Below are 47,450 nucleotides of genomic sequence, written 5' to 3'. Positions count from 1 at the left end.
GGCTCGACCTCGCGGGGTAAGACGGGCATGTTTATGCAGGTTCATCCGGGGCTCCTGGAAGGCTGTGTTGGTCGCGCTTCCAGAATTCCGGGAATGCCCCGGATGAACAACCTACTGAGAGATCACAGCTAGCGGCGAGTGGCGCTTGATGAAGGTTTCGATGCTGGCGTGGTCATCGGCCAGGCCGAGTTGCTTGAACAGTGCGGGCAGGTCGTGAACGGGCGATTCCATGGGGCGCTCCCGGCTTGGGGTGTATAGATGTTTACCAACCATAGCCCGGATAGTTCCCGCTCACTCGACGCTGAGTACCTCGAACGACTGCGCGCCACCGGCCATCGGCAGGCTGATTTCATCGCCCGGGCCCTTGCCTAGCAAGGCGCGGCCCAGGGGCGCGGCGCTGCCGAGTACCTGAATCGTTTGCTCCGCCTGCTGCAACTTCATGCTCGCGCCTTGCGGGCCGAGGAACAGCCAGCGCGACTGGTCCTGTGCATCGATCACCTGAACCAGTGCACCCAGTTCGATGCCCTGGGCCTCGTCGAACGGCCGTGGACGCAACTGGCGCCAGGTGATCAGGGTTTGACGCAGCTCCTCGACGCGGCGCGCCTGGCCGCTGGCCAGATAGGCGGCTTCCAGCCCCAGGGTGTCGTACTTGTTCTCGGCGACGTTCTCTTCATGGGTGGCCGTTTCGTGTGCGCTGAGGGCGGCGAGAGTGGCCTGTTCGAGGTCGGCCTGCAGATGGGCGAGCACGTCTTGCAGCAGCAGATTCTTGTCCATGGTGCGCTATCGGGTTCGAGGTGAGAGAGAGGCCGTGGCCCTCTTCAAAGACAATGGGGCGCCAACTGCACGCGGTTGCGACCTTCGGCCTTGGCCCGGTACATGGCCACGTCGGCCAGGCGAATCAGCGTGGTGGCGTCATCGGTGCCGCGACTCAGAGCGATACCGATGCTGGCGCCGACGCGCACGGCACGATCTTCCAGATAGATCGGCGTGTCCAGCCCTTCCAGCAGGCGCTTGGCCAGGTCCTGGGCGTCTTCGGCCGATTGCACGTTCTCGCAGATCACCACGAATTCGTCGCCGCCGAGGCGCGCCGGCAGGTCGGCATCACGGATGTACTGGCGCAGGCGTCTGGCGATTTCCGCCAGTACCTGGTCGCCAAAGCCGTGGCCGTGCTGGTCGTTGATCGGCTTGAAGCCGTCCAGGTCGATCAGCATCACCGCGATCAGCTCGTTGCGTCGTTGGCTACGCGCCAGAGCCTGATCCAGATGCTGCTGCAGGGCGGTGCGATTGGCCAGGCCAGTCAGCGGGTCCTGTAGCGCCAGTTCACTGAGGCGCTGGTTGGCCTGCTCCAGTGCCAGGGTGCGCTCGGTGACGCGCTTGGCAAGGACCTGTTCATTGAGTTGCAGCGCCGCTTCGCGCTGGCGTTTGAGTTCGTTGAAGCGTGCCGCCAGGGCGAAGGACAGCAGGATCATCTCCAGCGCCGAGCCGATCTGCATGGCGTACAGGGTAAGGAAGTTCGACGGAATCAGGGCGAAGTTGCGCAGCGCCAGCAGCACCGCGCCGGTCAGCAGCATCAGCCAGGCCAGGGCGAACAGGCGCGCGCCGGGCACCCGATAGCCGACGCAGACGAAGCTGGTGAGCAGCAGGGTCAGGGTGGCGATCAGGCCGGTCAGCGACATCAGCTGCAGTGCGCGCTGTACCGGCAGCAGTACGGTGCCCAGCAAGGCCGCAGCGATCGCGATGCACAGCATCAGCAGGCCCTTGTCCCAGCGCGGCAGCCATTGTCGGGTATCGAGGAAGCTGCGGGCGAACACCACCGAGAGAAGCGCCGCCGAGGTCAGGCTGACTGGCAGCATGCGGTTGCTCCAGGGCGCGGCCTCGGACCACAGGTACTGCGCGCCAAAACCGTTGAGCGACAGCACGCTGAGGGCGAAGGCAAACATGAACAGCACATAGTTGAGGAAGGGCCGTTCGCGCAGGGCGAGGAACAGCAGCAGGTTGTACAGGCCAAGGGCGACCAGTACGCCGAAGTAGAGGGCGTGCACCAGATAGCCGTTCTGGCTGTGTTGTTCGAAATCGCGTGAAGGCATCAGCGCACCGCTGAGGGTCATGCTGCCGCGTGAGTCGACGCGCAGGTACAGCGTGCGTTGCTCGCCAGGTTGCAGGGTGATTTCGAATACCGGGTTGCGATGGCCGACGCTGCGTTCGGCGTAGGGCACGGTGTCGCCGCTGCGTGACTCGCGCACGCCATCGGCGCCGGTGTCGTAGAGGCGCACTTCGTCGAGCGAGGCGTAGTTCAGCTCCAGGCGCCAGACGCGTTTTTCCTGGGCATCCGACTGCAGCGGCAGACGCAGCCAGATCGCGCCTGGCACGTAGCCGAAGCTGAGGTCGCGGCGCGTCAGCGAGGAGTGAAACGGGGCGTCGCCCGCGCGGACATTATCCAGGGTCAGGGTGCCTTGCGGGTCGGCGAGGAAATCGACCAGACCATAGAGGTCCTGCGGCGTGCTGTTGTCGTCCAGCTGGGTATTGGCGAGTGCCGATTGGCCGGTCAGCAGCAGGCAGCACACCAGCAGCAAGCCCGGCAATACGGCCAGGTAGGCGAGGGTGGTGTGTCGGTTGGCTGGCATGGGCAAGGCCTGGTGAATAGGCATCGCCAGATAGTGGCAGAAAGCCCCGTTAGCCTGCTAGTGGCGATCTTTCTGCAGATGTACGGCCAGTGTGCGCAATGGCGCGAGCTGGCGACAGATCAGCGCCAACTGCGTCTGCACCAGCCGCTGGCGCTCGTCGACGTCCTCGGCGATCAGTTCCAGGCTCTGCGCCAGTGCTTCTTCCTCGTCGCTGTGAATGGCCAGCGGTTGTTCGCCGCGCAGGCCAGTGGCGATTTCGTCGAGGCTTCTGGCCAGTGCCTCGGCCTGTTCCAGCAGGTGCGCCTGAGCGGCCTGCGGCAGTTGTTCGCCACGGTGCGCGCCCAGTCCGGAGAGGTAGCTGAGCAGGGTGTGCGAGAGCACCAGGAAACGGAAGCCGAGGTCGGCGTCCTTACGGAAGTGTCCGGGCTCCATCAGCATGTTGCCGAGGGTGGTGGACAGCGCCGCATCGGCGTTGTGCGCATTGCGCCGGGCCAGGCGATAGCCGAGGTCGTCACGCTTGCCGCGCGCATATTGGGCGATGATCTGGCGCAGGTAGGCGCTGTTGCAGCTCAGTGTGCTCGCCAGCATGCGGCCCAGGCGCCGGCCCTGCCAGTCCGGCAGGATCAGGAATACCGCCAGCCCGGCCAGCACACCGCCGATCAGGGTGTCGATCAGCCTTGGCAGGAACAGACCGTAGCCGTTGCCGATCTGGTTGAAGCAGAACAGCACCAGCAGGGTGATTGCCGCCGTGGCCAGGGTGTAGCGCGTGCTGCGCGTGGCGAAGAAGGCGACCCCGGCGACCACGGCGAACAGGGCCTGGATACGCGGGTCGGGGAACAGATCGAACAACGCCCAGCCGATACCCAGACCAAGCAGGGTGCCGGCGATACGCTGCACCAGCTTCAGGCGCGTGGCGCCGTAGTTCGGTTGGCAGACGAACAGGGTGGTCAGCAGGATCCAGTAGCCCTGGGTCGGGTGAATCAGGTGCAGCAGGCCGTAGCCGGCGGCCAGGGCGATGGACAGGCGCAGGGCATGGCGAAACAGCAGCGAGGTGGGGGTCAGCTGCTGGCCGATACGTTCGACCACCTCGCGCAATGAATGCGGTTCGCGATCGAGCAGGCTGCTGTCCTGTTCATCGGCCAGGGCATCGGGGTTGCTGGCGTTACCCAGCAGCAGGTCCAGGCTGGCCAGGTTGCCAGCCAGCGCGCCGAGCGAGCGCAGCAGACGGCGCCAGGCCGGATTGCTCTGCAGGTGCAGATGGTCGAGCGAGGCGTGCAGGTCTTCCAGGGCCTGGCTGCACAGCTCGCGGTATTCGAATGGCTGGCGCAGCTCGATGGCGCTGCCCAGGCGCTGGCAGGCTTCGCCGTGCAGGCGCAGCAGACGCTGGCAGCGGAACAGCACGTCGCTGTGGAAGAAGGCTTCGGCCAGCTCGTTGTAGGGGTAGTGCGACGAGCTGGCGCGCTCGTGAATGTCCTGGGCGAGGAAATACAGCTTCAGGTAGCGATTGACCTTGGGCCCGGGGCGCCCGCCGCCAACGCGATGCAGGATGATCTCCTTGGCCGCGTTCAGCGCGGAGACCACCCGCCCGTTCTGCTGGGCGAGGTCCAGACGGCGTTGCTCGATATCCAGTTGGCGCACGGGCTCGAACAAGGCCGCCTTGAGCTTGAGGTACTTGCCCAGCTCGCGAAACAGCCGGGCCAGGCTCTGTTGCACTGGCTGATGGGCGAACAGGCCGTGCCAGATCACCGACAGCAGGCCGTACCAGGCGGCACCGGCCACCAGCAACAGGGGTTCCAGCCACAGGCCGGCGACACCGCCGCGCTGTTCGACGCCGATCATGCTGTACACGGCGAGGATCAGCGTGCCCGAACCGAGGGTGGCGAAGCGCTCGCCCAGGGAGCCGAGCATGGTCAGGGAAAAAGCGGAAAGCGCCAGGGCAATGACGAACAGCCAGGGATAGGGGAAGAGAAACTCCACCGCATAGGCCGCCGCGCTGAAGCACAGCAGGGTGACCAGCACGGTACCCAGGCGGCCCTGCCAGCTGTCGTCGGTTTCGGTCAGGGCGCAGGCGATGATGCCGAGAAACAGCGGAATCAGCCCATGCATCCAGCCTTGCCACCAGCACAGCGCCAGGGCGCCAGTCAGGGCGATGAGCACTCGCAGGCTGGCGCTGAATTTATCCAGTGCCCAGAGGCGGCGTAGCGATTGGCGAAGACGAGGGCGCGGCATACGAAATCTGATCTGGAGCGATGCGTGCAGCCTACCGGAACTGACCAGTCACTGGGTATCTGTCTGCCGACAATCTGTTCGGCCTGGCACCTTTCGCGATTGCGTCGTCCGTATCGCGGATAGATATGCTCCTGCGGCGAGCAACTGTTGGTGCACCCGTACATCCCCTGTAGCACATGCGCCGGCCGCGTCGCGGGCCACGCTGGGAGATGGACTATGCTCAACACAGGCCCTCCGCCACCTGCTCGGTATTGCTGCGGGGCCTGGGAGTCGAACGTGTTGCCTGGCTGGTTGCGTCAGTGTCTGTGTGCTCTGATCCTCTGCGGTTCGGTGGGGGCGAGTGCGGCGCCGGGCGCGGTGGTGCGCTTGCAGGTGGATGGGGTGATCGGCCCGGCCAGCGCCGACTACCTGGTGCGCGGTCTGGCCAAGGCGGTGGACGAGGGTGCGCAGCTGGTGCTGATCGAGATCGACACCCCCGGCGGCCTGGATAGCTCCATGCGCGCGATCATCAAGGCGATTTTAGCCAGCCCCATCCCGGTGGCCAGTTACGTCGCCCCAGGCGGTGCACGGGCTGCCAGCGCCGGCACCTACATCCTCTATGCCAGCCATGTCGCCGCCATGGCGCCAGGGACCAACCTTGGCGCCGCCACGCCGGTGGCCATCGGTATGTCTGGCTCGCCGAGCAAGCCGGAGGGCGATGGCAAGGGCGACACGGACAAGCCCGCGCAAGGCGCAAAGGGCTCGGGCGATGCCATGACCGCCAAGCAGGTCAACGATGCAGCCGCATACATCCGCGGTCTGGCCAACATGCGCGGGCGCAATGCCGAGTGGGCCGAACGGGCGGTGCGCGAGGCCGTCAGCCTGTCCGCCGAGGAGGCGCTGGAGCAGAAGGTTATCGACTATCTGGCCAAGGACCAGGGCGACCTGCTGCGCCAGCTGGACGGCAAGACCCTGCAAGCTGCAGGCGTCGAAGTCACCCTGGCTACCGCCGGTGCGCCGCTGATCAGCCATGCGCCGGACTGGCGTACCCGGTTGCTGGCGGTGATCACCAACCCCAGCGTGGCGCTGATTCTGATGATGATCGGTGTCTACGGCCTGTTTTTCGAGTTCTCCAATCCCGGTAGCGGCGTCGGCGGGGTGATCGGTGGCATCAGTCTGGTGCTCGCGCTCTACGCCCTGCAGCTGCTACCGGTGAACTATGCGGGGGTGGCGTTGATCCTGCTCGGTATTGCCTTCATCACCGCCGAGGCCTTCTTGCCCAGCTTCGGCGTGCTCGGCATCGGCGGGGTGGTGGCGTTCGTCTTCGGTGGGCTGATCCTGATCGATACCGACGTGCCGGGCTTCGGCATCCCGCTGGCGCTGATCTTCACCCTGGCGCTGATCAGCGCGGCGGCGATCCTGGCCATCGTCAGCATGGCGCTCCGGGCCAGGCAGCGTCAGCAAGTGGCCGGTGGCAGCGGTCTGGTAGGCAGCCTGGTGGCGGTCGCTGCGGTGCGTGACGACGATCCGCGCGCTGGTTGGGTGGCGCTGCAGGGCGAACGCTGGCAGGTGCATAGCGCCTCGCCGTTACGGCCCGGGCAACAGGTACGAGTCACGGCGCGCGAAGGCGTGCATCTGCAGGTCAGCGCGGTGGATGACCCACCGCCCCAAGGAGGTCACTGATGGGTTTCGAATTGAGTTTTCTTTCACTGGCGATCATCGTCCTGGTGCTGCTCGTCTCATCGTTTCGCATCCTGCGCGAATATGAACGTGGCGTGGTGTTCCAGCTCGGCCGCTTCTGGCGGGTCAAGGGCCCGGGGCTGATCCTGATCATCCCTGGATTGCAGCAGATGGTGCGGGTGGACCTGCGTACCATCGTGCTCGACGTACCACCGCAGGACGTGATCTCCCGCGACAACGTCTCGGTCAAGGTCAACGCGGTGCTCTACTTCCGCGTGCTCGATCCAGAGAACGCCATCATCCAGGTCGAGGACTACATGGTCGCCACCAGTCAGCTGGCGCAGACCACATTGCGTGCGGTGCTCGGCAAGCATGACCTCGATCAGATGCTCGCCGAGCGCGAACAGCTCAATTCCGACATCCAGCAGGTGCTGGACGCGCAGACCGACGCCTGGGGCATCAAGGTCGCCAACGTCGAGATCAAGCATGTCGACATCAACGAGTCGATGGTGCGCGCCATCGCCCGTCAGGCCGAGGCTGAACGTGAGCGGCGCGCCAAGGTAATTCACGCCGAAGGCGAGCTGCAGGCCTCGGAAAAGCTGATGCAGGCCGCCGAGATACTTGGCCGGCAGAGCGGCGCCATGCAGTTGCGTTACATGCAGACGCTGAGCCATATCGCCAGTGACAAGAGCTCGACCATCGTCTTTCCGTTGCCGGTGGAGTTGTTGCGCGGCATCGTCGATCTGAAGGAGCCCAAGACTTGAATTTAGAACTGATCGGTTCTAAATTTCGCGCATGACGACACGTGGACGACCCAAAAGCTTCTGCCCCGAGCGAGCCCTGGAAAGCGCCATGCAACTGTTCTGGCAGCGCGGTTACGAAGCCGCGTCGCTACAGGACCTGCAGGCGGTAACCGGGCTGTCGAAGAGCAGTCTCTATCAAACCTACCCGAGCAAGCAGGCGTGGTTCGCTGCGGCCTTCAGCCTTTACGTGGCGCAGCGTCGCGCCCTGTTGCGGGAGCAGTTGCAGGCAAGCACCTCGCCGCTCGCCTTCATCCGTGAGCGCCTGCTCAGCGTGCTCGAAGACGATGGTCCTGACGGCGTGCCACGCGGCTGCATGCTGGTCAACGTGGCCAATGAATTCTCCCTGTCGGAACCGGCGCTGGTGCCGGTACTGCAGCAAGCGACGGCGGGTATCTGCCAGATTTTCGAGCAGGCACTGCAACGTGCCGTGGCCTGCGGGGAGCTGAGCAACGGCGAGAACCTCGCGGCCCGCGCCGGTTATCTGCAATGCGTGATGAGCGGCCTGCGTACTCAGGTCAAGTCGGCGGTGCCGGCGGATTCGATTCGCGCCACCGTTGCAGTGGTGATGGCCAGTCTGGATTGCGTTTGAGCGGTTTTTTGTTCGACTAATTTTGGACTGATTGGTTTTTAAAGGAGGTGATATGCGGGAATTGTTCGAGTTGTGTGGCGCCGATCCAGAGCTGCTGTTCTCGCCCTACTGCTGGCGCGTGCGTCTGGCCCTGGCGCACAAGGGGCTGGACTGGCAGAGCCGGCCGATACGCTTCACCGACAAGGAGCTGATCGCCTTTTCCGGGCAGAAGCTGGTGCCGGTGCTGACCGATGATGGCGAGGCGGTGCATGACAGCCTGGCGATCTTCGCCTACCTGGACCAGCGTTATCCGCAGCAGCCCTTGCTCGGCGATGCCCTGGCCAGCGAGCGCGCGCGTCTGGTGGAACGCCTGAGCTTTAACATGGTGCGCGTGCCCTTGCTGAAGATGCTCATCCCGCGCGTGTGGCAGGTGATCGATCCGGCCGACCGCGAGTATTTCCGCAGCAGCCGGGAGAAGGCGCTGGGCATGAGCCTGGAGGCGTTCGCCGATCCGCAGGGCGGTGAGCGGCTGTTCCGTGAAGGCGTAGCGCCGCTGGAAATGTGGCTGCGTGATCAGCCTTTCCTCGAAGGTCAGGCGCCTGGCGGTTGTGACTACCTGCTGGCCGGCATGCTGTTCTGGGCCTGGTGCCTGGGCGTGCAGCCCTGGGCCGACGACTCGGCGCTGGGTGCCTGGTTCGCGCGCATCCTGCAGGCTTATGAAACGACCCACGGCCCGGTCAAGCGGGCCTCTATCCATGTGGAGCAGAGCAAATGATCGACCTGTACTACTGGACCACACCCAACGGCCACAAGGTCAGCATCTTTCTCGAAGAGGCCGGGCTCGACTACCGCATCGTGCCGGTGCATATCGGCAAGGGCGAGCAGTTCGCGCCGGAGTTTCTCAAGATCGCGCCGAACAACCGCATTCCGGCCATCGTCGATCACGCGCCGGCCGATGGCGGCGAGCCCATCGCGTTGTTCGAGTCCGGGGCGATTCTCGAATACCTGGCCGACAAGAGCGGGCAGTTCCTGTCGCGCGAGACGCGTGCGCGTTTCGGCGTGCTGCAGTGGCTGTACTGGCAGATGGGCGGCGTCGGACCGATGGCGGGGCAGAACCATCACTTCGTGCGTTATGCGCCGGAGCCGATTCCCTATGCCATCGACCGTTACGTGAAGGAAACCGCGCGCCTGTACGCTGTGCTCGACCGCCAACTGGCCGGGCGCGATTACGTGGCGGGTGAGTACTCCATCGCCGACATGGCCATCTACCCCTGGGCCAAGCTGTGGAAGACGCAGCAGCAGAAGCTGGAGGACTTTCCCAACATGGCCGCCTGGCTCGAACGTATCGATGCGCGCCCGGCGGTGCAGCGTGCTTATGCGTTGGTGGAGCAGGTGAACGCCGACCCACAGGCGCTGCTTAGCGCCGAGGCGCGGCGCCTGCTGTTCGGGCAGTGACGGACGGGCGAAATTTCTCGCGGATTTTCCGGTGAGCTGGCTCACGCTTTCCTAGACTTCAGACTGTTGGCCCGCAATGGTTGGAGATGGTCATGCGAATCGGCGTACCCAAGGAAATCAAGAACCACGAGTACCGCGTCGGTCTCACGCCGCAGTCGGTGGCTGAGCTGACTGCGCTCGGTCATGAGGTGTGGATCGAAACCCAGGCTGGCGCCGCCATCGGTTTCGCCGACGAGGATTATCTCGAGGCCGGCGCGCAGATCGCCAAGGACTCGGCGCAGGTGTTCCAGCAGGGGCAGTTGATCGTCAAGGTCAAGGAACCGCTGGCGGTGGAGCGCGCCAGGTTGCGAGCTCACCACACGCTGTTCACCTATCTGCACCTGGCTCCGGATCGTGCGCAGACCGACGAGCTGATGGCCGGCGGTGCCACCTGTATCGCCTATGAGACGGTGACCGACGCCCAGGGCCGCCTGCCGCTGTTGGCGCCGATGTCGGAAGTGGCCGGGCGCATGTCGATCCAGGCTGGTGCCAACTGCCTGGAGAAGGCTCGCGGCGGGCGTGGCGTATTGCTGGGTGGTGTGCCAGGTGTGGCGCCGGGCAAGGTGGTGATTCTCGGCGGTGGGGTGGTTGGCAGTCATGCCCTGGCCATGGCGGTCGGGCTGGGCGCGAATGTCACGGTACTCGACCGCAGCGTCGATGCGTTGCGCCGGCTCGATGCCCAGTATGGCAATCGCATCACCACGCTCTACTCCACTCGCGCGGCGGTACGCGAACAGGTGCTGGACGCCGATCTGGTGATTGGTGGGGTGCTGATTCCCGGCGCCGCAGCGCCGAAGCTGATCACCGCGGACATGGTGCGGCAAATGAAGGCGGGCGCGGTGCTGGTGGATGTCGCCATCGATCAGGGCGGCTGCGCCGAAACCTCACATGCGACCACCCATGCCGACCCCATCTATGTGGTCGACGATGTGGTGCACTACTGCGTGGCCAACATGCCCGGCGCGGTGGCGCGAACCTCGACACTGGCGCTGAACAACGCCACGCTGCCGTTCGTCGTGGCGCTGGCGCAGAAAGGTACGCGGCGAGCGCTGGAGGACGATCCGCATCTGCTCGCCGGCCTCAACGTTGCCCGCGGGGTGATTACCTGTGGCAGCGTCGCCGAGGCGCATGGACTCAAGTTTCAGTCACCTGCCAGCGTGCTCGAGCAGCTGTAGGCTGGTGGCCTACAAGGGCCAGACCCACAGCAGCAGGGGGACGCTGAGGCAGACCACGAGAATCTCCAGCGGCAAACCCAGGCGCCAGTAATCGCCGAAATTAAAGCCGCCTGGGCTGAGAATCAGGGTGTTGTTCTGGTGACCGATGGGCGTCAGGAACGAGCACGAGGCGCCGATGGCCACGGCCATGAGCAGGGCATCCGGGCTCACGCCGAGCTGACTGGCGGCGCTCAGGGCAATCGGGCACATCACCGCTGCGGTCGCGGCGTTGTTCATGAAATCCGACAGGGTCATGGTCACCACCAGCAGCAGGGTGACGATGATGATCGGGTTGCCTTGCGCCAGTTGCTCCATCAGCAGCCGCGCCAGCAGATCGGCCGCGCCGCTGGTGGACATCGCCCCCGCTACCGGAATCAGTGCGCCGAGCAGCACGATCACCGGCCAGTCGATGGCTTCGTAGACGGCTCGCAGCGGTACCAGGCGCAGCAGCATGTAGGCCAGCACCCCGCAGGCGAAGGCAATCGCTGCCGAGAGCAAGCCGAAGGCCGCTGCAGCGATGGCCAGCAACATGATGACGAGGGCCAGGTTGGCCTGGCTCGAATCCGGGATATTGATCGCCCGCGCCGCCAGGGGCACGCAGCCATAGTCGTTGGCGAATTCGCCGATGTCTTCACTGCTGCCCTGCAGCAACAGGACGTCACCGCTTTGCATCGTGGTCGAGCGCAGGCGCTTTATCGAGCGGTGGCTCTGTCGCGAAATGGCCAGCAGGTTGATGGAGTAACGGCTGCGTAAGCGTGTGCTGCTGGCCGAGCGTCCGATCAGCGATGAGTCGGGTTTGACCAGCAGCTCCTGCATGGCGCGTTCGTCGCCGTTGCTTTCCTTGTTCTCCGTGTCGCTCGGTTCTTCTTTGTGCTGTTCCTCTTGCGCCTCGCGCTCGGCCTCCAGCAGCAGGTCCAGCTTGCTGAGCACCTCGCCCAGCTCTTCCGGGTCGGCTTCGATCACCAGCACATCGTCGGCCTGCAGCACGCGCCGTGGGTTGGGCGCCGTCAGACGCAGCTTGTTGCGCACCATGGCGACAACCTGGGCGTCGGCTTCATCGAGCAGTTGCTCGATCTCGCGCAGCGTCTTGCCCTGGGCCATGCCGCCTTCCTTGATTCGCGCCTCGGTCAGGTAATGGCCGGTGTCGAAACTGGCGGCGTTGCCGACTTCGCGCTTCGGTACCAGACGCCAGCCGAGCAGGCTGATGAACAGCACGCCTGCCAGGGCCACGGCCACGCCCACCGGGCTGAAGTCGAACATGGCGAAGGGACCGGCGCCTTGTTGCGCACGGAAGCTGGAGACGATCAGGTTCGGCGGTGTGCCGATCAGCGTGGTCATACCGCCGAGAATGGTGCCGAAGGCCAGTGGCATCAGCAGGCGCCCGGGTGGCAGTTCCAGGCGTGAGGCGATCTGCAGGGCGATCGGCATCAGCAGCGCCAGGGCGCCGACATTGTTCATGAAGGCCGACAGCAGGGCGCCGAGCGCGGTCAGTGCGGCGATCGAGACCATCACCCCGGCGCCGCTGGGCAACAGGCGCAACGCCAGCCGATTGACCGCTCCGGTGCGTTGCAGGCCATGGCTGAGCACCAGCACGCAAGCCACGGTGATGACCGCCGGATGACCGAAGCCGACGAAGGCTTCGCGCTCCGGCACCAGGCCGACGATCACGCAGGCCAGCAGCGCAGCCAGCGCCACCACGTCGTGACGCCAGCGGCCCCAGATGAACAGGCCCATGCTGGCGAGGAGAATGACGAATATCTGGCCTTGTTCGAGTGTCATGAAGCGGCGCCGTCCTTGAAATTGCAGCTTTGCATCTGCTGTTCATAGCAGAGTCTGCGCCGCGTCGGCAGTTCCCGGCGCGCCATCAATGGAGGCGCAACGTCGTGCCTTCAGACGTACTGTGCGGCGGCGTAACCCGAGGCCCAGGCCCACTGGAAGTTGAAACCGCCCAGATGGCCGGTGACGTCGAGCACTTCGCCGATGAAATACAGGCCCGGCACCTTCAGCGACTCCAGCGTCTTCGATGACACTTCGTCGGTGTTCACCCCGCCCAGGGTCACTTCGGCGGTGCGGTAGCCCTCGGTGCCCGCCGGCACCAATTGCCAGTCGGACAGGCGTTCGGCAATCGCCTTGAGTTCACCGGGCGTATATTGCTTGAGCGGTTTGTTGGCGAACCAGCTATCGACCAGCAGGGTCGCCATCTTCTTGGTGAACAGCTCGGCCAACAGGGTCTTCAGTTCGCTGTTGCCGCGCTCGCGCTGCTGCGTCGCCAGCCACTCGGGCAGGTCGATGTGCGGCAGCAGGTCGATGTGCAGGGTATCGCCCGCTTGCCAGTAGGACGAAATCTGCAGGATCGCCGGCCCGGACAGCCCACGGTGAGTGAAGAGGATGTTCTCGACGAAACTTTGGCCGTTGCAACTCACCCGGCAGTCCTCCACCGAGGTACCGGAAAGCTCGCTGCACAATGTCTTGAGCTGCGGGTCGGTAAGGGTGAAGGGCACCAGCCCGGCGCGTGTCGGCAGCAGTTCGTGGCCGAACTGCTTGGCCACCTGATAGCCAAAACCGGTGGCGCCCAGGGTCGGGATCGACAGCCCTCCGGTGGCGATCACCAGGGACTGGCAGCGTATCTCGCCGAGGTCGCTTTGCAGCAGGAAACCGTCTTCGCTCTTGGCTATGTTCTGCACGGCCGTATTCAGGCGAATCTGCGCGCCGGCTTCGGCGCATTCGGCCAGCAGCAGTTCGAGGATGTCACTGGACTTGTTGTCGCAGAACAGCTGACCAAGCTTCTTTTCGTGGTAGGGCACGCCATGTTTGGCCACCAGGCCGATGAAGTCCCACTGAGTGAAGCGCGCCAGGGCGGACTTGCAGAAGTGCGGGTTGCCGGACAGGAAGTTGCCCGGCTCGCAGTACAGGTTGGTGAAGTTGCAGCGCCCGCCGCCGGACATGAGGATTTTCTTGCCGGCCTTGTTGGCGTGGTCCAACATCAATACGCGGCGACCACGGGCGGCTGCGCTGGCTGCACACATCAGGCCGGCGGCCCCTGCGCCGATGATCAGTACGTCGGTTTGCAACACGAGATGCCCTCAGGTGAATCGGCTGACGCAGCCAGCGCTGCGTGAAACCGCTGAAGTTTACCCGAAGCCGCTCTGCACCGCGGTCCTGACCTGCGCGTTGTCGGCGGGGCAGGCGCACCTGGCGGGCTGTTTCAGATATGAGACAGTGACGCATGGCGTTGTGCCTGCTATCAATAGAGCTGATCATTTCGGATGGATCGCCACCAATGACCGCTTTGCGTGCCTGGCTATTGCTTTTGCTACTGTCGCCGGCACTGGCTTCGGCTGAGCTGTTGCGACTGGTGGCAGACCCCTGGCCGCCATTCAATGATCAGCGGCTGCCCGGCAAAGGGCTTTCCACCGACCTGGTGGAGCAGGCTCTGGCCCGCGCCGGCTACACCACCAGTTATGTAGAGGTGCCCTGGGAGCGCGCGGTGCTGGGGCTCAAGCGCAAGGATTACGACGTCCTGATCAACGCCTGGTACAGCGATGAGCGTGCCGAGTATGGTTATTTCTCCCAGCCTTATCTGGTCAATCGCATCCGCTTCATGCAGCGCAAGGGCAGCGATATCCACTTCGAGACCCTGGCCGATCTCTACTCGCACAGCATTGCGGTGGTCAGGGGCTATGCCTATTCCAAGGAATTCGACAGTGATCCGCAGTTGCTCAAGGTTGGCGTTGGCAGCTTCGAGATCGCCGCGCGCATGTTGCATGCCGGGCGCGTGCAGTTGGCGCTGGAGGACGAAGTGGTCGCGCGCTACATGCTTGGCAACACGCTGAGCAGCATTCGCGACGAGCTGGAGTTTCTGCCGCTGCCGTTGAGCGAGAACGGTCTGCATATCCTGGTCCGGCGCAGCCATCCCCATCATCGCGAGATCGCCATGCGCTTCGATGCCGCGATTCAGGCGATGAGCGACGATGGCAGCTATGCCGCGACGCTGCAGCGGCACACGCACTGATCAGGCCAGGACAGTGCGCGCGCGGCCTTGCTGCTTGGCCTGGTACAGGCGAATGTCGGCTTCATGCAGCAGGCTTTCCAGATCTTCCGGCTCACCCTGATAGAGCCCGGCGCTGAACGATAAGGCCGGGGCACCGACGGCGTAGTGCAGCTCGGCGCATTGCCGGCGCAACTTGTCCAGTATCTGAACCACGTGCTGCGCTGGGTGCAGGGTCAGCAGGGCGAACTCCTCGCCGCCCAGGCGGCCCAGCAGCATGTCGGGAAAGGCATTGCTCATCGCCCGTGCGAACACCACCAGGGCACTGTCGCCGCTGGCATGGCCGAAACCGTCGTTGATGTGCTTGAAGTGGTCGAGGTCGAGCATCGCCACGCTGACCTCGCGGTTCTCGCGCTGCGCTTTCTGCAGCATCTGCGCGCCCTGTTCATAGAAGGCACGGCGATTGTTCAGGCCGGTCAGGGCATCGAACTGCGCGGCCTTCTTCAACGCACGCAGCAGATCGCGTCGCTCCAGGGTGGACATCACCCGGCAGTTCAGCTCTTCCGGGCAGAAGGGCTTGCGCAGGAAGTCGTCGGCGCCGTGCTTGATGAACTGCGCACTGAGCGAACCCTTGGGGTCGGCAGACACGCCGATGATGATCAGGTCATTGAGACGCAGCTTCTGCCGCAGCAGCTTGACCAGTTCGAAGCCGCTGACGCCGGGCATGGCATGGTCGAGCACCATCAGGTCGAGGTCCGGGTGATCATTGAGCCGGCGCAGGGTTTCCTTGCCGTCGCTGGCCTCGATGATCTGGTAGTGGTGCGGCTCGAGAATGTGGCGAATGAAGCGGCGCTGCGCGCTAGAGTCGTCGGCGATGAGAATCTTGATGTGGCTGTTGTGGTCGAGCCGGTGCAGCAGGCGGAAGGCGTACTCGTAGGAGTGTTGGCTTTCCTTGAGCACGTAGTCGACCACGCCTTTCATCAACAGCTCGTCACGGCGCTGCTCGTTGTAGCTGCCACTGAGCACGATGCAGGGCAGGTGGTAGCGCATCACCAGGTCGACGCTCTCGCCGTCTGGTGCGTCTGGCAGGTTCAGGTCGACGATGGCGGCGAAGAACAGCGCCGCCGAAGTTTCCAGCATCACCTCGGCTTCTGCCAGCGAGGCACAGAAGATCGGTTCCAGATCGGTTTCCTGACGGAACAGATGTTCGAGGATTTTCAGTACCAGTGGACTGTCTTCAATGACCAGAATATTGCGCATGGGTAACCCCGGCCCAGGCCGTTTGAGTCTTTATATCAGCCTTACAATAGACGCACACGCAAAGTTCTACCCTTGATTTTTCCTTCGCTCAGGCGCTTCAGCGCGTGGCGCGCAACGTCGCGCTGCACGGCGACGAACGCCTGGTAATCGAACAGGGCGATCTTGCCCACCTGGTCGCCGGCAATGCCGGCATCGCCGGTCAGGGCTCCGAGGATATCGCCGGGGCGCAGCTTCTCCTTGCGCCCGGCGCCGATGCACAGCGTATGCATCGGCGGCAGCAGCGGCTCGCCGCCCGCCTTGGCTTGCGGCAGCGGGTACCAGGCCAGCTCCCGGCCTTGCAGCGTTTCGATGGCCTGGGCACGACTCGCTTCGGACGGTGCCACCAGGCTCAGCGCCAGGCCTTTCTCGCCGGCGCGGCCACTGCGGCCGATACGGTGGATGTGCACCTCGGCATCACGCGACAGCTCGACGTTGATCACCATCTCCAGCCCGGCGATGTCCAGGCCGCGCGCGGCCACGTCGGTGGCCACCAGCACGCTGAGGCTGCGGTTGGCGAACAGGGCGAGGATCTGGTCGCGCTCGCGTTGCTCCAGATCGCCATGCAGGGCCGCAGCGGAAATCTTCTCGGCTTCCAGTTGCGCGGCCAGTTCATCGCACTGCTGGCGCGTGGCGCAGAAGGCCACCACCGGCTGCTTGCGGAAATGCCGCAGCAGGGTGCTGACCGCCTCCAGGCGTTGGCCGGGGGCGATCTCGTAGAAACGCTGTTCGATCTGCCCGTCGTCGTGCTGGGCCTCGACCTCGATCCGCTCCGGGCTACGCAGGAAGCGTGCAGCGAGTTGCTCGATGCTGCTTGGGTAGGTGGCGGAGAACAGCAGGGTCTGCCGGCGTGCCGGGGTCTGCTGGATGATTTCGCTGATGCTGTCGATGAAGCCCATGTCGAGCATGCGGTCGGCTTCGTCGAGTACCAGGGTATTGAGACCGTCGACTTTCAGCGTGCCCTTGCGCAGGTGTTCCTGCACCCGTCCCGGCGTGCCGACGATGACGTGGGCGCCATGCTCCAGCGAGCCGATCTGCGGCCCGAAGGGCACGCCACCGCAGAGGGTGAGTATCTTGATGTTGTCGGCGGCGCGGGCCAGGCGGCGCAGTTCCTTGGCCACCTGGTCGGCCAGTTCCCGCGTCGGGCACAGCACCAGCGCCTGGCAACCGAAAAAGCGCGGGTTGAGCGGGTGCAGCAGGCCGATGCCGAAGGCTGCAGTCTTGCCGCTGCCGGTCTTGGCCTGGGCAATCAGGTCGCGGCCCTTGAGGATCAGCGGCAGGCTGGCAGCCTGGATGGGGGTCATCTCGGCATAGCCAATGGCGGCGAGGTTGGCCTGCATGGCGGCAGAGAGGGGCAGGCTGGCGAAGGCGGTAGCGGTCACGGCAAGTGCTCGGGGGTGACGAAACAGGGCGGCAGTGTAGCAGGCTGGCTCATTCGTCCGCTGAAACCTCGATATTGCGGCTGCCACGGCCCTCGTTCGCATCCAGTTGCAGGAAGATCGCCGCCGCCAGCATCGACAGCAAACCGACGCACAGGTAGGTGGCCTGGAATGCCTGCAGCACATGCTCATGGTCGCCTAGCTCACGGCTGAAACCACTGAGCAGCGCAGCTGCCGAGGCAACGCCAAGGCCCATCGCCAGTTGCACCACGACCGACAGCAGGCTGTTGCCGCTGCTGGCGTCGCGGTTGTCCAGATCGATCAGGGTCACGGTGTTCATCGCGGTAAATTGCAGCGAATTGCAGGCGCCGATCAGGCTCAGCTGGATGACCAGTTGCAGCGTCGAGCTCTCGGCATCGACCAGGGCCAGACTGGCGATCAGGGCGCCGAGCAGCAGGGTGTTGCTGGTGAGGATGTTGCGGTAGCCGAGGCGTTCGATCAGCGGCCTGGCCAGCGGTTTGGCGGCCATGGCGGCCAGCGCCAGAGGGATCAGGCTCATGCCGGCCTGGGCCGGCGAATAGCCCATCGCCAGTTGCAACAGCAACGGCGTGAGAAAGGGCAGTGCTCCGCTGCCCAGACGGGCGAACAGGTTGCCGATGATGCCCACGGCGAAGCTGCGCGTGTGGAACAGCCTGGGGGCGAACAGGGGGTGTTCGATACGCCCGGCGCGCAGCCAGTAGGCGGCCAGGCAGGCCATGCCGCCGAGCAGCAACAGCACCACGCGCATGGTTGGCAGGTGCAGTTCGCCAAGCCCTTCCAGCGCCACGGTGATCAGCAGCATGGCGGCGCCGAACAGCAGGAAACCGGCTGTATCGAAACGACTGCGCTCCGGCCCGCGCAGGTCCGGCATATGCCGCAACGCCGCCCAGCAACCGAGCAGTCCCACCGGCAGGTTGATCAGGAAGATCCAGTGCCAGCTGGCCACTTCCACCAGCCAGCCGCCGAGGCTCGGGCCGATCAGCGGGCCGAGCAGGCCGGGCAGGGTGATGAAACTCATGATTCGCACCAGCTCCGAGCGCGGATAGGCACGCAGCACCACCAGGCGCCCGACGGGCATCATCAGGGCGCCGCCAAGACCCTGGATGACACGCGCGGCGATCAGCATGCTGAGCGACCCCGACAGCGCGCAGAGCAGCGAGCCGAGGCTGAACAGGGCAATGGCACCGAAAAAGATGCGCCGCGTGCCGAAACGGTCGGCGATCCAGCCCGAGGCAGGAATCAGCAGGGCTACGGTGAGCATGTAGGCGATCACCACCGACTGCATGCGCAGCGGGTCTTCGCCGAGATCGCCGGCCATGGCCGGCAGTGCGGTATTGAGGATGGTGCCGTCCAGCGTCTGCATGAAGAAGGCGATGGCGACGATCCAGGGCAGCAGGCGGGCGGTGCGTGGGTCAAGCAGGCTGGGGTTGGTCATGCTGTTCTCATGGTCTGTGCGATTCACTCTAGGCTGACGGCTCGGCTGCGGCAACTGCGGCAGGCGCGAGTCAACGGCAGTGCTACGCTGGATTGACTGGCACATTGCCCCGCAAGGGCTAAGGATGGCTTCATGCGCTGGTTCTCTTTGTGGCTTTCGCTGGCCTGCCAGTCACTGCTGGCTGCCGAGTGGTTTCCGTATCCGGTGCGTGCCGATGGCCGCCTGCTGGATTACCGGCCTCTGCCAGTGGCCAGTCAGCCCTGGCGCATCTGCGCGCTACTGCCTCATGGCAAGGATCGTTACTGGTGGGGCGTGGCCTGGGGCCTGGATCAGGAGGCCAGCCGTCTGGGCGTGCGCCTGGGCATCTATGAGGCGGGTGGTTACGAGCATGCCGATGTGCAGGTGCAGCAGTTCGAGCATTGCGTGGCCGAGGGTGCCGATGCCTTCGTCGTCGCCAGTATCAACACCTATGACCTGTGCCACGCGGCAGAAGTGCAGATCAAGGCCGGGCGGCCAGTGATCGACCTGGTCAATCGTCTGGAATGCCCGAGGCTCAGCGCACATTCGCGGGTCGACTTCGCCGACATGGCGCGTACCACGCTCGAGTACCTGGTGCGCGCCAGCGGCGGTCGGCCGATTCAGGTCGGCTGGCTACCGGGGCCGGCCGATGCCGGTTGGGTGCAGGATGCCGAGCGTGGCCTGCGCGATGCCTTGCGCGGAACCCAGGTGACCCTGGCACATGGCGGCTATGGTCCGGTGGACCGCAGCCGGCAGGCGCAACTGGCGCGCGAGCTGTTCAAGCAGCATCCGCATCTCGATTACCTGATCGCCAATGCCGAAGCGGCGGCCTTTGCCGCACAGCTGGTGCGCAATGTCGGCTCCAAGACGCAAGTGCTGTCGCTGTACGCCAGCGAGCGTGTGCTGGAGCAGATTCGCGAGGGACAGGTGCTGGCCGCGCCGACCGACTCACCGGTGATTCAGGCGCGTATCGCGCTGGATCTGGCCGTACGTGCTTTGCAGGGCGAGAAACTGCCGCGCCTGGCGAGCCCGCAGATCGAAATGCTCGACGCGGGCTCATTGGATCGCTTCGATCTCGGCCGGCTGATGCCGCCCGAGGGGCACTGGATGATCCGCCAGGAGTTACCCGACTAAGCGGTCTTCCAGGCTGCGCAGCGGCGTGCCGCGAACCGGGCGTTCGCCAGCGACGAAGTAGGGCGCGGTGCTGCGTGGCAATGGCTGGCGACCGCGAATTCGGTCGGCGATCTTCTCGGCCATCATGATGGTGGTGGCGTTGAGGTTGCCGGTGATGATCTCCGGCATGATCGACGCATCCACCACGCGTAGCCCTTGCAGACCGTGCACTCGGCCCTGGCCATCGACTACCGCCATGTCGTCCTCACCCATCTTGCATGAGCAGGAAGGGTGGAAGGCGGTCTCTGCATGCTCGCGGATGAAGGCATCCAGTTCGGCGTCGCTCTGCACATGCGCACCAGGGCTGATTTCACGGCCACGGTAAGGATCGAGTGCCGGCTGCGCCATGATCTCGCGGGTAAGACGAATGCCGTCGCGGAACTCCTGCCAGTCCTGTTCGGCGCTCATGTAGTTGAACAGGATGCTCGGATGCTGACGCGGATCCTTGGACTTGAGCTGCACACGCCCACGGCTGGGCGAGCGCATCGAGCCGACGTGAGCCTGGAAACCGTGCTCGTTCACCGCGTTGCTGCCGTTGTAGTTGATCGCTACCGGCAGGAAGTGGAACTGGATATTGGGCCAGGTGAACTCCGCTCGGGTGCGGATGAAGCCACCGGCTTCGAACTGGTTGCTGGCGCCGATGCCTTCGCCGGCGAACAACCATTTGGCACCGATGCCCGGCTGGTTGAGCAGCTTGAGCGCCGGGTACAGCGACACCGGCTGGGTGCAGGCGTACTGCAGGTACATTTCCAGATGATCCTGCAGGTTCTGGCCGACGCCAGGCAGTGCATGCACCAGCGGGATCTCCAGCTCGCGCAGCAGCGCAGCGGGGCCGACGCCGGAGCGCTGCAGAATTTGCGGCGAGGCGATGGCGCCCGCGCACAGCAGCACTTCGCGACGGGCACGCGCCTCGCTGGCATCGTTCGAGTTGCCGATCAGATAGCTGACGCCGCTGGCGCGCTTGCCATCGAAGAGGATGCGGTCAGTGGTGGCGTGGGTGACGATGGTCAGGTTGGGGCGGGCCCGGGCCTGGTCCAGATAGCCGCGAGCCGTGCTGGCGCGGCGACCCTCCGGCGTCACGGTGCGGTCCATCGGGCCGAAACCTTCCTGCTGATAGCCGTTGAGGTCATCGGTACGCGGGTAGCCGGCCTGCACGCCGGCCTCGACCATGGCGTGGAACAGCGGGTTGTTGCCGGCCTTGGGCGTGGTCACGCTGACCGGGCCGTCGCCGCCGTGGTAATCGTTGGGGCCGATGTCACGGGTTTCCGCCTTGCGGAAGTACGGCAGGCAGTCCAGGTAGGTCCAGTCCTCCAGGCCCTTGGCCGTGGCCCAGTTGTCGAAGTCCAGTGCGTTGCCGCGGATGTAGCACATGCCGTTGATCAGCGACGAGCCGCCCAGGCCCTTGCCGCGTCCGCACTCCATGCGCCGGTTGTTCATGTACGGCTCGGGGTCGGTCTCGTAGGCCCAGTTGTAGCGCCGGCCCTGCAGCGGAAAGGCCAGTGCGGCGGGCATCTGGGTGCGGAAATCCAGGCGGTAGTCGGGGCCGCCGGCTTCCAGCAGCAGCACGCTGACATCTGCGTCTTCGCTCAGACGGGTGGCCAGGACGTTGCCGGCCGAACCGGCGCCGATGATGATGTAGTCGAATTCCTGGGTCATGGCTCCTCCTGTTGCCCGGCTGCGAGCCGGGAAAACCTGGATGAATGTCCCCGGATTGCATCCGGGCTACGAGGCGGCGCTTTTTGTAGGAGCGGCGTTTGCGGTCAGAACACCGAGGCGTAGTCGCCCATTTCCAACTGCACCGACTTGATACGGGTGTAGTGGCCGAGGGTGACCAGGCCGTTCTCGCGGCCGACGCCGGACTGCTTGTAGCCGCCCACTGGCATTTCGGCCGGCGACTCGCCCCAGGTGTTGATCCAGCAGATGCCGGCTTCCAGCTTGTGGATAACCCGGTGCGCGCGGTTGAGGTCGCGGGTCACCACGCCAGCGGCCAGTCCGTAGTCGGTGTCGTTGGCGCGGCGGATCGCTTCCTCTTCGTCGTCGTAGATGAGGATGCTCATCACCGGGCCAAAGATTTCCTCGCGCACGATGGTCATGTCGTCCCGGCAATCGGTGAACACGGTGGGGGCAACGTAGGCGCCATTGGCGTAGTCGCCATCGGTGACGCGCGTGCCGCCGATCAGCAGGCGCGCGCCTTCGCTGCGGCCCTTGTCGATGTAACCGAGCACGCTCTCCATGTGCGCGAAGCTCACCAGCGGACCGAAGTTGGTGGCGTCATCCAGCGGGTTGCCGAGGCGGATGCGCTTGACCCGATCCAGTACCTTGGCTTCGAAACGCGCCTGCAGCATGCGCGGCACGAACACGCGGGTGCCGTTGGTGCACACCTGGCCGGAACTGTAGAAGTTGGCCATCACCGCGATGTCGGCGGCGCGGTCCAGGTCGGCGTCTTCGAAGACGATCAGCGGCGATTTGCCGCCCAGCTCCATGGTCACTTCCTTGAGGCTGGAGCTGGAGGCGCTGGCCATCACCTTCTTGCCGGTGACGGTGCCGCCGGTGAAGGAAATCTTCTCGATGCCCGGATGCTCGGTCAGCCACTGGCCAACTTCGCGGCCGCTGCCGGTCAGTACGTTGAACACACCGGCGGGCAGGCCGGCCTCGGTGTAGATCTCGGCAAGTTTCAGTGCGCTCAGCGAGGTCACTTCGCTGGGCTTGAAGATCATCGCGTTGCCGGCGGCCAGGGCTGGCGCGGACTTCCACAGGGCGATCTGGATCGGGTAGTTCCAGGCGCCGATGCCTGCGACCACGCCCAGTGGCTCGCGACGGGTATAGACGAAGGAGGTTTCGCGCAGCGGGATCTGCTCGCCCTCGATGGCCGGAATCAGGCCGGCGTAATACTCGAGCACGTCGGCGCCGGTGACGATATCGACGTAGCGCGTTTCCGAGAGCGGCTTGCCGGTGTCGAGGGTTTCCAGCTCGGCCAGCTCATCGTTGCGTTCACGCAGGATATCCACCGCCTTGCGCAGGATGCGTGAGCGCTGCATGGCCGTCATCGCCGCCCACACTTTTTGCCCTTCGCTGGCACTGGCTACCGCATGGTCGACATCGGCCTGGCTGGCGCGCTGCACCTTGGCCAGTACTTCACCGGTGGTCGGGTTGATGCTGTCGAAGGTTTCTCCACTGCTGGCGGCGACGTACTGGCCACCGATGTACAGCTGCTGTTCGGCGAAACGGGGCATGGGCTGTCCTCTGAACTCGGTCAATCTGCTTGGAGAACAGCCTATTTTATTTAAATTGAACGATCAATCAATAAAAACGACAGGGCGCAGCCAATCACGACATGGCCGCATGGCTGTCACGGGGCGTGAGTCAGATCGAGCGGCGGGGCTCACCCGCCTGCATGACGGAATTAGCCGGCCGCCTTGGCCAACTGCAGGTCGAGGTAGTCATAGGCGATGCGGCGCGCCTGGGCTGTATCGAAGGTTTCGCCGGACAGCGCACCGCGCAGCCACAGGCCGTCGATCAGCGAGGCCAGGCCGCGCGCGGCGAGGCGCGCCTGATCCTGCGGCAGGGTGCGGCGAAACTGGCCGCAGAGGTTGGAGTACAGGCGGTGGTCGTTGACCCGCTGCAGCCGGCGCAACGCGGGCTGGTGCATGCTGCTGGCCCAGAACGCCAGCCAGGTCTTCATCGCCGGGCCGCTGACCTGGCTGTCATCGAAGTTGCCGTCGATCATCGTGCGCAGATGGGCGCGTGGGCTGTCATCGGTCATGCCCTGGCGCCGCTCGGCCACGGCATCGCGTAGCGCCTGCATCAGGTGGCGCATGGTAGCCTCGAGCAGGCCGTTCTTGTCCTTGAAGTAGTGGCTGATGATGCCGTTGGAGACACCGGCCAGGCGGGCGATGTAGGCGATGCTGGCGTCGGCCATGCCGACCTGGTCGACGGCTTCCAGGGTGGCGGCGATCAATTGCGAACGACGAATGGGCTGCATGCCGACCTTGGGCATGGGGCTCTCCATGGGGAACAGGAGGGCGCAGTCTAGGCGGACTTTGATCGCCTGATCAATTAAACAGAGTGACCCGGCAGGCGCCAGAAACGAAAAAGCGGGCCGTAGCCCGCTTCGTCTTGAGCGTGGATTAGCTTATTTCAGCCACTCGGCAACGCGATCCGGGTTCTTGGCGATCCAGTCCTTGGCGGCCTGGTCCGGCTTGGCGCCTTCGCGAATGGCCAGCATGACCGAGCCCACTTCTTCACCGCTCCAGGAGATCTTGCTGAGGAAGGCGGCAGCGTCGGCAGCCTTGGTCTTCAGATCAGGGTTGGCCACGGTGTCGACGTGTTCGTCATCACCGAAGACTTTCTTCGGATCTTCCAGGAAGCGCAGTTTCCATTTGGCGAACATCCAGTGCGGAATCCAACCGGTGACCACGATCGGCTTCTGGCCTTTCTCGGCGCGGGTCAGGGCGGTAGCCATGGCCGGACCGGAGCTCGGCATCAGCTTGATGCTGGCCAGGCTGTATTCCTTGATGGCCTCTTCGGTGCGGCGCATCACACCAGCGCCGGCGTCGATACCGGTGATCTTGCCGTCGAAGTCCTTGGCGTATTTCTCCAGGTCTTCGATGCTCTTGGCTTGCACGTAGTCCGGCACGATCAGGCCGATCTTGGCGCCAGCGTAGTTGGTGCCGAGGATTTCCACCTTGTCCTTGAGTTTCTCGTAGTACTCACCGTGGGTGGCGGGCAGCCAGGCGGAGAGGGTGGCGTCGAGGTCGCCGCGGGCCACGCCCTGCCACATGATGGCGGGTTCGACCGGCTTCAGCTCGACCGTGTAGCCGAGTTTGCTTTGCAGAATTTCCCCGGCGACGTGGGTGACGGCGACGCTGTCATCCCAGCCGTTGACGTAGCCGATCTTCAGAGTGGGTTTGTCGGCGGCCATAGTGCTGCCGATGCCGATGGCCAGGGCGGCAGCGCCGAGGCAGAGGTGTTTGAGTACGCGCATGTTTGTTGTGCTCCGTCAGTTGAGTGGCAGTTGCAAAATCATTGACTGGCTCGTTCTCATTGCGGGCCTTGCGAAACCGTATTGCGCAGCAGATTGCCGGTTCGCGCGCAAGGTCTCCCCGTCACGACCCATGGGCCGCTAGCGTTAAGCGAGGAGGTTTCCGGGCTCGAACCCTGGGGTGCGAGCCCGAATTGGGTCGCGGCCTGTTACAGCCCGACGTGTTTCTTCACGGCGGCGACGCCGTCCTGACCGTCGAAGGTGGTCACACCGCTCAGCCACTGGTCGAGGATCGCCGGGTTGGCCTTGATCCACTCCTTGGCGACGCTCTGCGGGTTTTCCTTCTCCAGTACCTTTTCCATCAGCTGGCTTTCGATATCGACGGTGAACTGCAGGTTGTTCAGCAGCTTGCCGACGTTCTCGCAGCGGGCTTCATAGTCCGGCGGTACCACGGTGTAGACCTTGGCTGCGCCGTAGTCTGGGCCGAACACATCGTCACCACCGGACAGGTAGGTGATGTCGTACTGGGTGTTCATCGGGTGCGGTGCCCAGCCGAGGAACACGACCGGTTCCTTCTTCTTGATCGCGCGCGACACCTGAACCAGCATGCCGGCTTCGCTGGACTCGACCATGCGGAAGCTGCCGAGGTCGAACTGGTTGTTCTTGATCATGCCGTCGATCAGCAGGTTGCCGTCGTTACCCGGTTCGATGCCGTAGATCTTGCCGCCGAGCTGATCCTTGAACTTGGCGATGTCCTGGAAGCTTTTGAGGCCAGCTTCGGCGGCGTAGGTCGGTACTGCCAGGGTGTACTTGGCGCCTTCGAGGTTGGCTTTTTCCAGCACCTTGACGCCGCCGTCCTTGAGGAAGGGCTCGATCACCGAGTCCATCGACGGCGCCCAGTAGCCGAGGAAGGCGTCGATCTGGCCGTTCTTCACGCCGGTGAACGCAATGGGTACCGAGGCCATGATCTTGCGCGGCTGGTAGCCCAGGCCTTCGGCCAGGGTCATGGCCACGCCAGTGGTGGCGGCGATGTCGGCCCAGCCGATCTCGGCGAAACGCACTTGCTTGCAGCTCTCCGGCTCTGCGGCCATGGCGCCCTGAATCATTGCGCACGACAGCAGGCCGATGGCGGCGGTGGTCTTGAACGATTTCATCTGCGGTTCCCTGTGAAGTGAAAAAGTATTTATTGGCGCTGCAGTTTGCCGCTGAACCAGGCGAACACGCCGCGCTTGGCGGTCTGCTTGGTGCCGAAACTTTCGGTGATGCGGTCGAGGATGATCGCCAGCAACACCACGGCCATGCCGCTTTCGAAGCCTAGACCGATATCCAGACGCTGGATACTCGCCAATACATCGTTACCGAGGCCGCCTGCACCGACCATCGAGGCGATGATCACCATCGACAGGGCCATCATGATGGTCTGGTTGACCCCGGCCATGATCGACGGCATGGCGTTGGGCAGCTGTACCTTGAACAGCAACTGGCGGCTGGTGCAGCCAAAGGACTGGCCGGCTTCGACGATTTCCTTGTTCACCTGGCGAATCCCCAGACTGGTCAGGCGTACCGCTGGCGGCATGGCGAAGATCACCGTGGCGATGATGCCGGGCACGCGACCGAGGCCGAACAGCATTGCCGCCGGAATCAGGTAGACGAACGCCGGCATGGTCTGCATGAAGTCGAGGATCGGCCGGATGATGGTTGCCACGCGTTCGCTCTTGGCTGCCCAGATGCCGAGCGGGATGCCCAGCAGCAGGCTGATCAGCGTCGAGGAGAAGGTCAGGCCGAGGGTTACCACCGTCTGTTCCCAGAAGCCGGTCATGACGATGAGGATGAAGGCTACCGCGGTGAAGACGGCGAAGCGCGCACCGATACGCCACAGGCCGAGCGCGACGAAGATGGCGATGAGCAGCCAGGCTGGTGGCAGCATCAACAGGCTTTCGATGGCTTCGGAGAAGCCGCTGACTACCTTGCCGATGCTGTCGAAGGCGCCGCTGTAGTTGTCCAGCAGATGCTGTACGACGTCATTTACCCAGCTGCCCAGGTCGAGTTTCTTGTCATTCATGGGATTCCCCCTGCAGTCGGGTCAGCAGGCGGCCCTTGCTGATAGCGCCGCAGTAGTGGCCTTCGGCGTCAACCACCGGAATCGGCCCCTCGTTGTCCACGAGGCGAGTGATGACGTCTTCCAGAGGCATGTCCTCCGGTACCGGAACGACCTGTTTGAGCGCCGCGTTGTTCAGCGGTACTGACTCGTCACCGTCGACCATCAGGGCGATCTTCTCCAGGCTGATGGAGCCCTGGAAGTTGTTCTGCTCGTCGACGATGAAGGCGTAGTGCTTGTCCAGCGCCTGCAGCTCCTTGCAGATCTTCGCCGCGTCCGGCGCCATGCCGTTGTAGACGTAGGTCGGTACGCTGTCGGCCTTGAGCTGGCCGGCGGTGAGGTAGCGGCTGGTGTCGACGGTATCGAAGAAGTTGCGCACGTATTCGTTCGCCGGCTTCTCGATCAATTCCTGCGGGGTGCCGACCTGGATCAGCTTGCCGCCTTCCATGATGCCGATGCGGGTGCCGATGCGCATGGCCTCTTCGATGTCGTGGGAGACGAAGATGATGGTGCGGCGATGGGTCTTCTGCAGCTCCAGCAGCACGTCCTGCATCTCACGGCGCTTGAGCGGGTCGAGAGCGGAGAAGGCCTCGTCCATGATGATCATCGACGGGTTCACCGTCAGCGCACGGGCCAGGCCGACACGCTGCTGCATGCCGCCGGAGAGTTCGTGCGGATACTTGTGGGCGAAGGTGTCCAGGCCGACCTGCTTGAGCACTTCCATGGCGCGCTTTTCACGCTCCTTGCGACCGCTTCCCGCTACCTCCAGACCGAAGGCGGCGTTGTCCAGCACGGTGCGCGAGGGCATCAGGGCGAAGGACTGGAAAACCATGCTCATGTCGCGGCGGCGCAGGTCGATCAGTTGCGACTGCGGCAGCTTGGCCACGTTCTGGCCATCGATGTAGACGTCACCGGCGCTGGGCTCGACCAGGCGGTTGATCAGGCGGATCAGGGTGGATTTGCCAGAGCCGGACAGGCCCATGAGTACGAAGATTTCGCCCTCTTCGACACTGAACGATACATCGCTGACACCGATTACGGCGCCTTTCTCGGCCAGAATCCTTTCCTTGCTCCAGCCTTCCTTGAGCAGCTCGATGGCTTCTTGTGGGTTAGAGCCGAAAACCTTGTACAGGTGTTCGACCACGATCTTTCCAGACTGCATGGGACGTTTCCCCTTCAATCGGCATCCAGTGGGCGCTGGCACGGCTGGGCACGCATCATCGAAGCGTAGAACAGCGGTGGCAGACCTCTGATTTTTGTGGGTGTTTTCTGAAAGTCGAGGTTGGCGAACGTTTCGCTGCGCTGGCGGGTGCCGACACTCGGGCACGTCCGGACGACACGCTGACGGTTGCAGTTGCAGGCCATCGCGCCGTTGAATCGTGTAGGTGAGTGATCATTGCCTTGCCGTGCTGCAAACCGCTTCCAAACCCTCTGGCAGTGTTTCGAAATCCAGTCCGTTGGAGGTTCATGTTCCATCCTGGAACATGCGTACATCCGAAATTTCTTGTTCGGCCGGCGCCCGTGGTGGTGGGCCAGCGCTTATCTGTTCTTCGGTCTGGGGTTGTGGGGCCCCAGTCTGCCGCTCCTCTGCAGGAGTCGGCAGCGACGTCATCGGCTGACTCAACGATATAGCCTTGGAGCCTGCGCAATTGTCGGTTTGCGACTCTGACATGTTGGGCGACGACATGGGGCTGACCGCTGCGTGTTTGCCGTTTTTTCCCCGTTATCGAGTTGTCGATGTGGGGGCTGTTCCACGGTTCTTGAATCCTTCTCTGAATGAGGTTTCGCTTGAGTGGTGCGGCGCACGCGTTAAAAACCTTAACAGACTTTTTTACCCTCAGGTCAACCCTGAAAGCCGCGTGCGGCGCGGTTTTGCGCGTGTTGGGCGGGCTGCAGGCGCCGTTTTACGGGGGCTGCGCTTGTGTTGAAAAAAATTGACAGCAGTGCGTCGAAAAAGATCGTTTTGCGTCGAAAAGGTTTGCGTGCCGGTCGATTGGGAGCGGCAGCGGATGCGATCGCCAGCTGGGTGGGGCGTTGTCGGCTAAGGTCGTGATTTATTTGGCGATATGTCTGGAGTTTGCGGATTTTTAGTTGTTTTTATTGATTTTTATGTGAATTTCATTCGCTGCGTTTGTTCACGCCCACGAGCCAGCTGTTGACCATTTCGGGATTCTTGTTCATCCACTTCTTGGCCACGCGCCGCCGGTTGGTGTTGCCCTCGAGTACGCTGCTCATCAACTGGTTTTCCGCGGCAATGGTGAAGGTCATATTGCGAAACAGCTGGGCCAGGTTGGGGCAGTCGTTGGCGAAGCCGCCACGAGCGACGGTGTTGACCTGGGCGGCGCCATAGTTGGGGCCGAAATACTTGTCGCCGCCGGAGAGGTAGAACATCTTCAGGCGATCGTTCATCGGGTGTGGTTCCCAGCCGAGGAAGACGGCAGAACGGCCCATCTGCTGGGCGCGTTCGACATGGTTAAGCATGCCTTTCTCGCTGCTTTCCACCAGGGTGAAGTCACGCAAGCCGAACACATTCTCGCGGATCATGGTCTTGACCATGCCGTTGCCCTCATTGCCAGGCTCGATGCCGAATATCTGGCCGCCCAGCTCGTCCTTGAAGCGATGGATGTCGGCGAAGTCCTGCAGGCCGGCTTTGTACGCAGGCTCGAGCACGGCGAGGGTGTAACGCACGGTGGGCAGATTGGTTTGCAGTTTCTCGATGCGGCCGCTTTGCAGGTGGGGGTCTACCAGCTGGGCCTGCGCCGGCATCCAGTTGCCAAGGAAAACATCGACGTTGCCGTGGGCGAGGGCTTGATAGGTTTCCGGAAGCGACAGGCGCTTCACCTGGGTGCGATAGCCCAGGTCAGTCAGCACCAGCCGGGCGACGGCAGTCGTCATGGTGATATCGGTCCAGCCGACGTCGGCGAGAGTGATCAGCTCACAGCGTTCGGCTTCGGCGGCCTGCAGACTTGATCCGTAAAGGACGCCAAATGCGAGTAGCCAATGAGCGAGTCGGTTCATGGATCACACCTGCCTGTTCGTAGAGAGGAATTCGGTTGCTGACTAGAAAGCAAATGGCGGGCCGCTTGCATCGTGAAAAGCGACTTCCACATGCCCAGGCTGGCCGTGCCTCGTTCATTGCCTATTTCCGCTCTCGGTCGAGGTGGGTGTCGGCGCGGCTGCCGGCAAGTTGGCGACCGCTTTACGGCGCTGCTTCCGTCTGCCAGTGCCGGGACAAGCGGTTGAGAATCGTCCTTTTCAAGGCGAAGCGCATTTGATCCAGGCTGGGGCGAGAGACGTTTTTCTCGCCAGCTTTTGGTGCGCTCGAATCTTGCCCAGGGCTGCAGTTTAGAGCGGCTGTTACCGCCCATCCGTTACTGCTTCTGGTCCTCTGTGTAGGGGGTATGCTCAGCAGTGCTACCGAAATGCACAGAGCCCCTTGAGAGCGGGCTTCCTGGATAATTTGCAGGTACTGTGCAGAGGCTTGGAAAGCCCGGGTGGCTTGGGCATGTTTTTTTATTGAAGGACTGATCAAATTCGGCATGGGCTTTGCCTGAGGAACATGACCAGCTGGTCGCGAACCAGCGCCATAACAAAACTACGACCCGCCATCGGCGGGTCGAAACCGTGCTTAGCGTGAGGGTTTCATCAATGTCGCAGTTCAACCAAGGGGCACAACCCCAGAACCGTGTCGCCCAGTCCATCGGCTTCTTGCTCCTGGACAACTTTACCCTGATTTCCCTCGCTTCGGCGGTGGAACCCCTGCGCATGGCCAATCAGCTTTCAGGCAAGGAACTGTATCGCTGGCACACCCTCACTCATGACGGCCTGCCGGTCTGTGCCAGTGATGGCTTGCAGATCACCCCGGACGCCGCCATGCAAAAAGCTCCGGCATTGGATGCGGTGATCGTCTGCGGCGGTGTGGACATCCAGCACAGCGTCAAGCGCGAGCACGTCAGCTGGCTGCAGCTTCAGGCGCGGCAGGGCCGTCAGCTCGGTGCCGTGTGCACCGGTAGCTGGGCGCTGGCCAAGGCCGGTCTGCTCGATGGCTACGACTGTAGCGTGCACTGGGAGTGTCTGGCCTCGATGCAGGAAGCCTTCCCGCGTGCAGCCATCACCACCCGTCTGTTCTCCATCGATCGCAATCGCAATACCTCCTCCGGCGGTACCGCGCCGATGGACATGATGCTGCACCTGATCGCCCAGCAGCACGGCCGTGAACTGGCTGCCGGCATCTCCGAGATGTTCATCTACGAACGCATTCGTAACGAGCAGGATCACCAGCGTGTGCCGCTCAAGCACATGCTTGGCAGCAACCAGCCGAAGCTGCAGGAAATCGTCGCGCTGATGGAAGCCAATCTGGAGGAGCCGATCGACCTCGACGAACTGGCCTGCTTCGTCGACATTTCGCGTCGTCAGCTCGAGCGCCTGTTCCAGAAATACCTGCACTGCTCTCCGTCGCGCTACTACCTGAAGCTGCGCCTGATCCGTGCGCGCCAACTGCTCAAGCAGACCAGCATGTCGATCATCGAGGTGGCTTCGGTCTGTGGCTTCGTATCGACCCCGCACTTCTCCAAGTGCTACCGCGAGTACTTCGGCATTCCGCCGCGTGATGAGCGTGCTGGCCAGCAGGGCAACAACCTGGTGGTGCTGCTGCCGATTCCCGATCAGCAGGTCAATTCCAGTGCCGTGTTGGCGCTCAGTCGTGCGCAGGGCGAGTCGACTTTTGCCAGTGTGCGTATCTGAGTCGAACGATGATGAAAACGGGGCGCCACTGGCGCCCCGTTTTCATTGTGGAAGGTGATTCATGAGTGCTCAGCTTCACTTCAGGGAGCGGCCCCGCTGCGAAGCAAGCGCCACTGCAACCTTGTGACCTCAAGTCGGTACAGAGCCGCTTGGCTGACTCGGTGTATATGCCGCTGGCGTCTGTCAGGCGGGCTTCGGCACCAGTGCCGGCAACAGATGGCGGCTGATGGCCTCACGCACGTTCGGCAGCAGGGTGGCGCTACCTCCGAGCAGCTCTTCCACCAGGCGGCGCAGGGCCACGGCGCGTTCGCTGCTGAGACCGCTGACGGCCAGCTCGCAAGCCTGCTCCGGCGAGGAACCCGGCGGAATGCTCAGACCCAGCGCCACCAGGCGCTCGCGGAAATCTTCCTGGTCGATAAGATCGGCATGCATCATGGTCGTGCTCCTTATGGCAAGGCAGGCGATTAAACACTTGGGCGAAACCAGCGGCGTGCTGACCCATGTGGCTTCGCAGAACAGGCGAGTGGCACTCGCAGTCGCGGACGAGAGCTTGATAGTACCCGCTTCGCTCGCTCCCGGACATTCGCTGGTGCCAGCCGTGAACGGTGATCAGCCAGACTGGCTGCGATCACCGCCCAACGGCTGGCCGAGCCCACCTGTTAGCGCAGTACGCCTTCTTCGACCAGTAGCTTGAAGATAGCTTCCGCGCCGTCCTGCGGCGAGACATCCTTGAGGACCTGACCGCCACCACCACTGGCCTTGGCCGTGGCGGCTTTCATGCGTTCAGCGCCGGTCTTGGCCTTGATCACCTTGAGGCGTTTGGGCCGTGGCTTGGCCGGTTGCAGGCTGGCCTCGGCCAGCAGCACATCGTCCACCACCGTGACCTCGTGCGCTTCGATCTGGCCGCGTCGTGCCGGGCCGAACGCGCTCTGACGGGCGACCGGGGCGGCGTTGTCGACGCTGGCGACACAGGGCAGGCGGACCTTGAGGCGACGTCGCTGGCCACGTGGCAGCGCCTGCAGCACATGGGCCACGCCGTTCTCGACCTTTTCCACGGCAGCCAGGCCGACCACCATCGGCCAGCCCAGGCGTTCGGCCAGCAGGAACGGCAACATGCCGGAGCCTTCGCCGGTTTCCGCCTGGCTACCGGTGAGCACCAGCTGGGTGCGGCTGCCTTGCAGGTAATCCACCAGCAGCGGCAGGGCATCGGCGCCTTCCGGCTGTTCCAGCACGTCGAGCTGTTCCAGGCCCATGCCCAGGTAGCCGCGCAAGGCTTCGGACTGTGGGTCGCCGGCGTGCAGCAATTGCAGGTTCTGCCCGGCCAGGCGCAGGCCGAGTTCAACCGCGCGGGCATCCTGCTCGGCGCGGCGCGCACGGGCGGAGGTCGGGTGCGCGCCGACCGAGACCAGGGCGACGATATTCAGATCAGTCATTTGGGCAACCTCGAGCCGTGGGGGCGGCATTCGCCGCGATATGGCCGTACGCGCAATCTGTCGCGGCTGAAGCCCCTCCCACGAGGGCGTATTTGTGAGGATTAGGCTGCTTCACGCTTGCCCTCCTGGCGCCAGGCGGCGACTCGCTCCATCAGCGCCTGAAGGATGGCCGCCGAGTCCCCGATCACTGACAGGTCGGCGCGTTTGATCATGTCGCAGCCGGGATCCATGTTCACCGCCACTACCTTGTCGCAGGCGCCGATGCCCTGCAGGTGCTGGATGGCGCCGGAAATGCCGACGGCCAGGTAGACGCGAGCGGTGACCCAGGTGCCGGTGGCGCCGACCTGGCGGTTGCGCGGCATGAAGCCGTCGTCGACCGCCACGCGCGAGGCACCTTCGGTGGCGCCGAGGGCGACTGCGGCCTGGTGGAACAGGTCCCAATCCTTCACCCCGTTGCCGCCGGAGAGGATGAACTCCGCTTCGGCCATGGGGATCTGCGCCGGGTCCACGGCCACCGGGCCGAGATCTTCGATGCGAGGCAGGCTGTGGGCGACCTTCTCGGCCAGCTCCAGCGGCCGGGCTTCATGCCGGGTTTCGCTGACGGGCTCGGCGCATTCGGCAGCGGCCAGAATCAGCCGCGGCAGTGCGCGTTGAATATCCTGCTGGCCACTGCCTGCGCGGCCGATGACCTGCTCGCCGGCGACCTGCCAGACGCGGGTGGCCGGACGCTCACCCAGCTTGGCGGCCAGGCGACGGCCCAGCTCGCCGCCGCCGGTGCGGCTGTCGGGCAGCAACCAGTGACGCGGCGCCAGTTGGCTTTCCACGGCGCTCAGCGCCAGTACGCGAGCTTCCGGAGCGTAGCCGTCGAAGGCATCGCCGGTGATGCGCAGCAGGCGGTCGACGCCAGCCGTGTCGAAGGCACTTTCCTTGTCCTCGCCGAATACCACGGCCGCCACGGCGCCGCCTTCGCCGGCCAGCTTGTGGGCCAGGCCGAGCAGGTCCTTGTCATGACTGGACAGGCGACCGCCGACCATGTCCGGCACCACGCAGATCAGGAAGGCCGGTTGCTCGACGACGTGCAGCGGCAGCTGGACCTCGACGCTGGCGCTACTGCGTTTGCCGGCGGTGCCCTGCTGGGCGCCGCTGCGATCGATGCGCTTGAGGCCGGCCGGGCCGATGAAGCCAGCGGCAATGGCGTGCGGGTTCTTGCGCAGGATGCCGTTGGGGCCCATCCAGCTGGTCTGATTCTGGCTCTGCATGGCTGCGTGCAGCGGATGCAGGCGGTTACGGGCGATCCACTCGGCACGTGGGTCGCGGCGAATGATGTCGCTCATTGCATGACCTCCAGAATGAGTGCAGGCGCGGCCGTGAAGGAGAGCTGCAGGGCGGAGGCGCAATACCGCTCAGCCGCTTCTGCAGGGTAGCTCGCATGGCGCAGGGACAGATTCATCATTGCGCCTCCGCCACTTCGCGCTTGGCGTTCGGCCGTTTGGCCGCTACCTCGGTGGCTTCGATCAACACTTCGGCCACCAGCTCGGCGATGTCCTTGATTTCCGGTCGCGGTGCGACCACGCCTTCGAGCATCGCGGTGCACTGCGGGCAACCTACGGCCACCAGTTCGGCACCGGTTTCCTTGATGTCGACCATGCGCATGTCGGGGATCCGCTGCTTGCCAGGGATGTCGGTGATCGGCGCGCCGCCACCGCCGCCGCAGCAGCGTGAACGGAAGCCGGAACGCTCCATCTCCTTGACCTCGATGCCGATGGCCTTGAGTACCGCGCGGGGCGCTTCATACTCGCCGTTGTAGCGGCCGAGGTAGCACGGGTCGTGATAGGTCACGCTGGTGGCCTTGCTCTGACCGACGTTGAGCGAGCCCTTGCGTACCAGTTCTTCGATGAAGGTGCTGTGGTGCAGGACCTGGTAGTTGCCGCCGAGCGCGCCGTATTCGTTCTTCAGCACGTGGAAGCTGTGCGGGTCGCAGCTGACGATGCGTTTGAAGCTGTACTTGGCCAGGGTGGCGATGTTGCGTTTGGCCAGGTGCTGGAAGGTCGCTTCGTCACCCAGGCGACGCGCCACGTCACCGCTGTCGCGCTCTTCCAGGCCGAGTACGGCGAAGTCGACGTCGGCCGCCTTGAGGATCTTCACGAAGGCGCGCAGGGTGCGCTGGTTGCGCATGTCGAAGGCGCCATCACCGACCCAGAACAGGACGTCGGTCTCTTTCTTGTCGGCGAGCAGCGGCAGGTTCAGGTCGGCCGCCCAGTTCAGACGACCGCCCGGATTGAAGCCGCCCGGGTTGTCGGTGGCGATCAGGTTGTCCAGTACCTCGGCACCCTTGTTCGGAGTGGCGCCCTTTTCCAGGGTCAGATGGCGGCGCATGTCGACGATGGCATCGACGTGCTCGATCATCATCGGGCATTCCTCGACGCAGGCGCGGCAGGTGGTGCACGACCAGAGGGTCTCGGCGTCGACCAGGGCTTTGCCGCCCAGGTCGACGATGGGCTGGTGCGGACCGCCGCTGTGTTCGCCCAGCGGTTTGCCTGGGTAGGGGCTGCCGGCGAACTTGGCGTCGTTGCCACCGGCCAGGCCGATGACCATGTCCTGAATCAGCTTCTTCGGGTTCAGCGGCTGGCCGGCGGCGAAGGCCGGGCACATGGCCTCGCACTTGCCGCACTGCACGCAGGCGTCGAAGCCGAGCAACTGGTTCCAGGTGAAGTCGGTGGGTTTTTCCACGCCCAGCGGTGCTTTCGGGTCGTCCAGGTCGAGGGCTTTCAGGCCGGTTGAGCGACCGCCGCCGAAACGCTCGGCGCGGCGGTGCCAGGCCAGGTGCAGGGCGCCGGCGAAGGCGTGCTTCATCGGCCCGCCCCAGGTCATGCCGAAGAACAGCTCGGATACGCCCCAGGCCACGCCAACGGCGAGGATGATCGCCATTACCCAGCCACCGAAGTTCTCGGGGAGGATGCCGGCCACCGGCAGTGTGGCGATGAAGAAGCTGGCGGCGAACATCAGCAGGCTTTTCGGCAGGCGCATCCACGGGCCTTTCGACAGCCGCGCTGGCGGGTCGAGGCGACGCTTGGCGACGAACAGGGCGCCGACGAACATCAGTACCGTGGCCGCCAGCAGGGCGAAGCCGAGGATGCGGTTATGCAGGCCGAAACCGTGCACGACGATGGCCAGTACCGCTGCCAGGACGAAACCACCGGCGGTGGCCACGTGGGTCTTGGACATGTACTTGTCGCGCTCGACCACGTGGTGCAGGTCCACCAGGTAGCGATTCGGCATTTTCAGCAGGCCGCCGATCCAGTCGACCTTGGCGGGACGACCGCGACGCCACATCAGGAAGCGCTTCAAAGCGCCCAGCACGGCCAGTGCCAGGGCAGCGAAGAGCAAAATGGGAAGAATGGTTTGCAGCATGAGCGTTGGTCTCCGTTGATCGTTGCCACGCCGCGCGTTGCAACGATTCGCCGGACGCTATGCGTCCGGCGCGTGTGACGCAGAGCGTCACGAGTCGGGGGGTCCCACACGGGCGGTTCGACGCCTCGATGTGGGAACCATCAGTCGACCGTTGTCAGATCAGAAGTCCTTGCACAGGCGCAAGGCGTCGTAGATCGCCGCGTGGGTATTGCGCTGGGCCACGCAGTCACCGATGCGGAACAGCAGGTAACCGTCGCCCGCCTCGGACAGGCAGGGTTGCGGCTTGATCGCGAACAGTGCCTCGACGTCGATCTGACCCTTGTTGCGCGAGCCTTCCTTGAGGGCGTAGTACAGCGATTCGTCAGGACGTACGCCGTTCTCCACCACCACCTGGTCGACCACGCGCTCTTCCTTGGCGCCGGTGTATTCGTTCTCCAGTACGGCGACCAGCTTGTCGCCTTCACGGTAGACCTTCTCCAGCATCAGGTCGCCGGTCATGATGACTTCTTTCGGGTACAGGCTGCGGTAGTAGGTCGGGAAGCTGGTGCCGCCGATGGCCACGCCCGGCTTGATGTCGTCGGTGACGATCTCCACCTGTGCGCCCTTGTCAGCGAGGAAGTCGGCTGCGGACATACCGGTGAATTCGCAGATGGTGTCGTACACCAGTACGTTCTTGCCCGGTGCGACCTTGCCCGAAAGCACGTCCCAGCTGCTCACTACCAGGCCTTCGTCTGCGCCCCAGTGTTCGTTCTGCTCGAGGAACGGATGACCGCCATTGGCCAGTACCACGATGTCCGGACGCAGGTCGAGGATGCTCGCCTCGTCGGCACCGGTGCCCAGGCGCAGGTCGATGCCCAGACGCGCCAATTCCAGCTGGTACCAGCGAGTGATACCGGCGATCTGATCGCGCTGAGGTGCCTTGGAGGCCAGGGTGATCTGGCCGCCCAGTTGTTCCTGCTTCTCGAACAGGGTCACGTCGTGGCCACGTTCTGCGGCGACGCGGGCTGCCTCCATACCGGCCGGGCCACCACCGACGATCACGACCTTGCGCTTGACGCCGGTGGTTTTCTCGATGATGTGCGGCACGCCCATGTATTCACGGCTGGTGGCGGCGTTCTGGATGCACAGCACGTCCAGGCCCTGGTACTGGCGGTCAATGCAGTAGTTGGCGCCGACGCACTGCTTGATCTGGTCGATCTGGCCCATCTTGATCTTGGCGATCAGGTGCGGGTCAGCGATGTGCGCGCGGGTCATGCCGACCATGTCCACGTAGCCACCTTCGAGGATGCGCGTGGCCTGGTTCGGGTCCTTGATGTTCTGTGCGTGCAGCACTGGAACCTTGACCACTTCCTTGATGCCGGCCGCCAGGTGCAGGAAAGGCTCCGGCGGGAAGCTCATGTTCGGAATGACGTTGGCCAGGGTGTTGTGGGTGTCGCAGCCGGAACCGACCACGCCGAGGAAATCGAGCATGCCGGTGGCGTCGTAGTAGGCGGCGATCTGCTTCATGTCCTCATGGGACAGGCCGTCCGGGTGGAATTCGTCACCGGTGATGCGCATGCCCACGCAGAAGTCGTCGCCGACTTCGGCGCGCACGGCCTTGAGCACTTCCAGGCCGAACTTCATGCGGCCCTCGAAGGTGCCGCCCCATTCGTCGGTACGCTTGTTCACGCGCGGCGACCAGAACTGGTCGATCAGGTGCTGGTGCACGGCAGACAGTTCGACGCCGTCCAGGCCACCCTCTTTGGCGCGACGTGCGGCCTGGGCGTAGTTGCCGATGATGCGCCAGATTTCCTCGACCTCGATGGTCTTGCAGGTGGCGCGGTGTACCGGCTCGCGGACGCCAGACGGCGACATCAGGGTCGGCCAGTTGAAACCGTCCCAGCGCGAGCGGCGGCCCATGTGGGTAATCTGGATCATGATCTTGGCGCCGTGCTTGTGCATGGCGTCAGCGAGATTCTGGAAGTGCGGGATGATGCGGTCGGTGGACAGGTTGACCGAGCTCCACCACTCCTGCGGGCTGTCGATGGCAACCACGGACGAGCCGCCGCAGATGGCCAGGCCGATACCGCCTTTGGCTTTCTCTTCGTAGTATTTGACGTAGCGCTCGGTGGTCATGCCGCCATCGGTGGCGTAGACCTCGGCGTGCGCAGTGGAGAGCACGCGGTTGCGGATCGTCAGTTTGCCGATTTGAATCGGCTGGAACATTGCTTCAAAAGCCATTGCGGCACCCTCACGGAAAAGCGGCCTGGGGTCTTCTTGTCGAGAGGTGCTTCAGTACGGCGAAGCCCTCCCTCCTACCTTTATTGTGTTTAGAGCGGTTTGACGCGGAACAGGCCGTGGTCGTGGCCTTCCTGCGAGGCACCGTAGACCTGTTCGGCGACGGTGCGGATGCTGCTGCCCTGGGCTTGCAGAATCTGGTCCATGGCGCCGGCGAACCAGCCAGTGAACATGTAGTCGACCGGGCGGCCGCACTGGCCGTAGACATAGACGAAGGCCGAGTGGTCCAGGCGCACTTCGCAGGTGCCGGCCTCGAGGTCGATCGACTCAATCTTGAACAGGCCCCAGCCGCGCTGCGACAGGCGCTTCATGTAGTGCTCGAATACCGCTACGCCGGACAGGCCATGGCACTCGGCTTCCTTCTCGCACCAGTGCCAGGCGGACTTGTAGCCGGCCTTGTAGAGGATCTCGGCGTACTTGTCGGCGCCGAGCACTTCCTCGATGCCAATGTGGTTGTTGACGAAGAAGTGACGCGGCACGTACAGCATCGGCAGGGCGTCGGTGGTCCATACGCCGGTTTCGTCGTCGACCAGGATGGGCATTTCGGGGGCGTGGGTGGACATGTTGGATAACTCCTGAGTTTGAGCGGTAGGAGCGGCCTAAGCCGCGAAGCCTCTGGCTATTCCGCCCTTGGGGACGAATCGCGGCTGAAGCCGCTCCTACAGAAATTGGATTGGAAAGGGCTTATTCGCCCCAGACGTCGGCGAGTACGCGTACCCAGTTCTCGCCCATGATCTTGCGCACAACGCGCTCGGAATGGCCGCGTTTGAGCAGGGTCTCGGTGAGGTTGGGGAACTCGCCCACGGTGCGGATGCCCAGCGGGTTGATGATCTTGCCGAAGTTGGTCAGGCGGCGGGCGTAACCCTTGTCGTGGGTCAGGTATTCGAAGAATTCCTTGCCGTGGCCCTGGGTGAAGTCGGTACCGATACCGATGGCGTCTTCACCGACGATGTTCATCACGTACTCGATGGCTTCGGCGTAATCGTCGATGGTCGAGTCGATGCCCTTGGCCAGGAACGGCGCGAACATGGTCACGCCGACGAAGCCGCCGTGGTCGGCGATGAACTTCAGTTCTTCGTCGGACTTGTTGCGCGGGTGTTCTTTCAGGCCCGAGGGCAGGCAGTGCGAGTAGGTCACCGGCTTCTTCGACTCGAGGATGACTTCCTCGCTGGTCTTGGAGCCGACGTGCGACAGGTCGCACATGATGCCGACGCGGTTCATCTCGGCGACGATCTCGCGACCGAAGCCGGACAGGCCGCCGTCACGCTCGTAGCAGCCGGTGCCGATCAGGTTCTGGGTGTTGTAGCACATCTGCACGATGCCCACGCCGAGCTGCTTGAACACTTCGACGTAGCCAATCTGGTCCTCGAACGCGTGGGCGTTCTGGAAGCCATAGATGATGCCGGTCTTGCCCTGCTCCTTGGCCTTGCGGATGTCGGCAGTGGTGCGTACCGGCATGACCAGGTCGCTGTTCTCGCGGATCAGCTTGCTGCTGGCGGCGATGCTGTTGACGGTGGCCTGGAAACCTTCCCATACGGACACCGTGCAGTTGGCGGCGCTCAGGCCGCCCTTGCGCATGTCTTCGAACAGTTCGCGGTTCCATTTGGCAATGATCAGACCGTCGATGACGATGCTGTCGGCGTGCAATTCGGCTGGGCTCATCAGGCTTGTCCCCTAATACGGATGCGCCGAGTCGGCTGTCGGCGCTTTGGGGAGAGCTTATCCCTGGGGGGCAGGGTGACCCGGTGCAAAAACGACTGGGGGTTTGCCGAAAGCGTCAAGCCGAGGTCGCGAATGGATACGCGGCCTCGGCGCACCTCGTCATCGGCACAAACGGCCTGCGAAGCGCGTCGTTTTGAGACGGCAAGCGGCTGACGCTGTGCCTAGGGCGCAGGTCGTTCGTGGCGATCCTGGCTGGGACTGGTGGCGAAGCGCCTGCGGTAGCAGCGCGAGAAGTACGACGCCGAATCGAAGCCGCAGGCCAGGCTTACCTCCAGCACACTGAGATCGCTCTGGCGCAACAGCTGGCGTGCCTTGTCCAGGCGCAGGCCGAGGTAGAAGGCCGACGGCGTGGTTGCCAGGTGGTGGCGGAACAGGCGTTCCAGCTGGCGCACGCTGATGCCCGCCTGATCGGCCAGCGCCTCGTTGGGCAGCGGCTGCTCGCACTGGCGCTCCATCTCGCCGATCACCCGCACCAGCTTCTTGTTGTGCAGGTCGTAGCGACTGGCCACCTGCATGCGCTGGTGATCCAGGCGAGTGCGGATGCGGCTGACCACGAACTGCTCGGAGACCTGCACGGCCAGCGGTTCGCCATGTGCCTGGCTGATCAGGCCGAGCATCAGGTCGAGGCTGCTGGTGCCGCCCGCACTGGTGATGCGCTTGCCGTCGATCTCGAACAGTTCCTGGGTGACCAGTAGCGCCGGATAGCGCTCGCGAAAGGCATCGATGGCTTCCCAGTGCAGGGTCAGGCGCTGGTGCTGGAACAGCCCGGCCTCGGCCAGCAGGAAGCCGCCGGTGTCGATGCCGCCCAGGATTGCCAGTTCAGGCTCGTGCCGTTGCAGCCAGTGCGCCAGGTGATGGTCGTAGTGCGCCAGCGGTTCGAAGCCGGCGACCACGAACAATGCCTGGCAGTCATCGGGCAGCTGCAAGCCATCGTCGACGTTGAGCGACATGCCGTTGCTCGCCTGCACGGCGTTGCCGTCCTGGCTCAGCAGACGCCAGCGATACAGCTCCCCACGGAAGCGATTGGCCACGCGCAGCGGTTCGATCGCCGACATCAGGCCCATCATCGAGAAGCCGGGTAACAGCAGAAAACAGTAGGTCTGTGGCATACGGGGCATGCGCCGGTGCAGGGTGACGGGTAGCCCGGATGCGATCCGGGGGTGGCCTGGAATTAATACGCCATCACGGCTTCTGCGTCAGCAACTGGTCGACATGAGTCAACAAAGCGTCGCCAAAGTGCGAATGGTGCGCGAGAGTGAGGCGTAAGGTGGTTTCATCGGGATGATCAGAAACCCGAGCACGGTGGGGGCCAAGAACCTGACCACGATCTGTGCGCGTCGCTGCTACCGCGTCAAAACAAGCTGGAACGCCAGCTCGCTCGCAATGCTCATTTGCCATGCGCAATATCGAGCGCGACACCGAGCGTTGCTCAGCTGTTTTGGCGGGGCGCTATCACTGCGGCACGCGAGATCGCGAACAGGTTCCAGGGCCTCTAGAAGAACGAAATAGAACCGCTGTGACACGATGAGGAGCACCCAGATGAAAGGTCTTACCGCGCTGGCCGCGTGCTGCACCCTGAGCCTGTTCAGTACCTCCCTGCTGGCTGATGACGCCAGTTGCAAGAACGTTCGAATCGGCGCCGTCGGCTGGACCGACGTGGTCGCCACCACCGCCGTCGCCAGCGAACTGCTGCATGGCCTCGGCTACGAAACCAAGCAGACCCAGGCGTCGCAACAGATCATCTTCGCCGGTATCCAGAAGGGGCAGATCGATGCCTTCCTCGGCTACTGGAAGCCGATCATGGACGACAACATCAAGCCCTTCCTCGAGGCCGGTGCGGTCAAAGTCGCGGCCGAGCCATCGCTGGACGATGCCGTGGCCGTGCTTGCGGTGCCCAGCTACACCGCTGAAAAGGGCCTGAAGACCCTGGCCGATATCGCCAAGTTCAAGGATCAGCTGGACGGCAAGATCTACGGCATCGAGGCCGGCTCCGGCGCCAATACCGCGATCCAGAAGATGATCGACTCCAACCAGTTCGGCCTGGGCGGTTTCAAGCTGGTCGAGTCCAGCGAGGCGGGCATGCTCGCCGCCGTCGGCCGCGCCGTGCGTAACGACAAGCCGGTGGTGTTCTTCGGCTGGAAGCCGCACCCGATGAACCTGTCGATGCAGATCACCTACCTCACCGGCACCGAGGACGTGTTCGGCCCCAACGATGGCGCCGCCACGGTTTCCACCGTCACCGCGCCGGACTATGCCGAGCGTTGCCCCAATGCCAATCGTCTGCTCACCAGCCTGCGCTTCACCAGCGAGCAGGAAGCCGCGTTGATGCAGCCGATCATGGAGCGCAAGCCGGCCGCACAGGTCGCGCGCGACTGGATCAAGGCCAATCCGAAGGTGGTCGACGCCTGGCTGCAAGGCGTCACTACGCTGGATGGCAAGCCCGCCAACGCCGCATTGGTCGCCGGTAACTGATGCACCGGCGCCGGCTCAACCGGCGCCGATTCCCTTTTTTGTACAACGCCTGCGGCCTGGCCGTCGGCCCTTGTTCGCCCCTGGAAAGGACAGTCGAAGATGAACTACGAGGTTATCGTCACCTGCGCGGTGACCGGCGCTGGCGACACCGTCGGCAAGCACCCGGCGATCCCGGTCACCCCCAAGGAAATCGCCGCCGCCGCCATCGAGGCGGCCAAGGCCGGCGCCACCGTCGCCCACTGCCATGTGCGTGACCCGCAGACCGGCAAACCGAGCCGCGACGTGGCGCTTTACCGCGAGCTGGTCGAGCGCATCCGCGAAAGCGATACCGATGTGATCATCAACCTCACCGCCGGCATGGGCGGCGACCTGGAGATCGGCCGTGGCGAGCAGCCGCTGGAGTTCGGTGCCGGCACCGATCTGGTCGGGCCGATCACCCGCCTGGCGCATGTCGAGGAACTGCTGCCGGAAATCTGCACCCTGGACTGCGGCACGCTGAACTTCGGCGACGGCGACTTCATCTACGTCTCCACCCCGGCGCAGCTGCGTGCCGGCGCCAAACGCATCAGCGAACTGGGGGTGAAGGCCGAGCTGGAAATCTTCGACACCGGCCACCTCTGGTTCGCCAAGCAGATGATCAAGGAAGGCTTGCTGGACGATCCGCTGATCCAGCTGTGCCTGGGCATTCCCTGGGGCGCGCCGGCCGACACCACGACCATGAAGGCCATGGCCGATAACCTGCCGCCTGGCATCACTTGGGCCGGCTTCGGCATCGGCCGCATGCAGATGCCGATGGTCGCCCAGGCCATGCTGCTCGGCGGCCATGTGCGCGTGGGGCTGGAGGACAACATTTGGCTGGATCGCGGTGTACATGCGAGCAACGGGCAACTGGTCGAACGCGCCATCGAGATCATCGAGCGCCTCGGCGGCCGCGCCCTGACCCCGGCCGAGGGCCGGGAAAAGATGAAGCTCAAGCGTCGCTAGCGATTTTCTCCCCTCTCCCGCTTGCGGGAGAGGGGCAGGGGCGGCCCGCGATCGGGAGAGGGTTTGTGTGCACCCCCCGTAGCCCGGATGCAATCCGGGGCATTCCTAACACCAACTCCCCGGATCGCATCCGGGCTACCGGAGTTCAACCATGACCTTCGTTACCGATATCAAGACCTTCGCCGCTCTCGGCACCGGCGTCATCGGCGCCGGCTGGATCGCCCGTGCCCTGGCCCACGGCCTCGACGTGATCGCCTGGGACCCGGCGCCCGGCGCCGAACAGGCACTGCGCACGCGCCTGGCCAATGCCTGGCCTGCACTGGAAAAACAGGGCCTGGCGCCTGGCGCCTCGCTTGAGCGTCTGCGCTTCGTCGATAGCATCGAAGACTGCGTGCGCGCTGCCGATTACATTCAGGAAAGCGCGCCCGAGCGCCTCGATCTCAAGTGCGAACTGCACGCGAAGATCAGCGCCGCCGCGCGCCCTGACGTATTGATCGGCTCCAGCACCTCAGGCCTGCTGCCCAGCGAATTCTATGAAGGTGCCGCGCACCCCGAGCGCTGCGTGGTCGGTCACCCGTTCAACCCGGTGTACCTGTTGCCGCTGGTGGAGGTCGTGGGCGGCGCGAAGACCGCGCCCGAGGCGGTGCAGGCGGCCATGAAGGTATACGAAGCGCTGGGCATGCGCCCCCTGCATGTACGCAAGGAAGTGCCAGGTTTCATCGCCGACCGCCTGCTCGAAGCGCTGTGGCGCGAGGCACTGCACCTGGTCAACGACGGCGTGGCGACCACCGGTGAGATCGACGATGCGATCCGTTTCGGCGCCGGTCTGCGCTGGTCGTTCATGGGCAGCTTTCTGACCTACACCCTGGCCGGTGGCCCGGCGGGTATGCGCCACTTCATGGCGCAGTTCGGCCCGGCGCTGAAGTTGCCCTGGACCTACCTCGAGGCGCCGGAGCTGACCGACGGGCTGATCGACGCGGTGGTCGAAGGCACGGCCGAGCAGCAGGGTGAGCGCAGCCTGGATGCCCTCGAACGCTACCGCGATGACTGCTTGCTGGCCGTGCTGGAGGCGATTCGCCAGACCAAGGCCAAGCATGGCTTTGCCTTCGCCGAATAAAACGAGTCATTCCCGGTGCGCGCGGCGCACCCTACGGGCAGCCTCTGTCGTGCTCCCCTCTCCCATTTATGAGAGAGGGGCCGGGGGAGAAGGCCTAATCGGAAGTCGAACATGAATCTACCAACCTATCGGACCATCATTTCCCCCGATTGGGTCGACTACAACGGCCACCTGCGCGATGCCTTCTACCTGCTGATCTTCAGCCATGCCACCGATGCGCTGATGGACGTGCTGGGGCTGGATGAAGTCGGCCGCGCCCGTACCGGCCACACGCTGTATACCTTGGAATGCCACCTCAATTTCCTGGCGGAGGTGAAGGAGGGCGAACGGGTAGAAGTGCGCACCCAACTGCTGGCGCACGACGCCAAGCGCCTGCACATTCACCATGGCCTTTACCGGTCGGGCGAAGACGCCAGCCTGGCGCAAAGCGAGCAGATGCTGATGAATATCGACGGCGCAGCTGGCCGTGGTGCGCCATTCGATGAGCAAGTGGCGCTCAGGGTGGTGCAGTTGGCCAGCGAACATCAGGGATTGCCACAGCCGGACTGTGTTGGCCGGCTCATCGGCCTGCGCCGCGCTTCCTAGGCTGTCGCGCGGCCGCCCAGGGCGCGCGCCTCCGCGTCACTGCCCACGCGGCAACCCTTATTTGGGCTTGTACGCGCAGTACCCCGGTCTTGGGCCAACCTTGGGATGGTGGCGGCAGGTGTCCGGACGTTTCTCGTAGACGGTGCACAGGCGCGTCTTGCGGTCGAGGAACAGGCAGTCGTTGTTGGACATGCGGGTCAGGGTGAAAATGCCCGATTTCTGGTTGAAGCGTTCGACCACGCCGTCTTTTTGCAGACGTTTGGCGATGTTCTTCGGCGGTTCGCTGCGTTCGAACTCGTCCACCAGTTCCAGGCGGATCAGGTCGTTCAGGCGCACTTCCACCGGCAGGGTGCAGCAGCTGGAGATGCAGCTGTGGCACATGTCGGCGGTGTATTTGGCCCAGGTTTCCAGGCGATCGATCTCTGCAGCGGCTATCAGGCGGGGCTTCATCATGGTTTGGCTATCGTGCGGTCGGTGCCGCTGCTGTCACGGGGCGGCGATGATAGCGGGCGCGTGGCGTTTGTGAAGCACCGGCTGGCGGCTGATTGCGATGCGTTGTGCCTGTGAACGGCTTGGCAGTCGTCTCTCTGGGTGTTGGTCGATGCGACTCCTATACTGTGTGCCCGTCTCGGGTGGCTGCTAGGTGCGCGAGGCGATCTTTCTCAGGGTTGGGACATAACGCATGCAATGGATCTTCATGCTGGTCGGTTTGGTGCTCGGCGTGGGCGCCAGCGAATCGGTCACCGGTGCACTTCTCGGCGGCTTGATCGGCCTCAGCCTGGGCCAGGCGCTGCGCCTGCAGGGGATGGAGGCGCGCAATGCGCAGCTGGCCGCGCAGCTCAAGGACTTCGCCGAACGTTTCGAGCGCGGCACCCGCGCCATGCACGAGCGCCTGCTCAAGGTGGAGCAGGGAGAACACGGCGAGCCTGAGCCAGTGCCTGCCCCGGCACCTGCTGAAGCCGTTATCGACTTGCCTCCCGAGCCTACGCCCGAGCCGGTCGCTGCCGAAGAACCCGTGCCGGAGCTGGACTGGACGCTCGAAGCCGTGCCGGAAATCGAAGCGCCGCAGCCTGTCGATGAGCCCGCACCGCTGGCCGCGCAGGTCGCCCACCAGCCGCAGCCTGCCCCACAGCAAAGCCCCTGGCGCGAGCAAGCGCCGCGCGAGCCGAACCTGGTCGAGCGCGGTATCGCGGCGGCCAAGGCCTGGCTGTTTGGCGGCAATACCGTGCTGCGGGTCGGCGTGGTGCTGTTGTTCCTTGGCCTGGCCTTCCTCCTGCGTTACGCCACCGAAGGCGTCGAGGTGCCGATCGAGCTGCGCTACATGGGCGTTGCGGCCAGCGCCCTGGCCCTGCTCGGTCTTGGCTGGTGGCTGCGGCGGCGTAACCGCAGCTATGCCCTGGTGCTGCAGGGTACCGGCATCGCCGTGCTCTATCTGACGGTGTTCGCCGCCATGCGCCTGCATCCGTTGCTCGATCCGGGCATGGCCCTCGGCTTGCTGGTGGCGGTGACGCTGTTCTCGGCCATTCTCGCCGTGCAGCAGAATGCCCTGGGCCTGGCGGCGGCTGCCGCGCTGGGCGGCTTCGCCGCGCCGATTCTCACCTCCACTGGCAGCGGCAACCATGTTGCGCTGTTCTCCTATTTCGCCCTGCTCAATGCCGGCATCTTCGTCATCGCCTGGTTCAAGGCCTGGCGTCTGCTCAACCTGATC

Annotated in this window: 39 protein-coding genes and 1 pseudogene (1 of these 40 only partly in view); 14 read left to right on the top strand and 26 right to left on the bottom strand. The window is 64.1% G+C overall.

What is annotated here, in order from left to right; all coding sequences use genetic code 11:
• Nucleotides 1-129: 129 nt before the first annotated feature.
• The 4 genes and pseudogenes from ACN8M7_RS03805 to yccS all read right to left on the bottom strand — a co-directional run.
• Nucleotides 130-231, bottom strand: a pseudogene (locus ACN8M7_RS03805) (DUF2789 family protein); the annotation flags it as partial.
• 60 nt (nucleotides 232-291) lie between these two features.
• The gene (locus ACN8M7_RS03800; RefSeq protein WP_490259813.1) at nucleotides 292-774 is read right to left on the bottom strand and encodes a GreA/GreB family elongation factor; all 483 of its coding nucleotides are present in this window, start codon (nucleotides 772-774) and stop codon (nucleotides 292-294) included.
• A gap of 44 nt (nucleotides 775-818) precedes the next feature.
• Complete coding sequence (locus ACN8M7_RS03795; RefSeq protein ID WP_490259812.1) at nucleotides 819-2,624, bottom strand: 7TM diverse intracellular signaling domain-containing protein; 1,806 nt, start codon at nucleotides 2,622-2,624, stop codon at nucleotides 819-821.
• A gap of 57 nt (nucleotides 2,625-2,681) precedes the next feature.
• The gene (yccS, locus tag ACN8M7_RS03790) at nucleotides 2,682-4,853 is read right to left on the bottom strand and encodes a YccS family putative transporter (protein ID WP_490259811.1); all 2,172 of its coding nucleotides are present in this window, start codon (nucleotides 4,851-4,853) and stop codon (nucleotides 2,682-2,684) included.
• A 279-nt stretch (nucleotides 4,854-5,132) separates the two neighbouring features.
• On the opposite strand from yccS, the gene ACN8M7_RS03785 reads away from it, so the two are divergent.
• The 6 genes from ACN8M7_RS03785 (at nucleotide 5,133) to ald (ending at nucleotide 10,552) form a co-directional block, all read left to right on the top strand.
• A complete protein-coding gene (locus ACN8M7_RS03785) occupies nucleotides 5,133-6,515 on the top strand; it encodes an NfeD family protein (RefSeq protein WP_490259834.1) in 1,383 nt (460 codons plus the stop codon).
• Nucleotides 6,515-7,276: a slipin family protein gene (locus tag ACN8M7_RS03780; protein WP_490259810.1), complete on the top strand. Its 762-nt coding sequence runs from the start codon at nucleotides 6,515-6,517 to the stop codon at nucleotides 7,274-7,276. The genes ACN8M7_RS03785 and ACN8M7_RS03780 overlap by 1 nt, the downstream gene beginning before the upstream one ends.
• A gap of 88 nt (nucleotides 7,277-7,364) precedes the next feature.
• The gene (locus ACN8M7_RS03775; protein WP_490259809.1) at nucleotides 7,365-7,904 is read left to right on the top strand and encodes a TetR/AcrR family transcriptional regulator; all 540 of its coding nucleotides are present in this window, start codon (nucleotides 7,365-7,367) and stop codon (nucleotides 7,902-7,904) included.
• A gap of 52 nt (nucleotides 7,905-7,956) precedes the next feature.
• Complete coding sequence (locus tag ACN8M7_RS03770) at nucleotides 7,957-8,658, top strand: glutathione S-transferase family protein (protein ID WP_490259808.1); 702 nt, start codon at nucleotides 7,957-7,959, stop codon at nucleotides 8,656-8,658.
• Nucleotides 8,655-9,338, top strand: a complete 684-nt coding sequence (locus tag ACN8M7_RS03765; protein ID WP_061238500.1) for a glutathione S-transferase N-terminal domain-containing protein — start codon at nucleotides 8,655-8,657, stop codon at nucleotides 9,336-9,338. The genes ACN8M7_RS03770 and ACN8M7_RS03765 overlap by 4 nt, the downstream gene beginning before the upstream one ends.
• A 92-nt stretch (nucleotides 9,339-9,430) precedes the next feature.
• Nucleotides 9,431-10,552 carry an alanine dehydrogenase gene (ald, locus tag ACN8M7_RS03760; protein WP_490259807.1) on the top strand — a complete coding sequence of 374 codons (1,122 nt, stop codon included), beginning with the start codon at nucleotides 9,431-9,433 and terminating at the stop codon, nucleotides 10,550-10,552.
• A 9-nt stretch (nucleotides 10,553-10,561) separates the two neighbouring features.
• On the opposite strand, the gene ACN8M7_RS03755 is transcribed toward ald, so the two are convergent.
• Together ACN8M7_RS03755 and ACN8M7_RS03750 are read right to left on the bottom strand one after the other, a co-directional pair.
• Complete coding sequence (locus ACN8M7_RS03755; RefSeq protein ID WP_061238498.1) at nucleotides 10,562-12,370, bottom strand: SLC13 family permease; 1,809 nt, start codon at nucleotides 12,368-12,370, stop codon at nucleotides 10,562-10,564.
• 110 nt (nucleotides 12,371-12,480) lie between these two features.
• Nucleotides 12,481-13,665: a BaiN/RdsA family NAD(P)/FAD-dependent oxidoreductase gene (locus ACN8M7_RS03750; RefSeq protein WP_061238497.1), complete on the bottom strand. Its 1,185-nt coding sequence runs from the start codon at nucleotides 13,663-13,665 to the stop codon at nucleotides 12,481-12,483.
• 206 nt (nucleotides 13,666-13,871) lie between these two features.
• On the opposite strand from ACN8M7_RS03750, the gene ACN8M7_RS03745 reads away from it, so the two are divergent.
• Nucleotides 13,872-14,603, top strand: coding sequence for a substrate-binding periplasmic protein (locus tag ACN8M7_RS03745; RefSeq protein ID WP_061238496.1), 732 nt, complete (start codon nucleotides 13,872-13,874; stop codon nucleotides 14,601-14,603).
• On the opposite strand, the gene ACN8M7_RS03740 is transcribed toward ACN8M7_RS03745, so the two are convergent.
• Genes ACN8M7_RS03740 through mdtD form a run of 3 tightly spaced genes read right to left on the bottom strand, consistent with a single transcriptional unit; the run spans nucleotide 14,604 to nucleotide 18,728 of the window.
• The gene (locus ACN8M7_RS03740; RefSeq protein ID WP_061238495.1) at nucleotides 14,604-15,839 is read right to left on the bottom strand and encodes a GGDEF domain-containing response regulator; all 1,236 of its coding nucleotides are present in this window, start codon (nucleotides 15,837-15,839) and stop codon (nucleotides 14,604-14,606) included. It lies immediately after the preceding gene.
• A gap of 41 nt (nucleotides 15,840-15,880) precedes the next feature.
• On the bottom strand, nucleotides 15,881-17,257 hold the full coding sequence (gene dbpA, locus ACN8M7_RS03735; RefSeq protein WP_490259806.1) for an ATP-dependent RNA helicase DbpA: 1,377 nt from the start codon (nucleotides 17,255-17,257) through the stop codon (nucleotides 15,881-15,883).
• A gap of 49 nt (nucleotides 17,258-17,306) precedes the next feature.
• Nucleotides 17,307-18,728: a multidrug transporter subunit MdtD gene (gene mdtD, locus ACN8M7_RS03730; RefSeq protein ID WP_061238493.1), complete on the bottom strand. Its 1,422-nt coding sequence runs from the start codon at nucleotides 18,726-18,728 to the stop codon at nucleotides 17,307-17,309.
• Between the two features lie 132 nt (nucleotides 18,729-18,860).
• Between mdtD and torT the strand changes: the two genes are divergently transcribed.
• On the top strand, nucleotides 18,861-19,880 hold the full coding sequence (gene torT / locus ACN8M7_RS03725; RefSeq protein ID WP_490259805.1) for a TMAO reductase system periplasmic protein TorT: 1,020 nt from the start codon (nucleotides 18,861-18,863) through the stop codon (nucleotides 19,878-19,880).
• Here the strand turns inward: torT and betA are convergent.
• The 8 genes from betA to ACN8M7_RS03685 form a co-directional block, all read right to left on the bottom strand.
• Nucleotides 19,869-21,575, bottom strand: a complete 1,707-nt coding sequence (betA, locus tag ACN8M7_RS03720) for a choline dehydrogenase (protein WP_490259804.1) — start codon at nucleotides 21,573-21,575, stop codon at nucleotides 19,869-19,871. The genes torT and betA overlap by 12 nt on opposite strands.
• Before the next feature lie 104 nt (nucleotides 21,576-21,679).
• Nucleotides 21,680-23,152: a betaine-aldehyde dehydrogenase gene (gene betB / locus ACN8M7_RS03715; protein ID WP_490259803.1), complete on the bottom strand. Its 1,473-nt coding sequence runs from the start codon at nucleotides 23,150-23,152 to the stop codon at nucleotides 21,680-21,682.
• Nucleotides 23,153-23,322: 170 nt separating this feature from the next.
• Nucleotides 23,323-23,916 (bottom strand): transcriptional regulator BetI, encoded by a 594-nt coding sequence (gene betI, locus ACN8M7_RS03710; protein ID WP_490259802.1) that lies wholly within the window; start codon nucleotides 23,914-23,916, stop codon nucleotides 23,323-23,325.
• 135 nt (nucleotides 23,917-24,051) lie between these two features.
• Nucleotides 24,052-24,903: a glycine betaine ABC transporter substrate-binding protein gene (locus ACN8M7_RS03705; RefSeq protein ID WP_490259801.1), complete on the bottom strand. Its 852-nt coding sequence runs from the start codon at nucleotides 24,901-24,903 to the stop codon at nucleotides 24,052-24,054.
• A gap of 206 nt (nucleotides 24,904-25,109) precedes the next feature.
• A complete protein-coding gene (locus ACN8M7_RS03700) occupies nucleotides 25,110-26,054 on the bottom strand; it encodes a choline ABC transporter substrate-binding protein (protein ID WP_061238487.1) in 945 nt (314 codons plus the stop codon).
• 29 nt (nucleotides 26,055-26,083) lie between these two features.
• Complete coding sequence (locus ACN8M7_RS03695; protein ID WP_061238486.1) at nucleotides 26,084-26,962, bottom strand: ABC transporter permease; 879 nt, start codon at nucleotides 26,960-26,962, stop codon at nucleotides 26,084-26,086.
• A complete protein-coding gene (locus ACN8M7_RS03690) occupies nucleotides 26,955-28,160 on the bottom strand; it encodes a quaternary amine ABC transporter ATP-binding protein (protein WP_061238485.1) in 1,206 nt (401 codons plus the stop codon). The genes ACN8M7_RS03695 and ACN8M7_RS03690 overlap by 8 nt, the downstream gene beginning before the upstream one ends.
• A gap of 956 nt (nucleotides 28,161-29,116) precedes the next feature.
• The gene (locus tag ACN8M7_RS03685) at nucleotides 29,117-30,016 is read right to left on the bottom strand and encodes a glycine betaine ABC transporter substrate-binding protein (RefSeq protein WP_490259800.1); all 900 of its coding nucleotides are present in this window, start codon (nucleotides 30,014-30,016) and stop codon (nucleotides 29,117-29,119) included.
• 630 nt (nucleotides 30,017-30,646) lie between these two features.
• On the opposite strand from ACN8M7_RS03685, the gene gbdR reads away from it, so the two are divergent.
• Nucleotides 30,647-31,741: a choline metabolism transcriptional regulator GbdR gene (gbdR, locus tag ACN8M7_RS03680; protein WP_490259799.1), complete on the top strand. Its 1,095-nt coding sequence runs from the start codon at nucleotides 30,647-30,649 to the stop codon at nucleotides 31,739-31,741.
• A 183-nt stretch (nucleotides 31,742-31,924) separates the two neighbouring features.
• On the opposite strand, the gene ACN8M7_RS03675 is transcribed toward gbdR, so the two are convergent.
• From ACN8M7_RS03675 to ACN8M7_RS03640, 8 genes are all read right to left on the bottom strand, one after another.
• Entirely contained in the window at nucleotides 31,925-32,176 is a 252-nt protein-coding gene (locus tag ACN8M7_RS03675; RefSeq protein ID WP_061238482.1) for a hypothetical protein, read from the bottom strand.
• A gap of 224 nt (nucleotides 32,177-32,400) precedes the next feature.
• Nucleotides 32,401-33,174 (bottom strand): electron transfer flavoprotein subunit beta, encoded by a 774-nt coding sequence (gene etfB / locus ACN8M7_RS03670; RefSeq protein WP_061238481.1) that lies wholly within the window; start codon nucleotides 33,172-33,174, stop codon nucleotides 32,401-32,403.
• Nucleotides 33,175-33,275: 101 nt separating this feature from the next.
• Nucleotides 33,276-34,508, bottom strand: coding sequence for an electron transfer flavoprotein subunit alpha (gene etfA, locus ACN8M7_RS03665; RefSeq protein ID WP_061238480.1), 1,233 nt, complete (start codon nucleotides 34,506-34,508; stop codon nucleotides 33,276-33,278).
• A 115-nt stretch (nucleotides 34,509-34,623) separates the two neighbouring features.
• Nucleotides 34,624-36,585: a dimethylglycine demethylation protein DgcB gene (dgcB, locus tag ACN8M7_RS03660; protein WP_490259798.1), complete on the bottom strand. Its 1,962-nt coding sequence runs from the start codon at nucleotides 36,583-36,585 to the stop codon at nucleotides 34,624-34,626.
• A gap of 159 nt (nucleotides 36,586-36,744) precedes the next feature.
• Nucleotides 36,745-38,805: a dimethylglycine demethylation protein DgcA gene (gene dgcA, locus ACN8M7_RS03655; protein ID WP_061238478.1), complete on the bottom strand. Its 2,061-nt coding sequence runs from the start codon at nucleotides 38,803-38,805 to the stop codon at nucleotides 36,745-36,747.
• Between the two features lie 89 nt (nucleotides 38,806-38,894).
• Entirely contained in the window at nucleotides 38,895-39,425 is a 531-nt protein-coding gene (locus tag ACN8M7_RS03650; protein ID WP_490259797.1) for a DUF5943 domain-containing protein, read from the bottom strand.
• A gap of 121 nt (nucleotides 39,426-39,546) precedes the next feature.
• Entirely contained in the window at nucleotides 39,547-40,524 is a 978-nt protein-coding gene (locus ACN8M7_RS03645) for a dipeptidase (RefSeq protein ID WP_061238476.1), read from the bottom strand.
• Nucleotides 40,525-40,745: 221 nt separating this feature from the next.
• Entirely contained in the window at nucleotides 40,746-41,693 is a 948-nt protein-coding gene (locus ACN8M7_RS03640) for a GlxA family transcriptional regulator (RefSeq protein ID WP_490259833.1), read from the bottom strand.
• 430 nt (nucleotides 41,694-42,123) lie between these two features.
• On the opposite strand from ACN8M7_RS03640, the gene choX reads away from it, so the two are divergent.
• The 4 genes from choX (at nucleotide 42,124) to ACN8M7_RS03620 (ending at nucleotide 45,742) form a co-directional block, all read left to right on the top strand.
• Nucleotides 42,124-43,056, top strand: coding sequence for a choline ABC transporter substrate-binding protein (choX, locus tag ACN8M7_RS03635; RefSeq protein ID WP_061238474.1), 933 nt, complete (start codon nucleotides 42,124-42,126; stop codon nucleotides 43,054-43,056).
• A gap of 99 nt (nucleotides 43,057-43,155) precedes the next feature.
• Entirely contained in the window at nucleotides 43,156-44,040 is an 885-nt protein-coding gene (gene cdhC / locus ACN8M7_RS03630; RefSeq protein ID WP_490259796.1) for a 3-dehydrocarnitine:acetyl-CoA trimethylamine transferase CdhC, read from the top strand.
• 151 nt (nucleotides 44,041-44,191) lie between these two features.
• Nucleotides 44,192-45,157 carry an L-carnitine dehydrogenase gene (locus ACN8M7_RS03625; RefSeq protein WP_490259795.1) on the top strand — a complete coding sequence of 322 codons (966 nt, stop codon included), beginning with the start codon at nucleotides 44,192-44,194 and terminating at the stop codon, nucleotides 45,155-45,157.
• Between the two features lie 111 nt (nucleotides 45,158-45,268).
• Nucleotides 45,269-45,742 (top strand): thioesterase family protein, encoded by a 474-nt coding sequence (locus ACN8M7_RS03620; RefSeq protein ID WP_490259794.1) that lies wholly within the window; start codon nucleotides 45,269-45,271, stop codon nucleotides 45,740-45,742.
• 57 nt (nucleotides 45,743-45,799) lie between these two features.
• Here ACN8M7_RS03620 and ACN8M7_RS03615 read toward each other — a convergent pair whose 3' ends face one another.
• On the bottom strand, nucleotides 45,800-46,195 hold the full coding sequence (locus ACN8M7_RS03615; RefSeq protein WP_061238470.1) for a YkgJ family cysteine cluster protein: 396 nt from the start codon (nucleotides 46,193-46,195) through the stop codon (nucleotides 45,800-45,802).
• A 229-nt stretch (nucleotides 46,196-46,424) separates the two neighbouring features.
• On the opposite strand from ACN8M7_RS03615, the gene ACN8M7_RS03610 reads away from it, so the two are divergent.
• Nucleotides 46,425-47,450 carry the 5' end (the start) of a DUF2339 domain-containing protein gene (locus ACN8M7_RS03610; RefSeq protein WP_490259793.1) on the top strand. Its footprint extends 2,586 nt past the window's final position, so only the first 1,026 of its 3,612 coding nucleotides appear in the window; the start codon lies at nucleotides 46,425-46,427; the stop codon falls past the right edge of the window.

The organism is Pseudomonas spartinae (genome assembly GCF_965197125.1).
GTDB lineage: Bacteria > Pseudomonadota > Gammaproteobacteria > Pseudomonadales > Pseudomonadaceae > Aquipseudomonas > Aquipseudomonas composti_A.
Note: the sequence above shows the minus strand (reverse complement) of the source record. Positions and strands in the feature narration are given on the sequence as shown.

Bases quoted from the DNA above. Each gene is read 5' to 3' on its own strand.
- ACN8M7_RS03800 (WP_490259813.1), bottom strand. From the start codon at position 774: ATGGACAAGAATCTGCTGCTGCAAGACGTGCTCGCCCATCTGCAGGCC.
- ACN8M7_RS03795 (WP_490259812.1), bottom strand. From the start codon at position 2,624: ATGCCAGCCAACCGACACACCACCCTCGCCTACCTGGCCGTATTGCCG.
- yccS (WP_490259811.1), bottom strand. From the start codon at position 4,853: ATGCCGCGCCCTCGTCTTCGCCAATCGCTACGCCGCCTCTGGGCACTG.
- ACN8M7_RS03780 (WP_490259810.1), top strand. From the start codon at position 6,515: ATGGGTTTCGAATTGAGTTTTCTTTCACTGGCGATCATCGTCCTGGTG.
- ACN8M7_RS03775 (WP_490259809.1), top strand. From the start codon at position 7,365: ATGCAACTGTTCTGGCAGCGCGGTTACGAAGCCGCGTCGCTACAGGAC.
- ACN8M7_RS03770 (WP_490259808.1), top strand. From the start codon at position 7,957: ATGCGGGAATTGTTCGAGTTGTGTGGCGCCGATCCAGAGCTGCTGTTC.
- ACN8M7_RS03765 (WP_061238500.1), top strand. From the start codon at position 8,655: ATGATCGACCTGTACTACTGGACCACACCCAACGGCCACAAGGTCAGC.
- ald (WP_490259807.1), top strand. From the start codon at position 9,431: ATGCGAATCGGCGTACCCAAGGAAATCAAGAACCACGAGTACCGCGTC.
- ACN8M7_RS03755 (WP_061238498.1), bottom strand. From the start codon at position 12,370: ATGACACTCGAACAAGGCCAGATATTCGTCATTCTCCTCGCCAGCATG.
- ACN8M7_RS03745 (WP_061238496.1), top strand. From the start codon at position 13,872: ATGACCGCTTTGCGTGCCTGGCTATTGCTTTTGCTACTGTCGCCGGCA.
- ACN8M7_RS03740 (WP_061238495.1), bottom strand. From the start codon at position 15,839: ATGCGCAATATTCTGGTCATTGAAGACAGTCCACTGGTACTGAAAATC.
- mdtD (WP_061238493.1), bottom strand. From the start codon at position 18,728: ATGACCAACCCCAGCCTGCTTGACCCACGCACCGCCCGCCTGCTGCCC.
- torT (WP_490259805.1), top strand. From the start codon at position 18,861: ATGCGCTGGTTCTCTTTGTGGCTTTCGCTGGCCTGCCAGTCACTGCTG.
- betA (WP_490259804.1), bottom strand. From the start codon at position 21,575: ATGACCCAGGAATTCGACTACATCATCATCGGCGCCGGTTCGGCCGGC.
- betB (WP_490259803.1), bottom strand. From the start codon at position 23,152: ATGCCCCGTTTCGCCGAACAGCAGCTGTACATCGGTGGCCAGTACGTC.
- betI (WP_490259802.1), bottom strand. From the start codon at position 23,916: ATGCCCAAGGTCGGCATGCAGCCCATTCGTCGTTCGCAATTGATCGCC.
- ACN8M7_RS03705 (WP_490259801.1), bottom strand. From the start codon at position 24,903: ATGCGCGTACTCAAACACCTCTGCCTCGGCGCTGCCGCCCTGGCCATC.
- ACN8M7_RS03700 (WP_061238487.1), bottom strand. From the start codon at position 26,054: ATGAAATCGTTCAAGACCACCGCCGCCATCGGCCTGCTGTCGTGCGCA.
- ACN8M7_RS03695 (WP_061238486.1), bottom strand. From the start codon at position 26,962: ATGAATGACAAGAAACTCGACCTGGGCAGCTGGGTAAATGACGTCGTA.
- ACN8M7_RS03690 (WP_061238485.1), bottom strand. From the start codon at position 28,160: ATGCAGTCTGGAAAGATCGTGGTCGAACACCTGTACAAGGTTTTCGGC.
- ACN8M7_RS03685 (WP_490259800.1), bottom strand. From the start codon at position 30,016: ATGAACCGACTCGCTCATTGGCTACTCGCATTTGGCGTCCTTTACGGA.
- gbdR (WP_490259799.1), top strand. From the start codon at position 30,647: ATGTCGCAGTTCAACCAAGGGGCACAACCCCAGAACCGTGTCGCCCAG.
- ACN8M7_RS03675 (WP_061238482.1), bottom strand. From the start codon at position 32,176: ATGATGCATGCCGATCTTATCGACCAGGAAGATTTCCGCGAGCGCCTG.
- etfB (WP_061238481.1), bottom strand. From the start codon at position 33,174: ATGACTGATCTGAATATCGTCGCCCTGGTCTCGGTCGGCGCGCACCCG.
- etfA (WP_061238480.1), bottom strand. From the start codon at position 34,508: ATGAGCGACATCATTCGCCGCGACCCACGTGCCGAGTGGATCGCCCGT.
- dgcB (WP_490259798.1), bottom strand. From the start codon at position 36,585: ATGCTGCAAACCATTCTTCCCATTTTGCTCTTCGCTGCCCTGGCACTG.
- dgcA (WP_061238478.1), bottom strand. From the start codon at position 38,805: ATGGCTTTTGAAGCAATGTTCCAGCCGATTCAAATCGGCAAACTGACG.
- ACN8M7_RS03650 (WP_490259797.1), bottom strand. From the start codon at position 39,425: ATGTCCACCCACGCCCCCGAAATGCCCATCCTGGTCGACGACGAAACC.
- ACN8M7_RS03645 (WP_061238476.1), bottom strand. From the start codon at position 40,524: ATGAGCCCAGCCGAATTGCACGCCGACAGCATCGTCATCGACGGTCTG.
- ACN8M7_RS03640 (WP_490259833.1), bottom strand. From the start codon at position 41,693: ATGCCACAGACCTACTGTTTTCTGCTGTTACCCGGCTTCTCGATGATG.
- choX (WP_061238474.1), top strand. From the start codon at position 42,124: ATGAAAGGTCTTACCGCGCTGGCCGCGTGCTGCACCCTGAGCCTGTTC.
- cdhC (WP_490259796.1), top strand. From the start codon at position 43,156: ATGAACTACGAGGTTATCGTCACCTGCGCGGTGACCGGCGCTGGCGAC.
- ACN8M7_RS03625 (WP_490259795.1), top strand. From the start codon at position 44,192: ATGACCTTCGTTACCGATATCAAGACCTTCGCCGCTCTCGGCACCGGC.
- ACN8M7_RS03620 (WP_490259794.1), top strand. From the start codon at position 45,269: ATGAATCTACCAACCTATCGGACCATCATTTCCCCCGATTGGGTCGAC.
- ACN8M7_RS03615 (WP_061238470.1), bottom strand. From the start codon at position 46,195: ATGATGAAGCCCCGCCTGATAGCCGCTGCAGAGATCGATCGCCTGGAA.